Annotated in this window: 63 protein-coding genes and 1 tRNA gene (1 of these 64 running past the window's edge); 27 read left to right on the top strand and 37 right to left on the bottom strand. The window is 40.7% G+C overall.

Annotated elements, in window-relative coordinates; all coding sequences use genetic code 11:
• The 3 genes from F993_RS09095 to F993_RS09105 all read left to right on the top strand — a co-directional run.
• Positions 1–629, top strand: partial view of a DnaA regulatory inactivator Hda gene (locus F993_RS09095; protein ID WP_004654626.1) — the 3' portion only. It extends 70 nt beyond the left edge of the window; only the last 629 of its 699 coding nucleotides appear in the window; its start codon lies off the left edge, out of view; it ends in the stop codon at positions 627–629.
• A gap of 114 nt (positions 630–743) precedes the next feature.
• A complete protein-coding gene (gene rbtA, locus F993_RS09100) occupies positions 744–2,612 on the top strand; it encodes a rhombotarget A (RefSeq protein WP_004654624.1) in 1,869 nt (622 codons plus the stop codon).
• A gap of 14 nt (positions 2,613–2,626) precedes the next feature.
• Positions 2,627–5,131, top strand: a complete 2,505-nt coding sequence (locus tag F993_RS09105) for a CSLREA domain-containing protein (protein WP_004654621.1) — start codon at positions 2,627–2,629, stop codon at positions 5,129–5,131.
• A gap of 63 nt (positions 5,132–5,194) precedes the next feature.
• Here F993_RS09105 and F993_RS09110 read toward each other — a convergent pair whose 3' ends face one another.
• The 5 genes from F993_RS09110 to F993_RS09130 all read right to left on the bottom strand — a co-directional run bounded on the left by F993_RS09110 (position 5,195) and on the right by F993_RS09130 (position 8,465).
• Positions 5,195–5,584, bottom strand: a complete 390-nt coding sequence (locus F993_RS09110; RefSeq protein ID WP_004654619.1) for a DUF3106 domain-containing protein — start codon at positions 5,582–5,584, stop codon at positions 5,195–5,197.
• A complete protein-coding gene (locus F993_RS09115; protein WP_004654617.1) occupies positions 5,574–5,897 on the bottom strand; it encodes a hypothetical protein in 324 nt (107 codons plus the stop codon). Before F993_RS09115 ends, F993_RS09110 begins: the two co-directional genes overlap by 11 nt.
• Positions 5,884–6,501 (bottom strand): RNA polymerase sigma factor, encoded by a 618-nt coding sequence (locus F993_RS09120; protein ID WP_004654614.1) that lies wholly within the window; start codon positions 6,499–6,501, stop codon positions 5,884–5,886. The genes F993_RS09115 and F993_RS09120 overlap by 14 nt, the downstream gene beginning before the upstream one ends.
• Before the next feature lie 159 nt (positions 6,502–6,660).
• On the bottom strand, positions 6,661–7,437 hold the full coding sequence (locus tag F993_RS09125) for a TrmH family RNA methyltransferase (RefSeq protein WP_004654612.1): 777 nt from the start codon (positions 7,435–7,437) through the stop codon (positions 6,661–6,663).
• A 56-nt stretch (positions 7,438–7,493) separates the two neighbouring features.
• Positions 7,494–8,465: a class 1 fructose-bisphosphatase gene (locus tag F993_RS09130; protein ID WP_004654610.1), complete on the bottom strand. Its 972-nt coding sequence runs from the start codon at positions 8,463–8,465 to the stop codon at positions 7,494–7,496.
• Positions 8,466–8,642: 177 nt separating this feature from the next.
• On the opposite strand from F993_RS09130, the gene F993_RS09135 reads away from it, so the two are divergent.
• Positions 8,643–8,828, top strand: coding sequence for an NF038105 family protein (locus tag F993_RS09135; RefSeq protein WP_004654609.1), 186 nt, complete (start codon positions 8,643–8,645; stop codon positions 8,826–8,828).
• 58 nt (positions 8,829–8,886) lie between these two features.
• On the opposite strand, the gene pal is transcribed toward F993_RS09135, so the two are convergent.
• The 12 genes from pal to F993_RS09185 all read right to left on the bottom strand — a co-directional run bounded on the left by pal (position 8,887) and on the right by F993_RS09185 (position 18,598).
• Positions 8,887–9,453 carry a peptidoglycan-associated lipoprotein Pal gene (gene pal / locus F993_RS09140; RefSeq protein ID WP_004654607.1) on the bottom strand — a complete coding sequence of 189 codons (567 nt, stop codon included), beginning with the start codon at positions 9,451–9,453 and terminating at the stop codon, positions 8,887–8,889.
• A gap of 22 nt (positions 9,454–9,475) precedes the next feature.
• The gene (gene tolB / locus F993_RS09145) at positions 9,476–10,759 is read right to left on the bottom strand and encodes a Tol-Pal system beta propeller repeat protein TolB (RefSeq protein ID WP_032812486.1); all 1,284 of its coding nucleotides are present in this window, start codon (positions 10,757–10,759) and stop codon (positions 9,476–9,478) included.
• Positions 10,760–10,858: 99 nt separating this feature from the next.
• On the bottom strand, positions 10,859–12,250 hold the full coding sequence (gene tolA, locus F993_RS09150) for a cell envelope integrity protein TolA (protein WP_004654603.1): 1,392 nt from the start codon (positions 12,248–12,250) through the stop codon (positions 10,859–10,861).
• 3 nt (positions 12,251–12,253) lie between these two features.
• On the bottom strand, positions 12,254–12,706 hold the full coding sequence (gene tolR / locus F993_RS09155; protein WP_004654601.1) for a protein TolR: 453 nt from the start codon (positions 12,704–12,706) through the stop codon (positions 12,254–12,256).
• Positions 12,706–13,404, bottom strand: coding sequence for a protein TolQ (gene tolQ / locus F993_RS09160; protein ID WP_004654600.1), 699 nt, complete (start codon positions 13,402–13,404; stop codon positions 12,706–12,708). The genes tolR and tolQ overlap by 1 nt, the downstream gene beginning before the upstream one ends.
• 24 nt (positions 13,405–13,428) lie before the next feature.
• Positions 13,429–13,836: a tol-pal system-associated acyl-CoA thioesterase gene (ybgC, locus tag F993_RS09165; RefSeq protein WP_004654599.1), complete on the bottom strand. Its 408-nt coding sequence runs from the start codon at positions 13,834–13,836 to the stop codon at positions 13,429–13,431.
• Between the two features lie 131 nt (positions 13,837–13,967).
• Complete coding sequence (locus tag F993_RS0119715) at positions 13,968–14,627, bottom strand: hypothetical protein (RefSeq protein WP_004654596.1); 660 nt, start codon at positions 14,625–14,627, stop codon at positions 13,968–13,970.
• A gap of 17 nt (positions 14,628–14,644) precedes the next feature.
• Complete coding sequence (locus F993_RS20750; RefSeq protein ID WP_004654594.1) at positions 14,645–14,875, bottom strand: hypothetical protein; 231 nt, start codon at positions 14,873–14,875, stop codon at positions 14,645–14,647.
• A gap of 88 nt (positions 14,876–14,963) precedes the next feature.
• Complete coding sequence (gene ruvB / locus F993_RS09170; protein WP_004654591.1) at positions 14,964–15,962, bottom strand: Holliday junction branch migration DNA helicase RuvB; 999 nt, start codon at positions 15,960–15,962, stop codon at positions 14,964–14,966.
• Positions 15,963–15,969: 7 nt separating this feature from the next.
• Positions 15,970–16,575 carry a Holliday junction branch migration protein RuvA gene (ruvA, locus tag F993_RS09175; RefSeq protein ID WP_004654590.1) on the bottom strand — a complete coding sequence of 202 codons (606 nt, stop codon included), beginning with the start codon at positions 16,573–16,575 and terminating at the stop codon, positions 15,970–15,972.
• 8 nt (positions 16,576–16,583) lie between these two features.
• On the bottom strand, positions 16,584–17,258 hold the full coding sequence (locus F993_RS09180; RefSeq protein ID WP_004654587.1) for a hypothetical protein: 675 nt from the start codon (positions 17,256–17,258) through the stop codon (positions 16,584–16,586).
• Positions 17,258–18,598, bottom strand: a complete 1,341-nt coding sequence (locus F993_RS09185) for a deoxyguanosinetriphosphate triphosphohydrolase (protein WP_004654585.1) — start codon at positions 18,596–18,598, stop codon at positions 17,258–17,260. The genes F993_RS09180 and F993_RS09185 overlap by 1 nt, the downstream gene beginning before the upstream one ends.
• 211 nt (positions 18,599–18,809) lie before the next feature.
• Here F993_RS09185 and F993_RS09190 point away from each other — a divergent pair, with 211 nt between their 5' ends.
• The 3 genes from F993_RS09190 (at position 18,810) to F993_RS09200 (ending at position 24,681) form a co-directional block, all read left to right on the top strand.
• Positions 18,810–19,319: a hotdog fold domain-containing protein gene (locus F993_RS09190; protein ID WP_004654583.1), complete on the top strand. Its 510-nt coding sequence runs from the start codon at positions 18,810–18,812 to the stop codon at positions 19,317–19,319.
• Between the two features lie 250 nt (positions 19,320–19,569).
• Positions 19,570–23,400 (top strand): phosphoribosylformylglycinamidine synthase, encoded by a 3,831-nt coding sequence (gene purL, locus F993_RS09195; RefSeq protein ID WP_004654582.1) that lies wholly within the window; start codon positions 19,570–19,572, stop codon positions 23,398–23,400.
• Between the two features lie 75 nt (positions 23,401–23,475).
• The gene (locus tag F993_RS09200; protein ID WP_004654579.1) at positions 23,476–24,681 is read left to right on the top strand and encodes a multidrug effflux MFS transporter; all 1,206 of its coding nucleotides are present in this window, start codon (positions 23,476–23,478) and stop codon (positions 24,679–24,681) included.
• Between the two features lie 63 nt (positions 24,682–24,744).
• On the opposite strand, the gene F993_RS09205 is transcribed toward F993_RS09200, so the two are convergent.
• Positions 24,745–25,293 carry a hypothetical protein gene (locus tag F993_RS09205; protein ID WP_004654578.1) on the bottom strand — a complete coding sequence of 183 codons (549 nt, stop codon included), beginning with the start codon at positions 25,291–25,293 and terminating at the stop codon, positions 24,745–24,747.
• Positions 25,294–25,547: 254 nt separating this feature from the next.
• On the opposite strand from F993_RS09205, the gene F993_RS09210 reads away from it, so the two are divergent.
• Entirely contained in the window at positions 25,548–25,958 is a 411-nt protein-coding gene (locus F993_RS09210) for an NUDIX hydrolase (protein WP_004654575.1), read from the top strand.
• On the opposite strand, the gene F993_RS09215 is transcribed toward F993_RS09210, so the two are convergent.
• Positions 25,953–26,546, bottom strand: coding sequence for a DUF3885 domain-containing protein (locus F993_RS09215; protein ID WP_004654573.1), 594 nt, complete (start codon positions 26,544–26,546; stop codon positions 25,953–25,955). The genes F993_RS09210 and F993_RS09215 overlap by 6 nt on opposite strands.
• A gap of 168 nt (positions 26,547–26,714) precedes the next feature.
• On the opposite strand from F993_RS09215, the gene F993_RS20835 reads away from it, so the two are divergent.
• Together F993_RS20835 and F993_RS09220 are read left to right on the top strand one after the other, a co-directional pair.
• Complete coding sequence (locus tag F993_RS20835) at positions 26,715–26,846, top strand: KGW motif small protein (RefSeq protein WP_252358081.1); 132 nt, start codon at positions 26,715–26,717, stop codon at positions 26,844–26,846.
• A 64-nt stretch (positions 26,847–26,910) separates the two neighbouring features.
• Positions 26,911–27,225 (top strand): YqfO family protein, encoded by a 315-nt coding sequence (locus F993_RS09220; RefSeq protein WP_004654570.1) that lies wholly within the window; start codon positions 26,911–26,913, stop codon positions 27,223–27,225.
• On the opposite strand, the gene F993_RS09225 is transcribed toward F993_RS09220, so the two are convergent.
• Both F993_RS09225 and F993_RS09230 read right to left on the bottom strand, forming a co-directional pair.
• On the bottom strand, positions 27,219–28,373 hold the full coding sequence (locus F993_RS09225) for a glycerate kinase (RefSeq protein WP_004654569.1): 1,155 nt from the start codon (positions 28,371–28,373) through the stop codon (positions 27,219–27,221). The two genes, F993_RS09220 and F993_RS09225, sit on opposite strands and share 7 nt — an antisense overlap.
• Before the next feature lie 134 nt (positions 28,374–28,507).
• Positions 28,508–29,308, bottom strand: coding sequence for an enoyl-CoA hydratase-related protein (locus F993_RS09230; protein WP_004654567.1), 801 nt, complete (start codon positions 29,306–29,308; stop codon positions 28,508–28,510).
• A 107-nt stretch (positions 29,309–29,415) separates the two neighbouring features.
• On the opposite strand from F993_RS09230, the gene F993_RS09235 reads away from it, so the two are divergent.
• Positions 29,416–29,988 (top strand): nicotinate-nicotinamide nucleotide adenylyltransferase, encoded by a 573-nt coding sequence (locus F993_RS09235; protein ID WP_171066048.1) that lies wholly within the window; start codon positions 29,416–29,418, stop codon positions 29,986–29,988.
• 15 nt (positions 29,989–30,003) lie between these two features.
• On the opposite strand, the gene F993_RS09240 is transcribed toward F993_RS09235, so the two are convergent.
• The 8 genes from F993_RS09240 to dapD all read right to left on the bottom strand — a co-directional run bounded on the left by F993_RS09240 (position 30,004) and on the right by dapD (position 35,178).
• Positions 30,004–30,366: a glyoxalase superfamily protein gene (locus F993_RS09240; RefSeq protein ID WP_004654562.1), complete on the bottom strand. Its 363-nt coding sequence runs from the start codon at positions 30,364–30,366 to the stop codon at positions 30,004–30,006.
• An 11-nt stretch (positions 30,367–30,377) separates the two neighbouring features.
• The gene (locus tag F993_RS09245; RefSeq protein WP_004654560.1) at positions 30,378–30,947 is read right to left on the bottom strand and encodes a CAP domain-containing protein; all 570 of its coding nucleotides are present in this window, start codon (positions 30,945–30,947) and stop codon (positions 30,378–30,380) included.
• Between the two features lie 120 nt (positions 30,948–31,067).
• Entirely contained in the window at positions 31,068–31,529 is a 462-nt protein-coding gene (locus tag F993_RS09250; protein WP_004654559.1) for a peroxiredoxin, read from the bottom strand.
• 19 nt (positions 31,530–31,548) lie between these two features.
• Positions 31,549–32,235, bottom strand: coding sequence for a Dph6-related ATP pyrophosphatase (locus F993_RS09255; protein WP_032812719.1), 687 nt, complete (start codon positions 32,233–32,235; stop codon positions 31,549–31,551).
• Positions 32,236–32,329: 94 nt separating this feature from the next.
• The gene (locus F993_RS09260) at positions 32,330–32,755 is read right to left on the bottom strand and encodes a hypothetical protein (RefSeq protein ID WP_004654556.1); all 426 of its coding nucleotides are present in this window, start codon (positions 32,753–32,755) and stop codon (positions 32,330–32,332) included.
• Between the two features lie 30 nt (positions 32,756–32,785).
• Positions 32,786–33,454, bottom strand: a complete 669-nt coding sequence (gene queC / locus F993_RS09265) for a 7-cyano-7-deazaguanine synthase QueC (RefSeq protein ID WP_212749791.1) — start codon at positions 33,452–33,454, stop codon at positions 32,786–32,788.
• 72 nt (positions 33,455–33,526) lie between these two features.
• Positions 33,527–34,237, bottom strand: coding sequence for a 7-carboxy-7-deazaguanine synthase QueE (gene queE / locus F993_RS09270; protein ID WP_004654552.1), 711 nt, complete (start codon positions 34,235–34,237; stop codon positions 33,527–33,529).
• A 119-nt stretch (positions 34,238–34,356) separates the two neighbouring features.
• A complete protein-coding gene (gene dapD, locus F993_RS09275; RefSeq protein WP_004654550.1) occupies positions 34,357–35,178 on the bottom strand; it encodes a 2,3,4,5-tetrahydropyridine-2,6-dicarboxylate N-succinyltransferase in 822 nt (273 codons plus the stop codon).
• A gap of 563 nt (positions 35,179–35,741) precedes the next feature.
• Here dapD and carO point away from each other — a divergent pair.
• Complete coding sequence (gene carO, locus F993_RS09280) at positions 35,742–36,491, top strand: ornithine uptake porin CarO (RefSeq protein ID WP_004654548.1); 750 nt, start codon at positions 35,742–35,744, stop codon at positions 36,489–36,491.
• A 102-nt stretch (positions 36,492–36,593) separates the two neighbouring features.
• On the opposite strand, the gene F993_RS09285 is transcribed toward carO, so the two are convergent.
• From F993_RS09285 to F993_RS09310, 6 genes are all read right to left on the bottom strand, one after another.
• On the bottom strand, positions 36,594–37,517 hold the full coding sequence (locus F993_RS09285; RefSeq protein ID WP_004654546.1) for a CysB family HTH-type transcriptional regulator: 924 nt from the start codon (positions 37,515–37,517) through the stop codon (positions 36,594–36,596).
• A 53-nt stretch (positions 37,518–37,570) separates the two neighbouring features.
• Entirely contained in the window at positions 37,571–38,641 is a 1,071-nt protein-coding gene (locus tag F993_RS09290; protein WP_004654544.1) for a sulfate/molybdate ABC transporter ATP-binding protein, read from the bottom strand.
• A gap of 11 nt (positions 38,642–38,652) precedes the next feature.
• A complete protein-coding gene (cysW, locus tag F993_RS09295; protein WP_004654542.1) occupies positions 38,653–39,537 on the bottom strand; it encodes a sulfate ABC transporter permease subunit CysW in 885 nt (294 codons plus the stop codon).
• Complete coding sequence (cysT, locus tag F993_RS09300; RefSeq protein WP_004654541.1) at positions 39,534–40,367, bottom strand: sulfate ABC transporter permease subunit CysT; 834 nt, start codon at positions 40,365–40,367, stop codon at positions 39,534–39,536. The genes cysW and cysT overlap by 4 nt, the downstream gene beginning before the upstream one ends.
• Before the next feature lie 77 nt (positions 40,368–40,444).
• Positions 40,445–41,047, bottom strand: coding sequence for an RBBP9/YdeN family alpha/beta hydrolase (locus F993_RS09305; RefSeq protein ID WP_004654540.1), 603 nt, complete (start codon positions 41,045–41,047; stop codon positions 40,445–40,447).
• A 147-nt stretch (positions 41,048–41,194) separates the two neighbouring features.
• The gene (locus tag F993_RS09310) at positions 41,195–42,202 is read right to left on the bottom strand and encodes a sulfate ABC transporter substrate-binding protein (RefSeq protein WP_004654537.1); all 1,008 of its coding nucleotides are present in this window, start codon (positions 42,200–42,202) and stop codon (positions 41,195–41,197) included.
• Positions 42,203–42,452: 250 nt separating this feature from the next.
• Here F993_RS09310 and pabC point away from each other — a divergent pair, with 250 nt between their 5' ends.
• The 3 genes from pabC to tmk are packed head-to-tail and all read left to right on the top strand — an operon-like array spanning position 42,453 to position 44,945.
• The gene (pabC, locus tag F993_RS09315) at positions 42,453–43,265 is read left to right on the top strand and encodes an aminodeoxychorismate lyase (RefSeq protein WP_004654536.1); all 813 of its coding nucleotides are present in this window, start codon (positions 42,453–42,455) and stop codon (positions 43,263–43,265) included.
• A 1-nt stretch (position 43,266) separates the two neighbouring features.
• Entirely contained in the window at positions 43,267–44,346 is a 1,080-nt protein-coding gene (gene mltG, locus F993_RS09320; RefSeq protein WP_004654534.1) for an endolytic transglycosylase MltG, read from the top strand.
• Complete coding sequence (tmk, locus tag F993_RS09325) at positions 44,346–44,945, top strand: dTMP kinase (RefSeq protein WP_004654533.1); 600 nt, start codon at positions 44,346–44,348, stop codon at positions 44,943–44,945. The genes mltG and tmk overlap by 1 nt, the downstream gene beginning before the upstream one ends.
• A gap of 221 nt (positions 44,946–45,166) precedes the next feature.
• Here the strand turns inward: tmk and nadB are convergent, their stop codons facing one another.
• Positions 45,167–46,804 (bottom strand): L-aspartate oxidase, encoded by a 1,638-nt coding sequence (gene nadB, locus F993_RS09330; protein WP_171066046.1) that lies wholly within the window; start codon positions 46,802–46,804, stop codon positions 45,167–45,169.
• Between the two features lie 372 nt (positions 46,805–47,176).
• Between nadB and F993_RS09335 the strand changes: the two genes are divergently transcribed.
• The 12 genes from F993_RS09335 (at position 47,177) to miaE (ending at position 57,097) form a co-directional block, all read left to right on the top strand.
• On the top strand, positions 47,177–48,553 hold the full coding sequence (locus F993_RS09335; RefSeq protein ID WP_004654529.1) for a Do family serine endopeptidase: 1,377 nt from the start codon (positions 47,177–47,179) through the stop codon (positions 48,551–48,553).
• Between the two features lie 125 nt (positions 48,554–48,678).
• Complete coding sequence (locus F993_RS09340; RefSeq protein ID WP_032812485.1) at positions 48,679–49,131, top strand: acyl-CoA thioesterase; 453 nt, start codon at positions 48,679–48,681, stop codon at positions 49,129–49,131.
• Positions 49,132–49,167: 36 nt separating this feature from the next.
• Entirely contained in the window at positions 49,168–49,698 is a 531-nt protein-coding gene (locus F993_RS09345; protein ID WP_004654525.1) for a GNAT family N-acetyltransferase, read from the top strand.
• Positions 49,699–49,861: 163 nt separating this feature from the next.
• On the top strand, positions 49,862–51,679 hold the full coding sequence (gene lepA, locus F993_RS09350) for a translation elongation factor 4 (protein WP_004654523.1): 1,818 nt from the start codon (positions 49,862–49,864) through the stop codon (positions 51,677–51,679).
• A gap of 73 nt (positions 51,680–51,752) precedes the next feature.
• A complete protein-coding gene (gene lepB, locus F993_RS09355; protein ID WP_004654521.1) occupies positions 51,753–52,616 on the top strand; it encodes a signal peptidase I in 864 nt (287 codons plus the stop codon).
• Between the two features lie 24 nt (positions 52,617–52,640).
• Positions 52,641–53,018: a DUF4845 domain-containing protein gene (locus F993_RS09360; RefSeq protein WP_004654518.1), complete on the top strand. Its 378-nt coding sequence runs from the start codon at positions 52,641–52,643 to the stop codon at positions 53,016–53,018.
• A complete protein-coding gene (gene rnc, locus F993_RS09365) occupies positions 52,987–53,682 on the top strand; it encodes a ribonuclease III (RefSeq protein ID WP_004654517.1) in 696 nt (231 codons plus the stop codon). Before F993_RS09360 ends, rnc begins: the two co-directional genes overlap by 32 nt.
• Positions 53,683–53,686: 4 nt before the next feature.
• Positions 53,687–54,712, top strand: coding sequence for a GTPase Era (gene era, locus F993_RS09370; RefSeq protein WP_004654515.1), 1,026 nt, complete (start codon positions 53,687–53,689; stop codon positions 54,710–54,712).
• Positions 54,713–54,738: 26 nt separating this feature from the next.
• Positions 54,739–54,936, top strand: a complete 198-nt coding sequence (locus F993_RS09375) for an NF038104 family lipoprotein (RefSeq protein WP_032812483.1) — start codon at positions 54,739–54,741, stop codon at positions 54,934–54,936.
• Between the two features lie 9 nt (positions 54,937–54,945).
• Positions 54,946–55,653: a DNA repair protein RecO gene (gene recO, locus F993_RS09380; protein WP_004654512.1), complete on the top strand. Its 708-nt coding sequence runs from the start codon at positions 54,946–54,948 to the stop codon at positions 55,651–55,653.
• A 54-nt stretch (positions 55,654–55,707) separates the two neighbouring features.
• Positions 55,708–56,436 (top strand): pyridoxine 5'-phosphate synthase, encoded by a 729-nt coding sequence (pdxJ, locus tag F993_RS09385; protein ID WP_004654510.1) that lies wholly within the window; start codon positions 55,708–55,710, stop codon positions 56,434–56,436.
• A gap of 4 nt (positions 56,437–56,440) precedes the next feature.
• On the top strand, positions 56,441–57,097 hold the full coding sequence (gene miaE, locus F993_RS09390; RefSeq protein ID WP_004654509.1) for a MiaE family protein: 657 nt from the start codon (positions 56,441–56,443) through the stop codon (positions 57,095–57,097).
• 116 nt (positions 57,098–57,213) lie between these two features.
• Here the strand turns inward: miaE and F993_RS09395 are convergent.
• A tRNA-Asn gene (locus F993_RS09395) sits at positions 57,214–57,289 on the bottom strand.
• Between the last annotated feature and the right edge of the window lie 29 nt (positions 57,290–57,318).

Raw genomic sequence — 57,318 nt, 5'->3', positions numbered from 1 at the left:
GGGGACCTGTGGTTGATGCAGTTCGGCAATTACATGCGGGTTTGGTCAGCCGTTTTTATGTTTATGGGGGAGCGGGCACTGGTAAGAGTCATTTACTGTCTGCGATCTGTGATTCGTATCTGGAGTTAGGCCGTCCAGCAATTAAAGTTTCATTATTAGAATTATTAGATGCACCGATTGAGGCGATTACATCATTAGAGTTCTATGATTTAGTCGCTTTAGATGATATTGATGCGATCAGTGGCATCCCACATTGGCAGAAAGCAGTATTTCATTTAATCAATAATCATGAAGGGCAACTGGTCTTTTCATCGCGTGTGGCGCCAATCGAATTAAAATTAGAATTACCCGATTTACAGTCAAGGTTGACTCAGGCTGTCAGTGTTAAAGTACCTAATGGGAGTTCTTATATTGATCGACAAGCACTGCTTCAATCTGTGATGACTCGACGAGGGATTCATTTTGATCAACAAATCGTGGATTATTTATTAATGAATGGACCCCATCAGGCATCCATTTTATTACAGACACTGGCTCAACTTGAAAAAATGCTGAAAGGCGAAAAAACCAAGCTTTCAAATACAACGCTTAAGCAAATTTACGCTTTAATTGATGAATATCGTCAATAGCATAAAATTTCTTGAGTAATTTCGAGAGCTATGACAAAGTACGCACAAAGGAATGTGGTTGCAAACACTCAGTTTGTAATACGAAGAAAAATGAAAAAATAGAAGGAGATTGGTATGCTCAAACGGACGCTTGCCTGCGCTTTATTTGCGATTACTGGACATGCATATTCTGCGGATATTCAAGTCACAACATTAGTTGATGAAGATAAGGATGATGGCGTTTGTTCATTACGAGAAGCCGTCGAGTTTTTAAATAAAAGAAGTCAAAAAGAATTTGAAAATGGTTACCACGGGTGTGGAACGAAGGATGTGAGTTCAAACATTATTCTAAAGCGAGACCAAGTATATCAATTAAATTCGGCATTAAATATTAAGGCTGCAACTACTATCAGTACGGCAAGTAGTGATGCATTTAATGACGATAAAAAGGGCTTGAATAATGCAACCATTAAGATGGTGGGTAATGACCGACTTTTTGTTGTAGATGATGGCAGCGTTGAAAGTGCTTTGATCCCTGTTAGTTTTAATGAGCTAAATCTAGTAGGCTCAGCCTCTAAAATTAATGATGGTGGTTTAATTCTTAATCGTGAAGCATTAACGATTCAATTTTCTCGTTTGAGTAATGGCAATGCTAATCGAGGCGGTGCCATTTATAATGCTGGTATATTATCGAGCTCAAATAAAACAGCAGGTACAGTATTAATTAGTAATAGTATATTGAATAATAATAAGGCTGATCAGGGAGCTGTTCTTTATAGTGAAATGCCACTTTATTTGATGTTTCAAGTTGTTATTCGAGATAATGAGGGGGCTGCAGGTATAAATGGTGCATTGCTCTACGCACAAACAGGTTTTACAGACACCACAATAGGAAATGCACTAGCAAATCGAAGTGCAGGGTTAAGAAATAGCACAATTTTCCATAATATGGGCGGATATGTTGCGAATATTCGTGAAGGTATGATTTTAAATAATGTAACTATGATTAAAAATGCAGCTGGTCTGTATTTACAATCACCAAAATGGAAATATACAACAACTGAGAATGGTGAAACAATAACAACTGAAGCTCCAAGCTCTTATATTTCGAATAGTATTATTGTAGAGAATAAGGATGAAAATTGTAAGAGTACGTCTGATGATGCAACTGTTGTACAAAGTAATTTAACGACATCTGATTGTATTCATAATACTCCAAGTGAACGACCTAATTTCCTTGTTGGTAGCAATAAATTAATTGCAGGTGGTGTGAAGGATGAGGGAATATGTGATGCCCCTCCAGCTGATGGATTATTATGTCCATATTACACGCCAAAAGATCAAATGTTGGGTTTCTTCAAACCGCGATTATTAACATCTTATAAGCAATTATCTGACTCACTAATTGTAAACAAGGGGCGGATTTATAGTGATGGTACTAGTATTGGACTTGCAAGTTGCGAAGGGACTGATCAGCGTGGTAGAAGCCGCAGTGGTTATGATGAGTTATGTGACTTGGGTGCTATTGAGCTAGTTGTTGATCGTGCTGATGTACCAATTGCAGGGCAAGATATTTTATATGGGCAAATTGCAAAGTTTAGTCTTGCGGATAATTTATTGGATGGAGAACTGCTTGATCCTACCTCTTGTGAAAGCTTATTAGGTAAGCGTTCGGATGGCCAACAATGGCAATTTGGATGTTTGGAAGTAGTACAGACTCAAACACCATCTAAGGGAAAGTTGAGCATAGATCAAAATGGTAATATTACCTATACTCCAGATAGTAATTGGCATGGAGCTGATAAGTTTAATTTGCGAGTAATGACAACAACAACTCGTTTTAATGATGTGTCTAATTATTACATTACGATTCCAACAACAATTGTTCAAGACCCACCAAATAATTTTGAAAGTAAAACAGTAAATGTAAGTGGTGGTGGTCTAGGTATCGGAGCAATTTTTGCATTGTTAGGATTAGTAAGATTACGTCGCGTTAGATCATAATCAGGGATGATGAGATGAAAAATTATAAAAAAGCTTTATTGGCAACTATGGTTATAGCGGCAATGCCTTTACTTGCTGCTACATCAAGTAATGTACCTATTAAAGTTACAACATTTGAAGATGAAGATGGCGGAAATTTAAATGCTTGTTCATTACGCGAGGCTTTAAAAACTGCAGAAACAAGAAAATCATATGGTGGTTGTCTTGTGACAGATACTTCTTCATCAACTCAAAAAGTTATTCAATTAGAAGCTGGCACATATTTATTGAAAAGTGAGCTTACCCCTAATGTCAACGTGGCAATTTGGGGGGAAAGCCCTGTAGATTGGCAAGAGAAAAATGTTTTGATTAATGATATTGTTAATCAATATCCTGCTGAAATACCATTAAAAACGACGATTCAAGCAGAAAACTCGCGTATTTTTAATACGACAATAGGTACAAAAATATTAGCTTTGAGTAATGTGATTTTAAAAGGTGGGCGAACGACAGATCGAGGTGGAGCTATTTATGCTGGTGCTGATGTAATTTTACAAAGTACCCAAATTCTAGACTCACAAGCCGATAAAGAGGGTGGAGCAATTTTCTTGGCTGGTCCTTCTGCAAAATTAACACTTTCACAAAGTTTATTACAAGGAAACCGCTCACCGAAAGGGAGTGTTCTTTCGATGAGTTGTTTTAATGATACAGTTTACTCGAAACGAGAAGTTAATATTAATAGCAATAGTTTGGTAAGTAATGGTGATGGAAACTCAAGTAGCTTGCTCGAATTTTGTGGTGAGCCTGCAATAACCTTAAATACTAATACTATTGCTCAAAATGCTGTAAATGCTTCAACGGGTAATTTAATTAAATTTACGGGTGATACCAAAGTTGGTAGAGATTCAAATAATATTTCCAGTATTTTAAGTAATTCAAGCACCCTAACTTTATCGAATAATACAATTGTCGAGAATCAAGGATTTACAACATTACTTTACGATAAATTAGGAACGAAAAAACTGAATTTTAATATCATTGCATATAATGGTGGAAGTAATACTTATGCATGCCGTTATTTGTTAGGAAATGCTACAGATCAGAAAGATGTTAAACTAAGCATCCTATCAAATGCGTTATCTTTAACCGGAAATAATAAATGTGATGTTCCTAGTGATTCTTTAAAAGATAATAAAACAAATTTTGATATTAGTGAAATTGCTGATATCAGACAGCTATTAAGCCCTTTGCAGCAGCCATCAGCATATACTTCTTATTTTCCACTATATTATCCAAAGACTAACAAGATTACTGTTGGACAAGGGGATGATAAAAAAGAAATTAGCTTGGTGAATACTGGTGCTATTAACTGTGAAACGGTAGATCAACGTGGTTTAGCTCGCAGTACGACTCTAGTTTTGTTTTATGATCCAGAAACAACTAACACCTGTGATATTGGTTCTGTAGAGCTAATGAAGTTAACTGCTGGTGATATTAGTAGCTCATCAAATACATCTATTAGTGAGATGATAGCAGGCTATCAGAAGCAATATGATTTCTTTGATAATTTGGTCAAAAATCCAAATAATCCTGATTTTTTAACTTATTATAAATCTCGTCTAGTACAATATAAAAATTTATTAGATGGTTTTAATGATGTTGAAAGAAGGAAGAAGAATCTCAAGTATCGTGCAGTTTATGTGGATTTGAGTAACTATAAGCTTCCATTACCACAAGAAGTTGAGCAAGCAGATGGTAGTCATAAAATTCAATTTTTTAATACGAATGATTATAATATAAATATAGAGACTTTAGGGGTTGGCCAGTTAGAAAATACTGTATTAAATATTCAGCAACCACCTGATCCTAATTTAGTCTGCGAATGGAGTAATGATTTACAACAAATTATAATTTATCGCAAAGATGATGTAATTACACAAGCAGGTGATAATGCATTCTGTAAGTATACAATACAATCTAAAACTGATAGTAATGTCAAATCATCGGGTTTAATTCGAGCCAGTTTCGCCAATATAAAGCCTTTAGTAACGGATACTTCCATTACCTTTAAATATCAACAGAAGCAAAAATTAAGCTTGAATTTGTTGACTTTTGCTAATGATGATGGTGATTCTGGTACTGGTGGAACAGGGCCAGAGTTAAAACCAAATAAAGCTAAATTCTGGAAAAATGAAGAAGGGATTGAATTACCAATTCGATTAACTAATGTACCAACACGAGATTTAAATATTACTGCGGATCGCCAAGGTGCATGTCCTGCACCAGATGAAAAAGAAACTTGTTATGGTGGAAATATTTATGTTCAGGAAGTAAATGCGTTCAACCCATTTAATTTCTCATTTAATTACCAAGTTTATGATGCTGATGGCGTATCATCAAATTCAGCTACAGTGCGCACCATTAGTACAGCAACAACAACTGATGATACTCGTCCTGCGAGCAGCGGTGGTGGTAGCTTCGGTTTCTATTCTGTATTTGGATTATTTGGATTATTAGCTTATCGTCGCTTTAAAAAATAAGCAGATACAATACAAAAATAGCGCCTTTAAGGCGCTATTTTTATTATTCTAATAAACTAAAAATTAGTGTTCAGCGTATTTAGTGAGATATTCTTCTCTGATATTGACACGTTCTTCGGTGCTGGCATTTTGCATACGCTTGCGTAACGTATTGCGTTCTTGTGTACTCATTTTTTGCCACACATCACGCATTTTTTGCTTTTCTTCTTCTGGTAATTGTGTGAACCACTCCATCCGCTGTTGCAGTTGTGAACTCTGATTGGTCGGAATTTCCTTTAAGGTCTGATAACGTTGAATTAAAACGCGTTGTTCTTCAGGTGATAAATCATCCCAAGCTTCTTCAGTCGCTGGCTTGTTTGGTTTAGAGAATACCCAAAAGCGTTCTGAACCTGCAAAACTGGTTTGTAATAAGCCGAGCGTACACACAACAAGTGCTAATTTTTTAGCTGCCATGTGGAACCTTATCCTCACCTAAGACCAATAACATTTCCATATCTTCAACCATTTGCGGTGAAAGTTTTGGATTTACCACAACCTGATTTTGTGGTTGGTCCGCCAATTGCAACGAACTAGGTAGAACCACAATCCCCATGAGAGCAGCAGCAAACGCAAAACCAGTCATTTTCCAAACACTATAATAAGAGGTTGGTTTCTTTTGTACAGTATCAAGAACATGATTCATCACCATCATTTTATTGTGGTGCTGTTCTTTCGCAAGTTGATCGAGTCTGGATGTCACATGTTTAGTGAACTCATCTTTTTTCATCTGATGATCCTCCCGTGTGCGGGTTTAAATGCTCTAAAGCAATTCTGAGTCCCTGAATTGCACGGTGGTAATGTGTTTTCACACTGCCTTCACTGCAATCCATAATCTGTGCTGTGGTCATGGTGTCGAAACCTTCCCACGCTCTTAGCATAAATGCTTGTTGTTGACGGACGGGTAATTGGTTGATTGCAGCCTGAATTTCCTCCATTGTGACTTCTTGATCAAGAAACTCAAATGGATTAGGGGTTGATTCATCGACTACATCAATAATTTCTTCGTCATCATCTAAACTAATTTTTTTAAATAATGAGAATGGACTTGCACGACGAGCTTCTTTGCGTCGCCAGTCTTGGAGTTTGTTATTTAATATGGTGTAGAACAGGGGATACCATTCTTCAGTACTTTTATCTGCATATGATTTGTGCAAAGAAATGAAAGCTTCTTGCACTAAATCCATTGCAATGCCTTGTTGTCCCTGTGTTGCACTTTCCATCATAACCAAGGCACGACCTGTAACGTCTTGCATAAAAAAACGCAGACGTTGTTCAACAGTACTGCGATCAGTACTGTTTTCGGTTCGAGCCTGTTTCGGTGCTAAATCCATAGAGATGGAAAATCCTGTCATGGATACCCACCATTAATTCCAATTCATTAATCATATAACGTTGAAAATGGTGGGCGCGTTGACAACTTAAGCAATTATTTTTAGTAGTGTAATTGATTTTCTCAGTAAAAAAATCGTATTTAAAATAATTTAACGTTTTTACTGACGTTGGCGAACCATTTCAAAGAAGCACACCGAGCCAGCAATTGCGACATTGAGTGACTCTTGACCACCCGGCTGAGGAATTGTAACCGCCTGAGCATGTTCCAAGGCATAATCACTTGCACCTTGGCCTTCATTACCAAGAATCCATACACAAGGTTGAGTTAAATCTTGTGTATATAAACTGCTTGAACGATGCGAGCTTGTTACAAAAACTGGAATTTCAAATTTTGGAAGAATGTCCGTGAGTTGGAAGTTTTCAAAACATTGCAGACTAAAGTGAGCGCCCATACCTGCTCGAAGCACACGTGGAGACCATAGCGCAGCTGAACCTTGTGTACAAATCACTTGTTTGATATTTGCAGCGGCAGCAGAGCGGAGGAGTGTACCTACATTTCCAGGATCCTGAATATTTTCAAGAATTAAAGTATCGGCTTTAAAATCAATCGTGGTAGCAGTTTTGGGTAAATCAACAATCGCTAGACAAGGCAGGGTTGTGCCTAAGGTACTTAAATCCTTATACAGGACTTCACTAATAACAAAGATGTGAGCTTGATGGAGTTCAATCACTTCTTGTAAATCTGGATGTTCTAAGGCTTGTTCGGTGGTAAATAAAGAAAAGATTTTTTTCTGCTGTTGCAACCAAGCCAAGCACAGATGTGTACCTTCTAGAACGGTTTGCTGATGTTTTTTTCGAGCACTATTGAGCTCGATCAGACCACGCAAATGTTTGATTTTTGCATTGTCTTTAGATTCTAGGAAAATAACCGCCATAAGATAAACATCCAAAAGGGCATCATAACGTTATAATGCCCTGATTATAAAAGTAATTAGTGGTAGCTTGTTACGCGTTCCACTTCGTTTTTAGAGCCAATAATCACAGGTACACGTTGGTGTAGTTCTGTTGGTTGGATGTCCATAATACGAACACGACCTGTTGTAGACGCGCCACCTGCTTGTTCAATCAGCATGCTCATTGGGTTTGCTTCATACATCAAACGTAAGCGGCCTGCTTTCTTCGGATCTTTTAAATCGTAAGGGTAAAGGAAAATACCACCACGGCATAAGATACGGTGAATATCACCTACCATACATGCAACCCAACGCATATTGAAATCTTTTTCACGGACTGATGTTTTACCTGCTAAAAGCTCGTCAATATAACGTTTTACAGGGTTTTCCCAGTGACGTTGATTCGATGAGTTAATGGCAAACTCTTGTGTATCTGCAGCAACTTGCACTTGCTCAGTGGTTAACAAAAAGCTTTTTGTAGTTGGGTCAAAAGTAAAGAACACCACACCTGCACCAACAGTAAGCGCTAACATGGTTGACGGACCGTAAAGTACATAACCTGCAGCTACTTGTTCTGTTCCAGCTTGCATAAAGTCCGCAGACTGAGTCACGGCATTCTTTGCTGGAAGAATAGAGAAAATCGTACCCACACACATATTAATGTCGATGTTACTTGAGCCATCGAGTGGATCGAACAAAACCAGATATTTACCATTTTCCTGAGCAGGGGTGAAGTCATCTAATTCTTCTGAAGCTAAACCACCTACTTGAGGATGTGCTTTTAATGCATCAATCAGATAATCATTTGAAATAACATCGAGTTTCTTTTGTGTTTCGCCTTGAACATTTTCATTGCCTGCGCTACCCAAAATACCTGCTAAAGCACCTTTTTGTAATGCTTGATCAATGGTTTGGCATGTAGCAGCAATGGTTTCAATGACTTGTGCCAACTCTGGAGTCAAATTCCCATTTTGTTGTTCTAGGTATTGGGTCAAAGTAAGGTTTGACATATTGAATAGCTCCGATTTAGCCGCGTCAAAAATTGATAAAAAAGAATGTGGGTATTCTAGATGAGATCGTGCAAAAATAAAAATTATCTTACTTTATTTATGTTGCTTTTATGATTACAAGTACACTATTACATGCTATGTTGCATAGATACTAAACAGGATGTTTGGAGGTTAAAGATGACAACCAAGAATTTTGAGGCAACGCCCACGCCGAGTGAACCGATTAGCTTAGATGCGATTTCCAAAGAAAATGTGCAGGATGCATGGAAAGAGTATGAGGCCAAGCCAGAATACAAAGAGTTTAATAAGCATGATTTGATTGAGTCGATGCAAAACAAGTCCGATCCTCAATCTTCATCTTAATGAATGAAATAAAAATGCTCACATGTAGTGAGCATTTTTACTTAAAGCGAAACCACAATTATTTTAATAGTGGCGGAACTGCTTCGTAGTTGATTTCTACGCGGCGGTTTTCTTTCCATGCAGCTTCATCATGACCCGCATTCACTGGTGATTCTTTACCGTAGCTGACTGCTTCAAGTTGTTGTGGGTTTACACCGTTGGTAATCAAAAAGCTTTCAACCGCTTTGGCACGGCGTTCGCCAAGCGCCATATTGTATTCACGTGTACCACGCTCATCGGTGTGACCTGTAAGGGCAACACGAGAGTTAGCATTGGCAACTAAGAATTGAGCATGTGATTGAAGGGTTTGGTAGTCTTCATTTGATAAATCGCTGCTGTCATAGTTGAAGTGAACAACGCGTTTTGCCAAGAATGCTTTGTTTGCAGCAGTAACACCTTTTGAAGATGCACCCGCCAAGTTTTGCGCATTTAATGCTGCATCTTCACTTAAACCATCTGTGCTGACAGTGGTTGAGCCGTTTGGATTCGTGCCCGTGGTAATTTCAGCAGCAGGTTTACGGCTTGCACAACCTGTAAATACAAGTGTTGCAGCAATCAGCGGAAGCGTGAGATATTTAATGTTCATATGATTCTCCAATCAATTAAATTTATTTTGGTGCCCAAGCTGGTTCACGAACTTCACCTTGTTCGCTTGGTAAATTCATGCGGAAACGGCCGTCAGTAGACATAACCGATAATAAACCACGGCTACCTTCACGCGTTGCATAAACCACCATCTGTCCATTTGGTGAGAAGCTTGGTGATTCGTCTAAACTGGTCGGTGTAAGAATGTTGGTGATACCCGTATTGATATCTTGGATTGCAACCTTGTAGTTACTGCCACTTGGACGATGCACTAAAGCAATCTTTTTACCATCAGCACTTAAAGTACCACGTGCGTTGAAAGCACCTTTAAAGGTCAAGCGTTTGACTGAACTGTCATCAAAACTATAGCGATAAATTTGCGGTGAACCACCACGGTCTGAGGTAAAGATAAATGATTTACCGTCTGGTGAATAACGTGCCTCAGTATCAATCGCAGAGTCATTGGTCATTCGTTGTACTTGGCGTGTAGTTAAATCCATTTGATAAACTTCTGGATTACCATGCATTGATGCTGTAAACAACATCGATTTGCCATCTGGTGAGAAACTTGGGGCACCATTTAAACCACGGAAGCTGGCTAAAACTTCACGTTGGCCAGTGGCCAAATCTTGTAAATAAATTGCAGGACGCTTGGTTTCAAAAGACACATACGCAATTTTCTTGGCATCCGGTGTCCAAGCAGGTGACAGAATAGGATCTCTTGAGCTCAGGACAGTTTTAGGTTGTTCACCGTCTGTATCTGCAATCTGTAAGGTATAGCGCTGAGCAGGTGTGGCTTGATTACGCAATACATAGGCGATACGACCGCTAAAGTCACCCGCAATACCTGTCAATGCCTGATAGATGGTATCACTGATCATATGACCCGCTTGGCGAATACGTGAGCTAGGTACAGTCAGGACTTCATTCAGTAAATATTGCTGTTTTTGTACATCATAAAGCTGGTAATGAATTTCAAAAGTATTGGCATCTACCGCTTTCATTTGCCCAACGACAACATAAGGCACACCGGCATTCTGCCAATCACCAGCTTGAACCTGATTGAGGCTTGCAGTGGCTGGTAAGTTTTGAGATGCGCTGGTAAAACGACCTGAACGATTTAAATCACGCTCGACAATCGGATAGATTGCGCTGTCATTAGCAAACGGTACGATTGCGATTTTTGGCGCTTGTTCAGGTGCTTTGGCAATTTCAAGCTGTAACTGCGCAAAAGTTGCTGTTGGAACAACTGCGCTAATTGCTGCGAAAACTGCTAAGGAGAGTAGGTGTTTACGAGTCTTATCCATAGTTACAATTACTTGCATTCGTATTTTTGTGGCTGTTGATTATTTAACATAGTTACAGGCTTTGTGCTATTAAAAGCCTGTAACGTTAACTATTCATTACTATTTTGCAGTAAAACTTGAAGTAAAGCTTCTTGCTTCACGTCGAGCAACTGGATCATCAGGCATTGGGTAGGGTGCAGCAGCTCGAATTGCAGCTTCTACACTGGCTTTAACGTCTGGATCACTTGCTGTTACGACAACTGATAAAACTGAACCACTATCGCTCAATGTCACGCGTGCGTTGGCACGTTGACCTGAAGAACCTGCTGGCATATTCCACGCACGATAGATTTTCTGTTCAAAATCTCGTTTTGCAGTTGATGCAACACGTTTCGCATCGGCCTTTTTCTGAGCTGCTTCTTGTTCAGCTTTTTTGGCAGCTGCAGCTTTGGCATCTGCCTCAGCATCTGCTTTACGTTTCGCGTCTGCCTCAGCTTTAGCCTTGGCATCGGCCTCAGCTTTACGTTTCGCATCGGCATCAGCTTTTGCTTTGGCATCAGCATCAGCTTTACGTTTAGCATCTGCATCAGCTTTTGCTTTGGCATCAGCATTTGCTTTACGTTTCGCGTCTGCCTCAGCCTTGGCCTTGGCATCGGCCTCGGCTTTACGTTTAGCATCTGCATCAGCTTTTGCTTTGGCATCGGCATTTGCTTTACGTTTCGTGTCTGCCTCAGCTTTACGTTTAGCATCTGCCTCAGCTTTTGCCTTGGCATCAGCTTCGGCTTTACGCTTCGCATCTGCGTTGGCTTTTGCTCTCGCGTCTGCCTCAGCTTTACGTTTTGCATCGGCTTCAGCACGCGCTTTAGCATCCGCCTCAGCTTTGCGTTTTGCATCCTGTTGCGCTTGAAGCTTTGCGTTTTCGGCAGCTTTTTGCTGTCTTAATTTCGCATCTTGTTCCGCTTTTTGGCGTGCTTTGGCTTCAGCCTCGGCTTTAGCATTTTGTTCAGCTCTACGCTTCGCATCTGCTTCAGTCCTCGCTTTTGCCTCTGCTTGGCGTTTCGCTTCAGTGTCCGCACGTTGTTTCTGTGCTTGGGCATCTGCAAGTTTACGTTGTTCTTCAACTTGCTGTGCACGAGCAGCTTCATCTGCTTTGCGTTTTTGCTCAGCAAGTTTGGCTTGCTGTGCCTGTTCAGCTTTTTGCTTTTCAGCTGCAAGTTGTTGTGCAGTTGGTGGCGGAGGTGTTACAGGAATATTTTCAGGAAGTGTTGTATCCACGATAGGGCTTTGCACTTCTTCTGCCTGATGTTCAGCAGAGACTTGTTGTTCGGATTGTTGTAATGACTGTGGTAAATCTTCTGGCTTGACCAAAATAGTGGTCAGTTTTTTAGGTTCTTCAGGGGGGTTACTCAAGCCTAAAAACAACAAGCCAACAATTGCGATTGCATGAACACCGAGGGTAAAACCCAGTGCAATCGCATTTTGTTTAAAAGGTGGCTTTTGAAATTTTTTCATAGCTTATTTTAACGGCTCTGTCAGTAAACCAACTTGAGTAAGACCAGCTTCTTGCAGACTCGCCATCAGTGAAACGACTTCACCATAAGGACGAGATTTATCACCATTCACCAATACAGTCAGTTGTTTGTTATCCTGCTCCGCTTGAGTTTGAGCTTCGCTTAACACTGCCTCAAGTTGCTCAAGGGAAAGAGGATCGCTGCCTTTGTGTTCTTGATATTCAAGTGAAAAATTACCATCTTTACTAATTGTGACTAAAGCTGGCATGTCTTTCGATTCAATCGGATGATTATTGGCTTGTGGCAAATCGACTTTAATACCGCTGGTAATCATGGGTGCAGTCACCATGAAAATAACCAAGAGCACCAACATGACGTCGATATAAGGAACCACATTCATATCGCTTTTAAGCGGTTTTTTAATCCGCTCAAAACGTCCAGATCGTTGAATCGCCATTATGCATCTTCCTGTGTCGTTCCAATCGCTTGACGCTGTAAAAGGGCAACCATTTCTTCTGCAAATAAAGCACGATCTGAATAGATTGATTCACCTTTAGCGGTAAAGTGGTTAAATGCAAGTACCGCAGGAATTGCTGCAAATAAACCAATCGCAGTTGCAATCAGGGCTTCTGCAATACCGGGTGCTACAGTTGCCAAAGTCACTTGGTCAACAGCAGCAAGGCCGATAAAGGCATTCATAATCCCCCAAACCGTACCAAATAAGCCGATATATGGAGCAACTGAACCAATACTGGCAAGTGCGCCCAAGCCGATTTCCAAGCCACCTTGGTCACGGCTTAAGCCGACACGCAGGATACGTTCAGTTCCTTCGATAGTTTGATTGGTGTCTGCTTTACGTTTTTGCAGCTTAAAGAACTCTCCTAGGCCTTGGTAGAAAACATCTTCTAGGCCACGACGTTTAGAGTTCAGTTGCGCATTATTATAAAGTGTATTTAATTCGGCACCTGACCAGAACATTTTTTGAAAATGCTCATCCTCTTGTCCTGCTTTTTTAAAGCCCATGTATAGCTTGGCAATCAAATACCAACTATAAATTGAAGAAAACAGTAGGATCAGCATGACCAGTTGTACAACAGGACTTGCTTGTAAAATTAGGTCAGAAATATGCAGGGAAGATTCTAAGTTAGTTGCCATAAGTTGCTGTGCCGAAAGTTTATTTTAGTCCTGTGCTAATTCTTTTTGAATCAGATCACGAATTTCATCAGGAAGCCTACGTGGCATTAACTCTTTGTTTAAACATGCCAACACAACCTCACCTGAAGCCAGCAAGATTTCACCACGATAAATATTTTGTTGCAACACAAAAGATGCGGCTTTACACGAAATAACACGTGCTGTAACGGTAATTAAATCATCCATTAATATTGGGCGTACATATTTAACAGCAATTTGATGTACCACGAAGTTGTAATCTTTTTGATGCCAATAATGGTCAACACCTGCTGCACGTAGCCATTCGGTACGAGCACGCTCCATAAAACGGATATGATTGGCATGGTAAACGATACCGCCTGCATCTGTATCTTCGATATAAACGCGAATGTTGAACTCAAAATGATTTGCCATTTCTATTACCTATTTTTGCAGACTGTCAGCAATCAGGAATGATATTGCCTCAATGGAGCTAAGGAAATAGTAATAAATAACATATTGTTGATCTAGATAAAAAAGAGGCCCTATCTAAGGGCCTCTTTTTTTTAATAGTTGAGTTCTTCCCAAGCGACGACTTTAGGAAAGCCAGTAACGGTAGTCCCATTAGCATAGGCACGCATTAACGCTTTATAGTCAGTGGTTCTGGTGATATTAATTGAATTTTTATTGTTGTTGGTGTCTTCAATAAAAATCTCGGCAAAGCTTGGATAAAAAGCCAAAGCATCGTCAACACTTCCAAATTTGATTTGATTGTCAAAATTTACAGAGAATTCTTTATTATTGTTTATCCCAATTAGGCGTCCTTTAGTAATTGATCCAGTTGACCAAGGTTCAAAGCTATAGTTTGTGAGTTTATAGCGTTCTGTATATTTCTTATCAGCCCATGTGAATTCCATTTGAGCAATGTCATATTTGAAGGGACGAGTATCAGCATAATAAGATAGACTACTTTTGCTTCCATTAAAGGTTGTTATTTCATTATCAACTTCTACTTTAAATTGGTTCAGTGTCGTATCGATTTTAAAGTTATTCTGAGACCAGTATCCTTGTGAGCTAACACTTCCAGATAGAATCATTGGTCCTTCAGAAATAGGTTGAATCACGCCATCTTTTGTATACTGTAGATCACATTTATTCAGCGTAACCATTTGACTACTTCTGCTAAAGCTTCCTTCTTTATTTCGGCAGAAGGCTTTGTAGCCCATTTTTTCTCCACCTTGTATTAAATAAAAACGGATTCGGCAAGTGTAATGGTATCAATGAGCTGATTTTCATGAATACTTGATAAATTGATAATCGGAGCATAAATCAATTCAAGATTTTCTGGTTTGCTATAATCTAGTCTTTCTTTGCCTTGAAATGAATTTCCGTTATTTGCATTATCACCTCCACCCCCGCAGGCTGTTAAAAATAAGCTACTCAAAAATACGGAAGTTAAAGTTTTATTTTTCATTGTTACCCTAAACATAATGAGATGATTAAAATCAGGCATATCCTATTCTAATCATCTCATTATAAGAAGCGTTAAGTTGAAAATATTTTTATGATTCAGGTGGCGTCATACCAAATTGCAAATACGCCATATTGGTTGCAATACGGCCGCGTGCGGTACGCATCACATAACCTTGCTGGATTAAATACGGCTCAATCACGTCCTCAAGCGTTCCACTGTCTTCAGCCATGGCTGCGGCTAGAGCTTCAACACCTGTCGGTCTTCCTTCAAAACGTTCCAGTAACATACTGAGATAGCGACGATCGAGCGTATCTAAACCTGCTTTATCGACATTGAGCATGTCCAAAGCACGTTGTGCCATTTCCTGAGTCACTTCACCTGTGCCTTTGACTTGGGCATAGTCACGCACACGACGTAATAAACGGTTGGCAATACGTGGGGTGCCGCGTGCACGGCGCGCAATTTCAGTTGAACCTTCTTTGGTAATCGGCACATCCATTAGGTTAGCTGAACGGGTCACAATGTGGGTCAGGTCTTCAACCGAATAGAACTCTAAACGCTGTACAATCCCAAAACGGTCACGTAATGGCGAAGTCAATAAACCTGCACGTGTTGTGGCTGCGACTAAAGTAAAGGCGGGTAGATCGAGCTTGATCGAGCGGGCAGCAGGGCCTTCACCAATCATAATATCGAGTTGATAATCTTCCATGGCTGGATAGAGAATCTCTTCGATCACAGGTGAAAGACGATGAATCTCGTCAATAAACAGTACATCACCTTCTTCCAAATTGGTCAGCATGGCCGCAAGATCACCAGCACGTTCCAATACAGGGCCAGAAGTTGATTTCAAATTACCGCCCATTTCTCTTGCGATAATATTGGCCAGAGTGGTTTTACCTAAACCTGGTGGACCAAAGATCAGGGTATGGTCAAGAGCTTCACCACGACCACGTGCTGCGCCAATGAAGATTTCCATTTGCTCACGAACTACAGGCTGACCAATATAGTCAGCTAATGAGGTTGGACGAATGGCGCGATCAAAATGATCTTCGGGTTTTTCTGTTCCGCTAATAAGACGATCTTGCATATATCTATTACTTCATCATGGATTTAAGCGCAGCACGGATAATGTCAGCAGATTCAGTATAGTCTGCTTTAACTGCTGCCACTGCTTTTTGTGCTTCTGCTGGTTTATAACCTAAGGATTGTAAAGCAGCTTCAGCTTCGGCAACTGGTGAATTTGCCATAAATTGAATTTGAGCAACTGCTGCATTCGTGGTACTGCTGGTTGAATGCGCCAACGCTTTGAAACGATCGCGTAATTCAATCATTAATCGTTCAGCAGTTTTTTTGCCTACACCCGGAACTTTAATCAGGGTGTTAATATCATCATGTTCAATTGTGTGGATGAGCAGTTCAACACTTAATGTAGATAGAATGCCCAAAGCCATTTTGGGGCCAACGCCATTTACTTTGAGTAGTGTACGGAAAATGGTCTTTTCTTGTGCATCACTAAAACCATAAAGTTGCTGAGCATCTTCACGAACAACTAGATGCGTCCATAAAGTGACTTTCTGTCCTTTTTGTAATTGGCAAAATGTCGAAAGTGGTGTGTCAATTTCATAGCCAACGCCATTTACGTTGAGTAATACGGTTGGGGCTTCTAGGGCAAACACTTCGCCAATTAAACATCCGATCATTGAGTCTTTCACTTATTTGTTAATGGTTGAATAGTAGATGCCATTTGTTCTAAACGCAAAATGGCTTTTAGAATTTCTTTACGATTTCGCGCGGATTTTATCCAAGAAGGTAAGCGGCTTAAGTAAGCTTTATTCTTATTGGTATAGGTTCTCTGTCTTAGCTCTGCAGAGATGTAAGTTTTCAAATCGTTTAACTGTTCTGTGTTATACACGAAAATGAGACCATGCCTTGTTTCTGTGGTGAGATACAGACGATAGCCAAAGAAGGGGTCTTTATTGATTTCAAACCCTGATTTTCTCGGAATTTTATAGGTGAGTAACGGATAAGGGGAAGTATACACTTGCTCTGTTTGGCAGAAAGTACAATTCAGTTTTATAAAAGGCGGAAGAATACTCGGCTGAGCATAAGATTGAGAAAAGAGATATTTTCCACGTTTACAAGAGCAGGTTTGATTAATTTCTACGTTGATCTCGTCAAAATAGCCTAAGTTGTTTTGTTGCTGCTGGTCTTGATCAAAAGTTTTACAACAGGATAAACAGCTAAAAACAATGCTTTTTTTAGGCTGATTAGGTAATTCTTGCTGAAAGACCTGAGCGTTGCTCTGACAAAATGGGCATACGACTAAAACAGGAGCATGTGTAAAACTATCCCAGGTCTTACCTTCATCAATAAATCGCTTCATTAAAAAAAGCCTATTTTATTACCTTGCAACTCTTGGGCCAAGCTATAAGCCTGATGATCCGAGAACTTACTAATAATATCGAGGACTTGCATAATATTATTATAGTGGTTGTTTTGCAGATTTACCCCTGAATGTTGCAAAATTGACATCAAGCGCTGTTCTTTAAAGCTTAAGGTCTTATGCGGCATGGTTAAAGGGATAAAAGCATCTAAGATGGTTTGCAAACTTTGATGGGCAATAATTTCTAAACCTGATTTTTGAGGATGCTCAAAAATACGGTCTCTGGCGAGATTCTTCGCCGTTTGAATGCCTGCTTCAATATCGGGTGAGCAATATTGTAATAAGCTACCTTTAAGTTGGCCGGTTAAAATTTCATAATGATGTTTGGCAAAAGCGGTGGTGACTTCATCGACGAGACGCTTCATCACACGACCGCGTAAAGCTGCAATCTTCTGCTGCCAAGTGGTATGCGGTAAATGTAATTCCTCTGGATAACCATAATCGGCGATCAGATTCAGAAAAATCGGTTCAACTTCGGCATAGTTCAACATATTCAGAATGATGCCATCTTCTAAATCAATTAGCGCATAACAAATATCATCGGCAGCTTCTAATAAATAGGTCAGCGGATGACGGCAATAATGGTATTCACCAAGCTGAATAAGACCGAGCTGTTCTGCCAACTGTCTTAAAATTTCTTTTTCAGATTGATAACAGCCAAATTTTGCCCGTTGATGTGAGGGCATCTCGCCTTGTTCTTCGATGGTTTTAGATAACCACGGATATTTTAAGTAGGCGCCGAGTGTTGCACAGGTTAAGCGCATACCCCCATCATCAGGGTGATAGTCAATCCGACTAAGTAGCCGAAGTCCTTGGGCATTGCCTTCGAACTGACGGACATCGGCTGCTTCTTCTGGCGTGAGTCTAGTCAAGAAATCGCGATGCGATGCATCATCAAACCATTCCCGAATCGCATATTCACCTGCATGACCAAAAGGAGGATTGCCAATATCATGCGCTAGACAGGCGGCTTGGATAATCGCACCAACATCGGCAGGTGAAATCCACATCGGTAATTCATCTTTAATTTTTTCAGCGGCCAACATGCCCAATGAGCGACCAATACAAGAGACTTCCAGTGAATGAGTGAGGCGAGTGTGAATCCCATCATGTTGAGTCAGTGGGTGAACCTGTGTTTTTCTATTTAGTTGGCGAAAACTTTGGGAAAATATAATTCTATCGTAATCTTTATGGAATGGGCTTCGAGCCAATTCTGTACTGCTTTTTTTACTACCTAAACGAATTGCAGAAAGCAATTCCAACCAACGCATTTGTTCCATTTATCATTATTCACTATGAATTCAGTTTCATCATGCCAAAAAAAAGATTAAAGCACTAGAGTAGTGCGACATAAGTTGTCTTAATTCATTTAACCACTTAATTTCAAAAACGCTGATTTGTCTTTTTTGACCATTACAAAAGCTTAAAGGGCGATATAGCTATTAATACACAGATGTTATTTTGTACGCTATTTCATCATGCGATACTAAAATGAAAAATTCAATCAATTACTTAAATGACAAGATAAAAAACTATGCTCAGACTCAATCCAACACGGTATTGATTGCCTATCAAGCATTACAAAAAATACCAGGGGGATTAACTGTACTTTCAAGAGTAATTAGTCGAGTCGCACCTTATTTTCGGACAGTTGATCCTGTCATTACAAAGCTAGAGGTTGGTTTATGCCAAGCATCTATGTCTAAGCGTAGAGCAGTTGAAAATCACATCGGAACAGTACATGTGATTGCAATCTGTAACGGTTTGGAGTTTGTGATGGGCGTTGCTGTAGAGGCATCAATTCCATCGCATCTTCGATGGTTGCCAAAAGGAATGCATGTTGATTATGTCTCTAAAGCAAATTCTGATATTCAATTGATTGCAAAGATTAATGACGATTGGAATGTTGGGGATATGCAGGTGGAAGTCATCGCTAAACGAGATGATGGGCAGCCAGTTGTAAAAGGTTATATCACACTTTGGGTAACTGAAAAGAAATAATCAAGTCTCAAAAACAGAGGGAAAAGGAAGCTAAATTGAACATATAGCTTATTTAGATTAATTAAACGAATTGTTACGATTAAAGTAAAATCAATAAAGCTAACGTAAATTAAGTGATTTGAATTAGAAAACTCTGATTTTTAAGATGGATATGGCTAGCTGAAAAGCGCCTTTCACAGTAGAATATGCGCTCTCTCATAAGTCACATGGCGGTAGGATCGTTAGACCTGCCCGTGGAGCCAAAGTCAACATGTTTATCGTGGCCGGTGCATCAGCACATTCTTCTTTCAAGAAAGCTCAACTCTTAAACCGTTTAGCGTCAATGAGTTCTGTTCAATCTTTTGACAGCCAGTGGGTTTATTTGTTTGATCAAGCGCTCAGCGAGCAGCAACATCAATCGGCATTACAACTTTTAAACGATGGTCAATCTTTCGAACTTCGCCAAGCTGCAAGTGATGAAATCCAGATTTTAGTGACACCGCGTGTGGGGACAATCTCGCCGTGGTCATCTAAAGCAACTGATATTTTCCAAAACTGTAATACACCTATTCACCGTTTAGAGCGTGGTCTGTTATTTACACTGAAAGGTGTGAAAGAGATTTCGAACGAAGTGAAATTGGCCTTACATGACCGTATGACAGAGAGTGTTTTTGCTCAAATTGATGATGCAAAAGCTTTATTCTCAGAAACAGCACCGAAACCATTGAACTCAATTGATATCTTGGGTCAAGGAAAAGAAGCATTAGTCAAAGCCAACAATGAGTTTGGCTTTGCTTTATCTGAGCAAGAAATTGATTACTTAACCGAAGCATTTACCAAGCTGGGTCGTAATCCAAACGACATCGAATTGATGATGTTTGCACAAGCAAACTCAGAACATTGTCGTCATAAAATCTTTGGTTCAGAATGGACAATTGATGGTGAGAAACAGCCATTATCTTTGTTCCAAATGATTAAAAATACCTATAAAGAATCACCAACCGATGTGTTATCGGCATATAAAGATAACGCGTCTGTGATCGTGGGTTATGACACCATGCGTTTTTATCCGAAAGCGGATGAAAATGGTCACTTCGTTTATAAATATAAGAGCCAAGCTGCTCACATTTTAATGAAGGTTGAAACACATAACCATCCAACTGCAATTGCTCCATTTGCAGGTGCTGCAACAGGTTCGGGCGGTGAAATCCGTGACGAAGGTGCAACAGGTCGTGGTGGTAAACCAAAAGCAGGTTTAACCGGCTTTACCGTTTCGAACTTAAATATCCCTGGTTTTGAACAACCTTGGGAAGATAACTACGGTAAACCTTCACGTATGGCATCGCCATTACAAATCATGATCGAAGGTCCATTGGGTGGTGCTGCGTTTAACAACGAATTCGGTCGCCCAGCATTAAATGGTTATTTCCGTACCTTTGAACAGAATGTCAATGGTGAGGTGAAAGGTTTTCATAAGCCAATCATGATCGCTGGTGGTTACGGTAACATTCGTCCTGACCATGTTGAAAAAGATGCGATTCAACCAGGTGATTTGCTCATTGTATTGGGCGGCCCTGCAATGTTGATCGGTCTTGGCGGTGGTGCAGCGTCTTCTGTAGACAGCGGTACCATGGGCGAGAGCTTGGACTTTGCTTCTGTTCAACGTGAAAACCCAGAAATGGAACGCCGTTGCCAAGAAGTCATCGATACCTGCTGGCGCTTAGAAGACTTTAACCCAATCGTGTCTGTACATGACGTCGGTGCCGGTGGTGTATCTAATGCTATGCCAGAACTTGTGAATGATCACGAGTTGGGTGCCGTGCTTAACCTACGTAAGATCCCATCATTAGAGCCAGGCATGAGCCCGATGGAAATCTGGTCAAATGAAGCGCAAGAACGTTATGTCCTTGCCATTCGCCCAGAGTCTTTAGAACAGTTTGAAGAAATTTGTGCACGTGAGCGTTGTCCGTTCGCGGTACTTGGTGAAGCGACTGAAGCGCGTCATCTCACTGTTGAAGATCCTTTGTTTGAGAACAAGCCTGTTGATATCCCAATGCAGGTGATCTTAGGCGGTACACCGCGTATGCAACGTTCATATGAAACGATTGAGCGTACAGGCAATGACTTTGATACTGCAAAAGTTGATTTAAAAGATGCGATTTTCCGTGTATTGAAAAATCCAACAGTTGCATCTAAATCATTCTTGATCACCATTGGTGACCGTTCGATTACGGGTATGGTTGCACGTGATCAGATGGTAGGTCGCTGGCAGGTGCCTGTTGCAGATGCAGCAGTAACCACCACCAGCTTGCAAGGCTTCACAGGTGAAGCAATGGCAATGGGCGAACGTCCACCAGTAGCATTATTGAATCCTGCCGCATCTGCACGTTTAGCTGTTGCTGAAGCAATCACCAATATTGCTTGCGCCAACATCGAACAAATCAGTGATATCAAACTTTCTGCAAACTGGATGGCAGCGGCAGGTCAAAAAGGTGAAGACCAAGCCTTGTTTGAAGGTGTAAAAGCGATTGGTATGGAAATGTGTCCTGCATTAGGTATCGCAATTCCAGTTGGTAAAGATTCACTTTCGATGCGTACCACTTGGAACGATGGTGAAGATAAAGCAGTGACTTCGCCAATGACAGGTGTGATCACAGCATTCGCACCAGTTCTAGATGTTCGTAAAACATTAACGCCTGAATTGAAGGACTTAGCAGACTCAGTACTTGTACGTATTGATTTGTCTAAAGGGCAGTTCCGCTTAGGTGGTTCGATCCTTGCGCAGGTGTATAAAGCCATTGGTTCAGTGACACCTGATGTCGATAGTTTTGATGACTTCAAAGCATTCTTTGCCTTGATTCAAGACTGGAACAATCGTGGTGTGATCAAGGCTTATCATGACATCGGTGATGGTGGTCTATTAGCAACTGTAGCCGAGATGATGTTTGCATCACGCTTAGGTGTGGCATTAGAAAATCAAACAACTGAAAGTTTATTTGCTGAAGAAATTGGTGCTGTACTGCAAATTACCGCTGCTGATTGGGCATTATTAGAAGTTGAAGTTGCAGCATCAAGTCTGAAAGATGCCATTGCAGTAGTTGGTCGTGTGAATACTACGGATCAATTGGCTGTCAATGGTTTGACTTTAGAGCGTGCTGAGTTACAACAAGCATGGGCTGAGGTATCGCATCAGATCCAACGTTTACGTGATAACGTTGAAACAGCTGATCAAGAGTTTGCTTTAATTGCAGATCAAAACCATAAAGGTTTAATTGCACAAGCAACTTATGATTTAAATGAACCTGTTGAGGCGCCTTTTATTAATACACGTCGTCCAAACATGGCAATCTTGCGTGAGCAGGGTGTGAATGGTCATGTTGAAATGGCCGCTGCCTTTGATAAAGTGGGCTTTAATACCATCGACGTACACATGAGTGATTTGCTCGCAGGCCGTGTTAGCTTGAGCGACTTCGAAGGTTTGGTAGCGTGTGGCGGTTTCTCATACGGTGACGTGATGGGTGCTGGTGGTGGCTGGGCGAAATCAGTCTTGTTCAATGCGAAATTACGTGACCAGTTTGAGCAGTTCTTCCATCGTCAAAATACCTTCAGCTTAGGCGTATGTAATGGCTGTCAAATGATGTCTCAACTTGCACCACTGATTCCAGGTGCAGAGCATTGGGGCCGTTTCCACCGTAACATCTCAGAAGTATTTGAAGCACGTGCAGTGAATGTTCGTGTAGAAAAATCTGTTTCTGTATTGCTTGAAGATATGCAAGGTTCGATTTTACCAATCGCAGTTGCGCATGGTGAAGGCCGTTTGGTTGCGACTGAACAGCAACTTGCTGCTTTAAATGCTGAAAATCAAGTGATCTTGCGTTATGTGGATAGCTTGGGTCATCCAACTCAGCACTATCCGTTGAACCCGAATGGTTCACCTGAAGCGATTACAGGTTTAACCTCTAAAGATGGTCGTGCAACCGTGATGATGCCACATCCTGAGCGTAACTTCCGTGCCTTACAGCACTCGTGGAAGCCTGAAGATTGGGCTGAAGATGGTGCTTGGTTACGTATGTTCCGTAACGCACGTAAATTTATTGGTTAATTAAACCCATGTAATAAGCCACCGTCAGGTGGCTTATTTAATTCCATATAAAATAATCACCAATGGACAAGAAAAATGAAATCAAAAATCCATTTCCATGAATTTGCGCTGCTGATGGCATTATTGATGTCCATCGTTTCATTTTCAATTGATGCTGTTTTACCTGCACTCGGTGAAATTGGTCATATTTTTGCTTTGCAAAATAGTAATCAGGCGCAATGGGTCATCATCAGTATTTTCTCGGGAATGACCATCGGTCAATTGATTGCAGGACCATTGTCCGATGCGATTGGACGGAAACGGATTTTATTCACTGGGATCGTGATCTACTTTTTAGGCAGTTTATTGTGCTATTCCACCCAAAGCTTTGAATGGTTCTTGGTCGGACGTTTTATTCAGGGTGTTGGCGTTTCTGGACCTTATGTCGCTTCGATTTCGATTGTGCGGGATAAATATAGCGGCGCACAAATGGCACGCATCATGTCTCTGATCATGATGGTATTTATGGTCGCACCTGCGATTGCGCCGAGTTTGGGGCAACTGATTATTCATTTCTTCGGTTGGCGCGATATTTTTGTGTTGTATATGGTCTATGCCACGGTTGTGGGGGCATGGGTCGCTTTGCGCTTGGAAGAGACCTTAGTACCTGAAAATCGTCTGCCAATGCGGGTACAAGCATTTAAGGACGGTTTTAAGGAAGTGGTGAGCAATAAAACCACCATGAGCTATTTGTTATGTGCAGGCTTCTGTTTTGGTGGATTTATTGGCTATCTCGGAACCTCACAACAAATATTTATGCAGCAATTTGGCAAAACAGGGCAGGAGTTTAGTGCTTATTTTGCTTTATTGGCAGGTGTGATGGGGATTGCATCCTTTACCAATTCTAGAATTGTGATGAAGTTTGGCATGCGTCCCATCTGTATTTATGGCTTTTTCGGTTTAAGCCTCATCTCATTGCTGTTTCTTATTATTCAGCTGTCTGGCGTATCCATCTCTTTCTGGATGTTTATGCTGTATGCCTGCATTCTGTTCTTATTGTTTGGTACCTTATTTGGTAATTTAAATGCGATTGCCATGGAACCAATGGGGCATGTTGCTGGTATGGCTTCTGCAATTATTGGTGCATCATCTTCGGTATTATCGCTGATTCTCGCCTCTATTATTGGTCAGTTATATAACGGAACCTTAATTCCAATGACTTGTGGTTTTGTGATTTTATGTGGTTTGGCATTTGCGCTGACCTTATATGAAAAACGACAACTAATTAAATTAGAAAGTTAAATCTTTTGGTCTTATATGTGGATTGAAATATATAAAAAGCCATCATCAGATGGCTTTTTATATTTAGCTTTTGATGCAACTCATTAATGCATCACGCGCTCTAAATCCACCACTGATAGAGGATGCGTAGATTGTTTTTCCTTTCAGTAGAATTTCCATTGCACCAACATCATCCATATTGGAAGCCGTCTGTACCATACTCACAGGAACGAGCAGCATACCTTTCTTTTGGCTAGGAAGTAGGATCGCCTCAGTAGGCATGACCGAATGATCTGTTCGTATCACAATGGCGAGTTGTTGATTGCTGGTGGTTATTGGTATATGAGGGCCAGTAAAAACCAATGCCCCCGTATTTTTTTCTGAAGGGCCAAAGAGGGTGAGTTGACTCAAACCAGAATTATAGGAGACAGCACATCCTCCTTTTCTGCCTCTATGTTTAGAGAGAAACCAGATTCCATGTTCACCTTGATAAATTTGTTTCATATTTTTAGAGATTGTTGACGGATAGTGTGAATTTGAGTCTGTTTGAATGAACTGATTTGCATAGAGAAATGTTGATTCTGTTAAAGCACTAAAAGTGAAAATTAAGGTTAATAGAGGTTTATGGGGCATATAAATACTCTTTACTTTGGATTCTAGTTTTAAACTTCTATTTACTCGCTTTAAAATCTAATTGAGCGAATCATGGGATATTTGACTGAGCGTTATATATCCTGATTGATCTTTTATATATTTTTTTAACATTGGTTAAAAGATCATAAGATGATCAATAGCTAAAATTGTCCTATGATGTCTGTTATTAAAGGTTAATATGTTGAAGGTGATGTTTTCTGATTCATGCCATCTTTATTTAAATTGATAAAATTATGAAAAAAATTGTCCCTGTAGTTTTAAAACATAAAAATAACGGTATAGATATATTGGCTTTTCATCATCCACTGGCTGGGACTCAATTGGTTAAGGGTACAATTGAACAAGATGAGCAATATGAACAGGCTGCAATTCGTGAGTTGTTCGAAGAATCGGGATTGATTGCTCAGCCTAATCCCAAGTTTATGGGTAATCTCATACTTAGCGTTAATCAGCAAAACTGGTATTTTTATTTATGCGAGGTAAAGTGTGGATTGGCTGAAACGTGGCACCATCATTGTCAGGATGGCGGTGGTTTAGACTTTAGATTCTTTTGGTATTCTTTAGATCAACAACCAGATGATCATTGGCATGGAACTTTTAAAGAAGCTCTAAGCTTTTTAAGAAATAGCTTAACGTCGTCATAATCCATCTGCTCTTGGTGAAAGCCAGTCTCGATATTTATTTCTTAAATCATTCCTTTTCGCTTCATCAAAGATAATAAAATCAATGCCACCATCATAAGGTGCAACAATTATATTTTGCTCGAAGGAAATCATAAAAGCTCTCAACTCATCATCAGCGATTTTTCTCAATAACTCATTGTGTTGATTCGTTTGCCAAGTTACCTCTACTGTACAAGGCCTAAAGAAATGATCTTCATCCTCTCCGTCATAATATTCAGGATTGGCTTGTGTTAAGTTAATTTCCTGCTCTAAATGGAATTGGTATTTAAGCCTAAAAGCAGGGTCATAAGCTTTATTGTTCCTGCTCGCCGTGAAGTAATGGCCTGAAACAATAAAAATAGAAGTACCAGTACCGAAGCAATCTGTAATAATTTTATTATGCCGATTTAGTAGTAATTCATATTCTTCAGGAGTGTTTGCATATCTTTTTGATTCGGGCAGGCTATGGATTCTGAACCCAAATTGTGGAAAATCTTGGATTAAATAAGGAGAAATTGGAAGTTTGTTGGGATAAAAAAGATCCCATCGAACTTGAAAAGAATGAGCCATATTAATTTATAAAAATTCTATAGAAATCTATTTTATTTTAATTAGATAGAAAGATAAATTTAGAGATTAGGATCATTTGTTTGAATCATTTATATAAAAATTGCTTTTCAGAGTTGGATCAATTCTTGCTTTCTATATTTTGATAATGAACAAAATTTGGGAAATTGAATCATGAAAAATGCAAATTATTTAAGAACAGTGCATACCAAAGACCGAGGTTGGTTTTGGTTTGGTCTAGCGGTGGCGATTCAAATGCTATTTATTGTCGTCAGTTACTTAGTGATCAATATTTCACTTTGATTGTTCAGCATTTATCGCGTTATGATTCATGAATTGATTAGCCATGATTTGAGTCATTTCGATAATGCTAAAATTGATTTATTACGTGCCTGAATCTCATTTAGAAGCTACTAAACAAGCAATTTTTGAAGCAGGTGCGGGTGGTATTGGTAATTACGAACATTGTGCTTGGCAAGTTAAAGGCGTTGGACAATTTAAGCCCGTAAAAGGTGCAAATCCATTCTTAGGGCAATTGGATGAATTAGAGCAGCTCGAAGAATGGCGAGTTGAAACCATTGTCACAGAAGAAAAGGCCAGTGCAGTGGCAAAAGCTTTAAAAGCAAGTCATCCCTATGAAGAACCTGCCTTCGAGTTTATCCAGATTTTAGATATTCAATGAGCTTCGTGGTTTTTAAGTACACTGCTTTGAATCAACCGAGCGATATCCGTTGTTCGCGCACTCACCAGTTCTGCTGCATTACGACAGGCTTCTTCTAAGCTAGTTGGGCCTGAGGTTAAAGAAAAGGCAGCCGTAATGCCATGTTCATATAAAGCTTGATAGTTTTGCCCAAGCGTCCCTGCTATCACAATGACAGGGATATTGGTGGCTTGTGCAATTTTGGCGACGCCGAATGGGGTTTTGCCATTTAAAGTCTGCTCATCAAACTTTCCCTCACCTGTAATCACCCAATCTGCCCCTTGGATTTTGGTGGCAAGCTGATTTAGCTCAGCAATGACTTCAACTCCAGATCGAAATTTCGCCTTTAAGAATGTTTTAGCAGCAAAACCAAGTCCGCCTGCGGCTCCTGCACCAGTCTCATTGCGTTGGTCAAAACCAAAGTATTGAGCAGTAACATCTGCAAAATGGGAGAGGGCTTGATCTAACTCTAACACTTGTTGAGGTGAAGCCCCTTTTTGTGGTCCAAAAATATGAGAAGCGCCATTTGGTCCACATAAAGGATTGGTTACATCAGCGGCCAACAGAAATTGGGTTTGTTGAATTCGTGGATCAAACTGATCTAAATTGATTTCAGTTAAGTTTTGCAGGGCAATGCCGCCTGCAGGCAAGGGATTATGGTCTGAATCGAGAAACTCAGCACCTAATGCCTTCAATAAACCTGTCCCAGCATCATTGGTTGCGCTACCGCCAATCGTTAGAATAATGTTCTGAGCACCTGCATCTAAGGCTGCGAGAATCAGTTGTCCAGTGCCATAGGTACTGCTAAGACATGCATCACGTTGCGATGGTTGAAGCAATTGAATACCACTGGCTTGTGCCATTTCAATGATGGCGATCTTTTTAGCATCTAGCCAACCCCATTTTGCCCGTATAGATTCACTAAGAGGGCCTTGGACTATTTGCTCACGCCATTGCCCAGAACAAACTTCTAATACAGCCTCGATAGAGCCTTCACCACCATCTGCCATGGGGCATTGAATAATTTCTGCATCTGGAAAGACCTTTTGCCAGCCTGAAGCAATTGCTTTGGCAATATCGTGTGCAGATAGGCTGTCCTTAAAAGAATCTGGGGCAATCACAACTTTCATAAATTCTGTGCAATCTAATTTTAATCTAGCTTGAGCTTAGTCTGTCCGATGTTGAATATCTAGAAGAATGATGAAAATAAAAAAGCCACTAAGTTGAGCAACGAAGTGGCTGAGTTTAATGAACGCCTATCGCATTAATTAAACTGAGAAAAATCAGGCTTACGTTTTTGCATAAAGGCTTGTACGGCTTCCATCATTTCTGGTGAGCGCACGCGTTGCATAAAGATTTCAGCTTCATCATCCACACAGGCTATGATTTCAGCCAAGTCTTGTTTCATCAACGCTTTACTTTGTTTGATCGAAGCCAATGGTAATGCTGCCAAATGTTGTGCTGTCTGCTGTGCAGTTGCATAGACATCTTCAACCACGTCGTTCACCAGATTGGCTTTCACCGCAGTCGCTGCATCAAATTTTTTCGCTGTGAATAATAACTCAGCTGCTTTTTGATAACCCGCTTGTTTCACCAATAAACGACTTGCAGCACCTTCTGGAGACAAACCCAGGCTGACAAATGGAATTTGGAATAGGGCAGTATTGTCTGCAAAAACGAGGTCGGCGTGTAATAAAATTGTGACACCAATACCAATCGCCACCCCTTTGACTGCAATAATAAGTGGTTTAGAAAAACGCGCAGCAGCTTTTAATAAGACAAATGGAGGTTGATCGCCAGCTTTACCTTCATGTGGCTTTTGGATAAAGCCCATAAAGTCTTTCATGTCATTACCCGCAGTAAAGTCTTGTTCTGCACCACGGAAGATCACCACACGAACGTCTTTATCCGCATCGGCTTCATCCAAAGCTTTTGCGATCCAAAGATAAAGTTCACCATAGAGTGCATTTTTTGCTTCTGAACGGTTAATGGCTAAGGTGAGTACGCCATCTTCTAAATTTGCTTGCAAATGTTGATGAGGTTGTTGAATACAGCTAAGTGTCATCGTACTATCCTTGCTTTAATCCAGATTGATTTTTAAGTGCCCTCATTATGTCGCATATTTATCTGAATGACACAACTGATGAGTTCACAAAAAGTGAAATTACGCCTATGTACACATTTGACTATCTTGTTTTTATTGGACGCTTTCAGCCTTTTCATTTGGCGCATATGCAAACCATTGAAATTGCATTACAACAAAGTCAGAACGTGATCTTGGCTTTAGGCTCGGCTCAATCGGAGCGGAATATCAAGAATCCTTTTTTGGCCACTGAACGTGAACAGATGATTTTGTCGAACTTTTCTGAACAAGAGCAAAAGCGGATTCATTTTGTGCATGTTGTCGATGTCTATAACGATGAAAAATGGGTTAAACAAGTTAAAGATTTAGTCAATGCTGTCATTCAGCCCAATGCAAAAGTGGGATTGATTGGTCACTTTAAGGATGAGTCTTCGTATTATTTACGTTTATTCCCTGAGTGGCAGATGGTTGAATTAGACAGTTTGAAAGATTCAATTTCAGCAACGCCAATGCGAGAAGCTTATTATCGTGGAGAGATTCAAACTGAATTTTTCCCACAAGGGACGATCCAGTTTCTGAGTGAGTTTCAAAAATCAGCGATATATCAACAACTACAACAAAAGTTTAAGCACAATGATCCTTCCAATATTGATGAAGCTTGATTGCTTGGAGAGAGGCTAGGCATCTTCCCAAAAGATAATTCGATTGGAAAAAGGATCGGTGATGCTAAGCTCTAAGGTTTCCCAATCTGTCTTCTCAATTTGAGGTTTGGCAAATTTATAGTCTTTTACATCTAATTCAGTATGAAGCAAAGAAATATTTTCCCAATAAATACGAATGGCGCTGTGTGGACTGGCATCACCAAAATGTTCCGATAAGTGGATAATGCAATCGCCTTTGGAAATCTGTAGATAAACAGGGAAGTTATCCCCAAAAGTATGTTGCCAGTCCAATTGGAAGCCCAAATACTCAAGATAAAATGCTTGCGCAAGTTCAATATCAAAAATACGAAAAATCGGGGTAATTGAGCCAGATTGCATGGTTCTTCCTCTTAGCGAACAGCAAATTGTTGAGTCCAATAACTCTTTTGCTTAGTTGAGGTATCGACTGTACAGGCCAGCGCATAGTCTGTAAATTTGGGGTGCATTAAATTACGACAATGCACAGGACTGGCAAGCCATGTTGCCATCACATCATTTAAATTTTTTTGTCCACGTGCTACGTTTTCACCGCCGCCTCGACCTTTAAATTGTGTTTGTTTTAGACGGGTTCTAAAATCTTGACCTGTGCTACTCACATGTCCAAGCACACTGTACTGCGCCATATCTTCGGCATGAGCAAAAGCACTTTGATATAAGTGATTATTCCATCTGAGTGGGGCAACTGCGGGAAAATGCTGTCCACCACATTGACGTGGATGTTGCCGAATTTCATTAATTGCATCAAGCAACACTTGTTGATAAGCCGGGTTTTGTAGGTCTTGGCAGCGTATTTCAGTGGCTGATTTTTGAATTTGAGCGACTAAGGGAGCAGAATCTTGAGAAGTCGTAGGTGCATTGGAGTTACATGCCACTAGAAAAAATAACAAGGATAGGGACAAAAACGCATTAAGATGAGTCATTTTCAATGTCTTTAATTTGTTCTTTTAATCTATTTATCATACGTCAATGGTAAAGCTGAGGGCAATTTGCTTAAATCAAAAAAGCGAGTCTTTAACTCGCTTTTTTGTTACTTAACATGATTATGCTGATTGCAATGCTTTTAAGTCTTCAAGCACTTGTTCTGCATGTCCAGCAGCCTTGACCTTACGATAGCTTTTGACCAATTTCTGGTTATGGAAAATAAAAGTTGAGCGTTCGATGCCCATCACTTGTTTGCCATACATATTTTTTTCTTTGATCACATCGAAGTGTTTACATAGCACTTCTTCTTTATCACTGATTAGATCAATGCTGAGCGATTGCTTTTCGGTAAAGTTCTGATGTGCTTTAACTGAATCACGAGATACCCCGATAATCTGGCAGTTTAACGCATCAAATTGGTCTTTTAAGCAAGAAAAGCCCACTGCTTGAGTGGTACAGCCCGGGGTTGAGTCTTTAGGATAGAAATAGAGAACCAACCATTCACTGCCCGTCTCGGCCAGATTGATTTCACCTTGTGTGGTTGGAAAGCTGTGATTCGGTAATTGAATATTCTCAGACATTGTTCATCCTTCGATAAAATTAATGTTGTTCAAGCTCAAGCGGTAAAAAAGCATATTCCTCATGATAAACAATATCACCTTGGCGTACAGGAATAGCTTTGTTAAAAATTGGTCCATCAATCACGGTGGTGTGGAATTCTCCACCTTCACCACATGGATCAATGCCACGATTTTCTAATTCTTGGATGTATTCCAGCGTGAGCATTTTGCCTAAATCTTCGACTTTCATGCCGAGTTTAAGATTAACCGTTACGAGAACACTGCGAAAACCAAGATTGATAAACTCTTCTACGACTTCTTTATGCGGGCGTAACCACAGCGGCATCCCTAATTTCAATCCCACTTGTTGGGTAACACGATCATGCCAGCAGCCATGTTGAGGCATATCCAGATCCCCCGTTACCAGTACTTTGGCACCGTGTTGTTTGGCTTGATCGAGTAGGGCAATAAATTTACTTTCATAATCAGCCCAACTGGATGATGCCATATACACTGGCAAACCAATGGACTCTGCTTGTGCGCGAATAATTTCCAGTGGCATTGCATGTGAACGAGAGCGTTGGCCTTGTTCTTCTAACATCATAATTAACCCGATCACTGTACCTGTTTGCATGGCGTGATATAGGGCGAGAGAACTGTCTTTGCCACCACTAAAAGAGACGATTGATTTTCGTCGTTCGGCATTGATTTTCCATTGATCCTGCATGATCTTATTCAATTGATTCAAAATAAATGAGATTTTAACAAACTCGATAAAAAAAGCCTGCATAAATGCAGGCTTTGTTCTGGACAAGACAAGCTTATTTTTTCGGCGCTTGCTGCTGCTGTTGCTGAGCAGCTTTCATTGCTTCTTCAGTGAGCTTTTCTAACTTGCTCACAAGCGGTGCACCTAGGCAAGCTTGTAAGTCTTTATTTTGCTGTTGTACAAAACCTAGAGTACTTGGGCTTTTCTTCGCATTGATTGCGCTTTGGATTTCCCATTTTTGTGCTTCAGTTACTTTACCTTGTGCGTCAATTTGACAACCACAGAATTTGCTCACTTCCGCTGCTGTTAATTTACCGCCTTTTGCAGTTTGGTCTTTACATACATTGACCAATGCTGATTTTACATTGGTACTTTTATACGCAGTTTGTAATGGATTATCAGCTGCGTGAGTTGCCGTTGCAAATAATGCAGCAGCTGACATCATTGTAGAAAGAATAAGATTTGATTTAGAAAACTTCATATAATGTACCTAATTTTTACCCTATATCGGTTATTCAGCGTAGCGCGTAGGATCCGCAATACCTGCTTCGATAAAACCTTGTTGACGTAAACGACAACTGTCGCATTTGCCACATGCACGTCCTTGAGCATCTGCCTGATAGCAGGATACCGTTTGACTATAGTCTACGCCATGTTCGATACCTAAGCGTATAATATTCGCTTTGGATAAATGTAACAAAGGTGTTTCAATTTTAAGGGGTTTTCCTTCAACGCCTGCTTTCGTCGCGAGACGAGCCAAGTTGGCAAAAGCATCAATAAATTCAGGGCGGCAGTCCGGATATCCTGAATAATCAACAGCATTGATTCCAATGACGATGGCAGCAGCGTCAAAAACCTCGGCTGCAGCAAGTGCATAAGATAAGAAAATAGTGTTACGTGCTGGAACATAAGTTACAGGAATGCCTTCTTGTAATTGTTCTGGGACTTCAATGTTATGATCTGTAAGCGCAGAACCACCTAAATTACCCAAATCAATATTAATGATACGGTGTTCTACGCCTGCACGTTGTGCAAGTGCTTTTGCTGCATCAAGCTCTGTGGTCGAACGTTGACCGTACATAAAACTTAAAGCAATACATTCATAGTTTGCTTGTGCCCAGGCAAGACACGTTGTTGAGTCTAAGCCACCAGACAATAATACGATGGCACGAGAACGCATATTATTTTCCATGATTCAACCTAAAATAAATTTGAAAAGCTGTTCGATGTTACAGAACGGTCTTTGTGAGTTTTAACGACCAGATTCATCATTCCATAACAGTTTATGCAACTGTAATTGGAAGCGAACAGGGAGGTGGTCATCCAAAATCCACTGTGCTAAATCGCGCGCCAATGCAGGCAAGCCAACAGCACCTTTTTCAACTGCAAAAGCAGGCGAGAACCATACCGTACTCACTTTATCTTGCAATTGAAATTGTTCGAGTTGTTGTCTAGACCACTCATAATCTTCACGATTACAGATCACAAATTTAATCTGATCATGAGATGTTAAATAGTCAAGATTACTGTATAGATTTCGGTGATCTTCTTTAGAAGTCGGTGTTTTTAAATCAAGTACTTTAGAAACACGTGGATCGACTTTAGAAACATCCAAGGCTCCACTGGTTTCCAAGGAAACTTCAAATCCGAGGTCACAGAGGCGCTGTAGTAAAATCAGGCAATTTGGCTGAGCAAGCGGCTCGCCGCCAGTGACACAAATGTAGGGCGTTTTATGTTGGCTTGCAGTTTCAATGATGTGTTCAAGCGATAAACGCTCACCACCTTCAAAAGAGTAGGTCGTATCACAATAACTACAGCGTAAAGGGCAACCTGTTAAACGAATAAATACAGTGGGCAAACCAAAGGTATTCGCTTCGCCTTGCAAAGAGTAAAAGATCTCCGTGATGCGTAAACCAGCCGCAGGATCGGAGACAGGAATTGCAGAAGAACGTAAGGAAGCCATAAACAGTTACCACAAACAGGTGCTACACAAGCAGCATGCTACATAAAAAACAAAATCTCTACGACCATGACTGATCGTAGAGACAGGGAACGATCAAGTTCCACAATAAATATTACAAATTAGTCTGCGCGTAATAAATCGTTCAAGCTGGTTTTAGCGCGAGTTTTCGCATCTACTTTTTTCACGATAATTGCAGCGTAAAGGCTGTAAGTACCGCATTTAGATGGAAGGCTACCGGCAACAACCACAGAACCTGCTGGTACGCGGCCATAGTGAACTTCACCAGTTTCACGATCGAAGATCTTGGTTGATTGACCGATGAAAACGCCCATTGAGATGACAGAACCTTCTTCAACAATTACGCCTTCAACGATTTCAGAACGTGCACCGATGAAACAGTTGTCTTCAATAATGGTTGGGTTTGCTTGTAATGGCTCTAAAACACCACCGATACCCACGCCACCTGACAAGTGAACATTTTTACCGATTTGTGCACATGAACCAACAGTAGCCCATGTATCAACCATCGTACCTTCGTCTACATAGGCACCGATGTTGACATATGAAGGCATCAAAATCACATTTTTCGCTTGGAAACTACCACGACGAGCTACAGCAGGCGGTACAACACGTACACCCGCAGCTTTGAACTGTTCTTCAGTCCAACCTGCATATTTAGTATCTACTTTGTCATAGAAACGAAGATCACACGCTTCAATTGGTTTGTTATCATTTAACTTAAATGAAAGTAAAACCGCTTTTTTTAACCACTGGTGAACAACCCATTCACCATCGATTTTTTCAGCAACACGCAGTGTGCCGTTGTCTAAACCAGTCAATGCTTCTTCTACAGCTTGACGGATTTCTGTTGGGCAGTCCGTTGCGCTATAGTTGGCACGGTCTTCAAATGCTTGCTCAATGATTGTAGAAAGCTGAGACATGATCTTCCTTCTTCCAAAAAAATTTTGAAGATTTTACACTAATTTTGTAGGGTCTGTTGCCATTTTATAAATAGGTTGCGTTATAAGCTAAAATTTTATCAGACGAGGCATGAAACGTAGGTAATGGCTATTCCCTTGCCAAGTTTCATAACGAAGTATGAGGAAATTTTAGCTATAACCCTTTGGGACAAGGAGTTTTTTTGTCGCTACATCGTTATGTCTTGTTCATTTAGAAAGCCTAAACTTCACAAGCCATGCCTTGTATCGTCTAAAAAATCTCCATTGTCGCAACCGTAGATAAAGTGGCAGCAGACCCTCAGAATCTTTGAAAAAAGAAGTTACAATATATTGTTTTAAAATTAAGCAATAAAAATGTCATAAAAATGGAGACTGTTGTTTTTTATCTATAATTTGGAAATACATAATTCCTTCGAATTTGTATCAAAAAATAACAAAAAGTAATCAGTTTCTGTATAAAAAGTTAGCGATCATTCTTTTATGCTTAGTCCACAAGCAACAATTATATATTTATTTAAATAAAAGCGTTTTGTGAGGAGACTTCAATGAAAGCTTTGCGTGTTATGTTAGCAGCAGGTGCATTAACAGCGATTGCAGGTACTGCATTTGCAGCAGATGAGCAAGTGGTGAAGGAATCAGTTTATGCATTCCCTTCATACTTAGATCCAGTTTCAGTTCGTGCTGAGGTCGGTACGACAGGCTACGGTGGTGCAATTTCATATAAAGTCAATCCATACGTAAGCTTAAGCCTTGGTTATAATGGTGGCGATATTTCATGGTCAGACAGTTTAAAAATTGATGGCACGAAATATGATATGGACATGGATAATAAAAATGCATATTTAAATGCTGAAATTTATCCATGGGGTACTAACCAAAATGCATTTGCTCGTGCGTTGTACGTAGCAGCAGGTGTTGGTTATATCGACAACAGCTATGATTTGAAAAAATCAGTATCTAATACTAACGATACAATCAAAATTGATGGTTCAAATTACTACGCTCCTGGTGGCAGTGGTTCTGTGAAAGGTCATTTAAATTATGATAATCAAATCGCTCCATACCTAGGATTCGGTTTAAACAGCCCAGTTTATAAGAACTTTGGTGTATTTGGTGAAGTTGGTGCGTACTACACTGGTAATCCAGAAGTTGACTTGAAATCTGAAGGCTTAGTTAAAGTGGGTGGTATTGAGTCAGGTCAAGCAGCAGCGGATCGTGATGCAGATAAAATTGCCAATAAGAGCAGATATGAATGGATGCCTGTTGCAAAAGTGGGTGTGAGCTTTAAGTTCTAATCCATGCATTCAGTATAAAAAAACGAGCGCCATGCTCGTTTTTTTATGCTTATATCATCGACAAAATAAAAGGCTCTTTTAGAGCCTTTTATTTTTTGGTATTTATTCTTCTGGGTAAGCTACTCTTTTCAGTGCTTTAATATCCGTTTCCGGTGAGCAGAGTGAGATAAATTCATAACCATAACCACGCAGTAGGTGACCTTTGCGTACAGCAATCCAAGTGGTATTTACACCAAAGATATCTGTTTTTATCTGTTGCAAGCGGTAGTCACGTTCAGCATCATAAGCAACATCATTGACAATCCCGACACCCATATTCAGTTCAACATAGGTTTTAATCACGTCGGCATCAAGCGCAGACATGACGATATCAGCATGCAATTGTGCATCTTCAAAGGCTTTGTCAATCTTAGAGCGCCCTGTGAAACCACCATGATAAGTAATCAATGGATATTCAGCTAAGACATCCAAACTGATTTTATCGAGCTTTGTCAATGGATGATCTTTTGGCGTAATGATACTGTGATGCCACTCATAATAAGGCACGCTGGCCAAATTTTCTTCTGTGGTTAAGGATTCAGTTGCAATACCAATATCGGCTTCACCTTGAAGCAACATTTCTGCAATTTCTACAGGGCTGGCTTGTTGTAATACCAAATGTACTTTTGGAAATAACTTTTTGAATTGATTTACGATTGGAGGAAGTACATAGCGCGCTTGTGTATGTGTCGTTGCAATGGTCAGTGTACCTTCATCAACTTTATTAAAATCGTCTGCGAGACGTTTAATATTATCGGCATCGACCAACATGCGTTCCACGATGCTCAATAAAGACTGACCGGGTTCAGTCAAGCCCAATAAGCGTTTGCCTTTACGTACAAAGAGTTGCACACCGAGTTCATCTTCTAAATCTTTAATATGTTTGCTGACGCCAGATTGGGAGGTATAAAGGGCCGCAGATGCTTCAGTTAAATTAAAGTTTTGGCGAACAGTTTCTCGAATAATTCTGAGTTGTTGGAAGTTCATAAAAGTTTTTCCTCATAAGAGGATGGGGCGTGTTTTACCCCATCAATATTATTTTAAGCAACTTGCGTTGTTTGATCTGCAAATAAATGAAGTTGAGCAGCACTGATCCAAACCGTTTGATTGGGTTTGAATTGATGCAAGTTCGCCTCTTCTACACTTAATAAAATTTCGATAGTACGTCCACTACGATCTTGTAATTCCGCCACAACTCGACCTGCAATCCACACTTCACGTAAGAACGTTGCCTCAATCGTGTTGGCTTGAGGTTGGGTATGAATATGTAATTCATTTGGTCGTGCAAAAGCAATCACTTTCCCTTGTGGTGCATCTAATAACGATGGTAGTTGAATACGATCATCGCCAATACGGATAATACCGCCTGTATGCTCACCTTCAAAACGATTTGCTTGACCAAGGAAATCAAAAACAAATGGGGTCGCAGGTTTTTCATACACTTCGCGTGGTGAACCGATTTGTTCGACATCACCTTTATTCATTACGATGATCTGGTCAGCGACTTCTAAAGCTTCTTCTTGATCATGGGTGACAAAGATAGAGGTGATATGCAGTTCATCATGTAAGGTGCGTAACCAGCGACGTAATTCTTTACGTACTTTGGCATCAAGTGCACCAAATGGTTCATCGAGTAACAAAACACGTGGCTCAACGGCTAAGGCACGCGCCAATGCGATACGTTGACGCTGGCCACCTGAGAGTTGGGCTGGATAACGATCAGCCAAAAAGCCAAGTTGTACCAAATCTAGTAAACGAGTCACACGTTTTTTGATTTCAGCTTCTGATGGGCGTGTTGCACGTGGACGAACACGTAAACCAAAGGCTATATTGTCAAAAACAGTCATGTGACGGAACAGGGCATAATGCTGGAATACGAAACCAACTTGACGCTCGCGTACATGGATATTGGTGGCATCTTCACCTTCAAGTAGAACTTGCCCACCATCCGCAGATTCTAAGCCTGCAATGATACGTAATAAGGTTGTTTTTCCGCAGCCTGAAGGACCAAGTAGGGCAACCAATTCACCTTCAGGAAAGTCTAAAGAGATATTTTTAAGCGCATGGAATGCACCAAAGTGTTTTTCAATATTTTTAACTTGAATACTCATGTGTTCATTCCTTAGGAATTCGGTTGATGTTCATTTGCTTGGTCTTGACGGATTTCTAGCCAAGTTTTCAAAATCAAAGTAATGATCGCTAAAAATGCCAGTAATGAAGACACAGCAAATGCAGCACTAAAGGTATATTCGTTATAGAGAATCTCTACATGTAACGGTAAGGTATTGGTTTGGCCACGGATATGTCCTGATACAACCGAAACGGCACCAAATTCACCCATTGCCCGAGCATTACACAGAATTACGCCGTAAATCAGACCCCATTTAATATTGGGTAAGGTTACTTTCCAGAAGGTTTGCCATCCTGATGCACCCAATACAATCGCAGCTTCTTCTTCCTCTGTACCTTGTGCTTCCATTAATGGAATGAGTTCACGGGCTACAAATGGTACGGTAATAAAAATAGTAGCAAGAACAATTGCAGGCACGGCATATAGGATTTTGATGTCATGATCCATTAACCATCCACCTATCCAGCCTTGTGCACCAAAAATGAGTACTAGCATTAGGCCTGCAATTACAGGAGAAACCGAAAACGGTATATCAATAATTGTGGTTAAGATGGCTTTACCACGAAATTGAAATTTTGCAACAGCCCATGCTGCAGCTACACCAAATACGACATTAATAGGTACCGCAATAGCAGCAGTCAGTAAGGTCAGTTTGACGGCTGATAAGGTATCTGAATCAGTCAAGGCATTAATATAAACATTCAATCCTTGCTTAAATGCCTCAACAAAAACCAAGATCAGGGGGAGGAGTAGGCAACTTAAAAAAAAGATTAAGGCAATACTGATTAGACTATAACGGACCCAAGTCGGCTCACGGGTTGCATCTCTGGCTTGTAGTTTGAGTGCTAATGCATTGCTATTGGTATTTAAGCTCATTGTGCAACTCTCCCTGTACGGCGGCTAGCCCATGCTTGTACCAAGTTAATTAAAAATAAGATACCGAACGAGAGAACAAGCATGACCACAGCGATGGTGGTTGCACCAGCATAATCATATTCTTCTAGACGAGAAATAATCATGAGTGGTGCGATTTCAGTTTTATAGGGTTGATTACCTGCAATAAAAATTACTGAACCATATTCACCGACACCGCGGGCAAAAGCCAAAGCAAAGCCAGTCAGTAATGCTGGGAATAAAATCGGTAGAATGATTTTGGTAATAGTCTGCCAACGATTTGCACCTAAGGCAGAAGCAGCTTCTTCCAGTTCAGTTTCAATATCGCTGAGCACTGGTTGTACAGTACGAACTACGAAGGGTAAGCCAATAAAGATTAAAGCAAGTGTGATACCAATTGGTGTATAGGCCACTTCAATTCCAAGCGGGGAAAGGTATTGTCCGATCCAACCCGTTGGAGCATATAAAGAGGTTAAGGCAATACCTGCAACTGCCGTTGGTAGAGCAAATGGTAAGTCTACTAGTGCATCAACAAGACGTTTGCCTGGAAAGTTATAACGGACGAGGCACCAAGCCAGTAGCAAACCAAAAATAACGTTAACTAAAGCAGCAATCAGTGCGGCACTAAAGCTAAGTTGTAAAGACTTTAAAATTCGTTCTGAGGTTAAGATTTCCCATAAACCATCCCATCCAATCCCAAAAGATTTAATAAAGACAGCAGATAAAGGAATAAGCACAATCAAAGACACGTAAGCGAGGGTAAAGCCTAATGAGAGACCAAACCCAGGCAGCACTCGGGAACGCTGCGACATGATATTTCCTCAAAGAGAAATGTTTGCTAAAACAAGCAAGCAAATAATGCGAATACTAAAAATATGGGAAGCTGGGATCAGGCAAATTTTAAATTAAAATTTGCCTGACTCATTCGGACGATAGGTTGAATCTTTTTTTCAGGCAGCATGTAGTTCAGGATCTCAGGGAAGGGACCAAATCCTGATGCGACATTGATATGACCAACTGCACCTAAATTAATCGGTGTCAGTTTCCATGCTTGAGCCAATTGCAAGGCATCGACATAACCTAACCAAGGGTCATTTTCACTAATCAATAACGTGGTTGGTACGTCAATTTTCAGTTGCTGAAAATACTGTTTATAGTCAGTTAAGCTATGACGCGCAAAGCCTGCCTCACCAAAACGTGCTGGGTTTGCTGGTGCAACCAAAATCAGATTTTTAACTTTTGCTCTGAGTTCTGGGTGTTCAGCGAGTGCAGCAACACTGGTTAAGCAGCCAAAGCTATGTGCAACGATTTGAACAGGCGCTGGAGCTGCAACAACAGTTTTAACAAATTGAGCAACCCATTCGCTTAAAACGGGACGATCCCAATGTTGCTGTTGAACGCGAGAGCTAGACACGAGTTGCTGTTGTAACCAAGATTGCCAATGCTGCGCTTCGCTACCACCTACACCTGGAACAATTACGGTATGAATCATGTCTATTCTCCTTATCCCCTTAGAATCCCTCCCAACCTCCCTTTAAGAAAGGGAGGAGCAACACGAATTTAGTAACTAAACTAAAATCTGTGTAATTCCCCTCTTTTAAAGAGGTGAGCTGCGTTTATAGCAGCGCAAGGGAGATTTTTATTTGCCTGTGCTGTTGATCTTGACGATTTGGTCAAAGATACCGCCATTATCAAAGTGAGTTTTTTGCACTTTGGTCCAGCCACCAAATTCTTGATCAATTGTCACTAGTTTTAGTGGTTTAAACACATTGCTGTATTTCTTCAATACGGCCGCGTTACGTGGACGGTAGAAGTTACGTGCAGCAATCTCTTGACCTGCTGGTGAATACAGGTAGTTTAAGTAACCACGAGCGATTTGCAGGTTGCCTTTTTTCTCAGCATTCTTTTCTACAACAGCCACTGGTGGTTCAGCGAGAATCGATAGAGAAGGGGTAACGATTTCGAATTTGCCCGGTTGTTCACGGACTGCAAGGTAGGCTTCATTTTCCCAAGCCAGCAATACGTCACCGATACCGCGTTCAGCAAAGGTTGTGGTTGCCCCACGTGCGCCTGAATCTAGTACTTTGGTTTGTTTATAAATTTGACGAACAAATTCTTGAGCTTTAGCGTCGTTACCACCTTTTTGATGTTTCGCCCAAGCCCAGGCACCTAAGTAGTTCCAACGTGCACCACCCGATGTTTTTGGATTTGGTGTAATAATTTCTACACCTGGCTTAACCAGATCACCCCAATCTTTGATTTGTTTTGGGTTGCCTTTACGAACTAGGAATACAATTGTTGAGGTATATGGCGTAGAGTTGTTCGGTAATTTCTTTTGCCAGTCTGCTGGAAGTAGTTTTGCATTTTCTGCAATTTCGTCGATGTCTGCTGCAAGTGCAAGTGTGACTACATCTGCATTTAAGCCATCAATCACGGCACGGGCTTGTTTGCCTGAACCGCCGTGTGATTGTTTAAAGTCGATGTCCTGACCTGTACGCTGTTTCCAGAACGTACCGAATTGTTTATTGAAATCTGTATACAGTTCACGAGTCGGGTCATAAGAAACGTTTAAGAATTCTTGTGCCGCGAATGAAGAGACTGAGAGTAATGCGGCAATGACACCGACTTTAACTTGAGAAAAACGCATGGAAAACCCCTTAAAACTAAATCACTGTTTGGAATATGTACGCAGCATAACGCCAGTTTTTTTGCAAAAAAAATAATTAAAATCGAATTTGTTATGAAAAAAATAGAAATAGATAAAAGAGATAAGCTTTGCTGAATTATTGATATATAAGCAATTTTTAATTTTAGGCTTTAATTGTTATACTTATTTAAAATCAATGGCTTATTGGTTTTGGTGGTGCTGGCTTATAAAGTGCAAAGGTATCTGGATTATGCAGTGTTATAAAAATGGGCAATTCGTTGATTCCATCCCTTTATTAGATCGAGCTTTTCATTATGGTGACGGCTGCTTTACCACAGCACGTATTTTTCACGGAATTCTTGAATTAAAAGAACTGCACTTTGCACGTTTAAAACTGGCTTGCCAGTCCTTGCAACTGGATGCAGATCTATCCTTTATTGAAAAGTCGCTTGTGCATTTACAACAGCAATATTCTAGCCTTAATGGCACTTTAAAAGTGGTCATTAGCAGAGGTGTAGGCGATCGTGGTTATAGTCTGCCTTTGCATGCGGCTGATGTATACGTGTGGTATTACCCAAGAGTGACACAGGCTTTTCAGCCTGAATGGATTGAAAGTGGCATGTTAAATCATGCGTTGGGTTTGAATATGCCTCATTTAGTGGGGTTAAAAACGCTGAACAGATTAGAACAGGTCTTACTGAAACAAGAGGCTGATCAGCGCGGTTGGTTGGAAGCACTCGTCAGTGATGTACAAGGCTATATTGTTGAAGGCGTGAGCAGTAATTGTTTTATTCGTATAAATGATCGGTGGATTACGCCCGAACTTCGTTATAATGGCGTCCACGGTGTGATGAGAGCCAAAATCTTGTCGAGAATGCAGCAATATCAGATTGAATGTGAGCAGCGGTGTATCGATATCAATGAGATTGGGCGCATCCAGAGTTTATTTTTTTGCAATGCGTTACATCCAATGAAAGCGGTTGTTCGATTTAATGATCGGGCCTTAGCGCAGCAACCCTATCTTGATTTATTTGAAACTTTAAAACTTAGCCAGATTGATTAATATGCCAAAGCCGCCTAATTCCAGCAAAAGTAAGAAAAAGCCCAAAGCGAAACCGAAATCCAGATTTTCTTTTTTTAAAGCCTTTTTGATCGCCATTGTTATTTTTGTTTTGGTGATCTTTGGCATTGTATGGTCGAGTTTATTTAAAAATTACCCTGTAGACAGTAAAAAACAGCTTTTAGTGATTTCTTCTGGTGATACCTATTCACGCTTTATTGATCGTTTAGCCAAAGAAAATAAAGTGAATTTTCCAATAGTTTTAAAGCTGTATCAGAAGTTTATGATTCATGACACCATGAAAGCGGGTGTCTATGAAATTACTCAAGGTATGAGTATTCGTCAGGTGATGGATATGTTATCTGATGCAGATAATGCACAGATGAATCGTATTTTAGTGATTGAAGGGACGACTTTTTCACAATTGATTCAGAGTTTAAGAAAAGATCCGAATGTCACCAATACCTTACTTGATCTTCCGCACAGTGAATTATTAAAGCAATTAAATATTTCATATACGCATCCAGAAGGTCTATTTGCGCCTGATACTTATTTCTTTGCCAAAGGTGAGACGGATAAGAAAATCTTAACCGATTTATATCGCCGTCAAATGAAATCGTTGGATGAGGCTTGGGCCAAGAAAGCACCGAACCTACCTTATAAAGATAAATATGAAGCATTGATCATGGCTTCGATTATCGAAAAAGAAACCAGTTTGGACAGTGAACTAGAACAGGTTTCAGGTGTATTTGTCCGTCGTTTGAAAATGGGGATGCGCTTACAGACTGATCCAACCGTGATTTACGGCATGGGCGAGAATTATAAGGGCAATATCACCCGTAATGATTTGCGCACGCCAACGGCATATAACACCTATACCATCAATGGTTTACCGCCAACACCAATTGCTTTACCAAGTAAAAAAGCGATTGAGGCAGCGATGCATCCTGATGATGCCAAAAATATTTACTTCGTTGCTACGGGCAATGGTGGGCATAAATTTACCGCGTCTTTAGAAGACCATAATCGTGCAGTGCAAGAATATTTAACTGTACTACGTTCAAAGAAAAAGCAGGGCGAATAATGTTTATTAGTTTTGAAGGGACGGAAGGTGTGGGCAAAACCACGCTGATTCGTAAAATTCATCAGTACTTTGAACAGCAAGGTAAAGAAGTGGTGTTGACCCGTGAACCGGGCGGAACACCACTGGCCGAGCAGATTCGCTCCTTATTATTGGCAGTAAATCATGAAGAGCAAATGAGTCATGATACCGAGCTGTTATTGATTTATGCAGCACGTGCACAGCATTTACAGCAAGTGATTTTACCCGCATTAGAGGCAGGTAAAATTGTGCTGAGTGATCGTTTTACTGATGCCAGCTTTGCTTATCAATGTTCTGGACGTGGTTTGAGTCAGGAAAAGTTACAACTGTTAAATCAAACCTTTGTGGCGAAAATGCCGAATATTACTTTTTGGTTGGATGCATCGATTGAGTTGGGCATGACCCGTGCGCGAGAGCGTGGTGCATTGGACCGTTTTGAGCAAGAGAAATTAAGTTTCTTTGCTAAGGTGCGTGCAGGTTATGAGACCTTGTGGCAAGCAGAGCCTGAACGAATCAAGCGTTTAGATGCAACACAGAATGCGGATGTTGTGTTTGAAGAGGCGCTGCAGTATTTGAAATAAAAACAGCTGTATTCTCAATATTTATTGTTGAAAAAATTTGTGTGATGCTTTGGTTTTATTTCTTATGCCTTACTTTTCAGGGATGAAAAGTAACAAAAATCCTTTGTTGAGCTGACGGTGCATCCTTGATACCGCAGCTCAACGGGCGACATCCATGTCGCCTACCGCGATAGCTAATAATAACTTTAAGTCGTCTTGAAAAGCTCAAAAACTTAAAAGAGTCACTCATTCACCAATGGCTGTTCCACTTTAAAATTTGGTGGAGTTAAAACTGTCTTGCGAATCTCATTTGAGAGTTCTGGATAATCCAGTGTGTAATGCAAACCACGTGATTCTTTACGTTCCATTGCACAGCGTACAATCATTTCTGAAACTAGAACTAGGTTACGCAATTCAATCAGATTCTTACTAACACGATAATCCTGATAATACTCAGTGATTTCACGTTTCAACATTTCAATACGATGTAGAGCACGTTGCAAACGCTTAGTGGTACGTACAATACCGACATAGTTCCACATGGTAGAACGAAGTTCATCCCAGTTTTGCAGAATCACCACGTCTTCATCTGCATCTGTCACTTGTGTTTCATCCCAAGAAGGAACTTCGGGCAGTTTAAAATCTGCATCAAATTTCTGTTCGATATCTTCTGCTGCACTCATGCCATAAACGAAACATTCAAGTAATGAGTTACTCGCCATACGGTTAGCGCCGTGTAGACCTGTATAAGAGGTCTCACCAATCGCATATAAGCCATCTAAATCCGTTTGACTATGTTCATCCACCACTACACCACCACAGGTGTAATGTGCTGCAGGAACAACAGGAATCATATCTTTGGTGATATCAATGCCGAGTTCAAGTAAACGTGCATACAGTGTCGGGAAGTGTTCGGTAATAAATTCGGGTGATTTATGGGTGATGTCTAACCAGACATGACGAATACCTAAGCGTTTGATTTCATGGTCAATGGTACGCGCCACAATATCACGTGGTGCCAGTTCAGCACGTTCATCAAAACGCAGCATGAAACGCTCGCCATCTGGTAGGCGCAAATAAGCACCTTCACCGCGCATGGCTTCGGTGATCAAGAACGAGCGTGCTTTCGGGTGATATAAACAGGTCGGATGGAATTGGTTAAATTCCATATTAGCGACACGGCAACCTGCACGATAGGCCATGGCAATGCCATCACCTGTGGCAATGTCAGGGTTTGATGTGTAGAGATAAGCTTTCATCGCACCGCCACAAGCCAGTGCAGTGAAAGGAGCTAAAAAGGTATGTACCTGCTCGGTAGCTTCATCTAAAGCGTATAGACCGATTGCGCGATTGGCTTGGTTTTGATGTCCAAGCTTGTGTAAGGTAATTAGATCAATCGCAATATAATTTTCAAAAATCGTAATATTTTTTCGTTCTTTGGCACGTTCAACCAAGGTGGTTGAAATGGCTTTACCTGTTGCATCGGCAGAGTGAATGATACGACGTTGTGAGTGTCCGCCTTCACGAGTGAGATGGAGTTGCTCGTCATCATCTAGCGTAAATTGCACGCCTTGCTTGAGCAGGAAGTCAACCGAAGGTTTGCCACCTTCGACGGTATGTTTGACCGCATCTAACTCACAAAGATGACCGCCTGCAATCATAGTGTCATTAATGTGTTGTTGAATAGAGTCAGTTTCGTCTAAGACTGCAGCAACACCGCCTTGTGCATAAAAGGTACTGGCCTCCGTCAATGCTGCTTTGGCTAAAATTGCAATGTTGTAATGACTTGGTAAAGAGAGTGCAAGGCTTAAACCTGCACCGCCACTGCCCACAATAATCACATCAAAATGGTGAATTGTTTTTAAATCAGGCATGTCAATCTGCTTCAGTTTTAAACGTTCGCTAATGACACCGCTTTTTTATCAAAAAGGCAAGGGCTAATCTGCCTAGAATTGAGTGAATTTTTAGCGAATGCGATTTATTCTCCAATTATTTTTTGCCCAAAATGTATGAATGAGAAAACGATTACGATTCAGTACATTGTTTTAATCTACACTTAAGCTCCCCAAGATAAAACCATTCTTATACGGTGAATCGTGGAGTATTTCTCCATAATTTATTCATATTTCATCATTCTAGATCGTTGTATGCATTGAAAATATAAACATATTTTTACGAAAAGAATGGTCGGGTTATGCTAAAAACATAGACCTAAATCTTATTTTAATCATCAGTATGTAGGTTCTTGCTTCATGAAAAGTCGCTATTTACAACAAGGAATGTATGCTGCGGTATTTACGATAGCAGCATCTCAAATCAATGCTGCATCGCCAGTAGATTTTTCAAATCTCGTTGAGCAGGTCAGTCCTGCTGTTGTGAGTGTCAATGTTGTAAAGAAAATGACTCAGGAAGAGTTATTACAACAACAAGTCCCTGAAATTTTACGCCGTTTTTTTGGTAATCAAGTGATTATACCGCAACAACAGGGTCCTCAAGAAAAAACGGCTTATGGGAGTGCTTTCTTTATCGGGAAAGATGGCTACTTACTCACGAACCGTCATGTAATTGCAGATGCTTCACGCATCAGTATTACCTTAAATGATCGTCGTGAACTTGATGCGACACTTGTAGGAAGTGATGAGCGTACAGATATTGCATTACTTAAAGTGAATGGTAATAATTTTCCAGAATTAAGAATTGGTAATGTAGACCAACTCCGAGTAGGTGAGCCTGTACTCGCGATTGGTTCACCATTTGGTTTTGATTATTCCGCTTCGGCTGGGATTGTCAGTGCAAAATCAAGAAATATGAGTGGGGAAACCTCGGTTCCATTTATTCAAACTGATGCGGCTTTAAACCCAGGTAACTCGGGTGGTCCATTGTTTAACCAGCGTGGTGAAGTGGTGGGTGTGAACTCGCGTATCTTCAGTGGTACCGGTGGTTATATGGGTTTGTCATTCTCGATTCCAATTGATGTGGCGATGGATGTCGTACAACAATTGAAAACGACAGGTAAAGTAACACGTTCTTATCTTGGTATTATGATGCAGGATATTGATCGTAACTTGGCAGAAGCTTATAAGTTGCCGAAACCAGAAGGTTCGTTGATTACTCAAGTTGCGCCGAAATCACCAGCTGAGAAAGCAGGTCTAAAATCGGGTGATGTGATTTTGAAAGCCAATGGAGCGCCAATTTCACGGACCAGTGATTTACTTTATTCATTGAATCGCATTGCACCGAACCAAACAGTTCAGTTAGAAATTCTACGTGATGATAAAACACGCACGATTTCTGCGACATTGGGCACTGCACCAGATGACACGGCTGCCGATGCTGAAAAAAATAACCCAACCAGCGGTTTAGGGATGAGTATTCGAGATCTAACCGCCGCTGAACAAGCGCGTTTAGATGTGCGTGGTGGTATCTTGATTCAAGATGTGAAGCGTGGCGGTACGGCGTCTTTATCTAATCTGGTTGCGGGTGATGTGATTGTACAGGTGAATGGTACCGCGATTACCAATAGCCAACAGTTTGCAAAAACGGTTTCAGCCTTACCAAAAAATAGCGTTGCGCGTGTGACGATTATTCGTCAAGGACAACGTGCAATTCTTGGCTTACGCTTACCTTAAGTTTTGATTTACATTGTATAAGCTTAATAAAACCACTCTAAAATAGGGTGGTTTTTGTTTTGTAATGCTGTTGTGTTTAGACTAGTGTAACTAGCGGAACTTTGATGAATGAAATACCAGAGATTATGAGTACGATTTTTGATTTAAAAATACAGGTTCAGCCTAAACATATTGATGTACTTGGGCATGTAAATAACGTCATGTACATTCAATGGATGCAGGATGTTGCTTCAGCGCATATCGAGACATTGGGTTTAGGCCTAGCCCAATATTTAGAACTGAAACATGCCATGGTCGCGGTTGAACATCATGTGCAATATCGTAAGGCAGCACTGGAAGGTGATGAAGTCATTTTACGGACATGGTTAGATGATATTAATGCACTTTACTCGTTCCGTCAGTATGCCTTTTATCGCCCTAAAGATCAGAGCATTTTATTTGTTGGTAATACTAAATGGGCGTGTATTGAAATTGAGACAGGTCGTCCAAAACGGATGTCACCAAGCTTTACTCAAGCTTATCAGCCAATTGCTGCTGATTTAGATCCGATGGATTTTAATGTGACCTATTTTGAATAGATAACATGTAAGTTTCGGCCAGATGAGCGTGTAGTGATGCAACCATTAAAGACATTAGAAACAGAGCGTTTGATTTTAAATAGCCTGCATTTAGATGATACTGCGTTCGTTCTCGATATGTTTTCAAATGCTCAGGTGCTCGAATTTTATGATTTAGAAGCTTTTTCTGAAATTGAACAGGCGGAAGCGCTCATTCATCGAATGCATCATCGCTATCATTCAGCATCGGGTTTTCGTTATGCGATACGTTTAAAGACAGGTGAAATGATAGGTGGTTGCGGTGTTAATCGTATTCTTGAGGAGGAGGGTGATCATCGTGCGATTATTGGTTATGACCTACATCCGAATTATTGGGGAAATGGTTATATGCTTGAGGCGATTACAGCGATGTTAAATCTGATTCGAACAGAGTTGTTGTTTGGTCAGAAAATTCGCTATGTAGATGCACAAGTCATGCAGCAAAACCTCAAATCACAACGGCTGTTACAGAAATTAGGATTTCATCAAATTCCATCTGTGGTGGAAATGGGGCGAACCTTTTTGCAGTTCAGATTGTCGTTGTTTTGATATTGAGCTATTTGGGCCTAATGCTATGCAGTATAAAACGTCTAGCTATAAATTTCCTTCGTCTTCATACCGACCTTCTGTTATAATCGCGGGCAATTTTATTAAACCATTTGGCTCACTACTTTTTGAAAGTATAGGGCGTTCTATTTTGTTAAGGTAACCCATGGCGCAAGCTAAAAAATCCGTAGATATCAAAAATATACGCAATTTCTCGATTATTGCTCATATTGACCATGGTAAGTCGACTTTGGCGGACCGTTTCATTCAAATGTGTGGCGGTTTACAAGATCGTGAGATGCAAGCTCAAGTATTAGACTCTATGGAGCTTGAGCGTGAGCGTGGGATTACCATTAAAGCTGCATCGGTAACCTTGTACTATACCCATCCAAATGGTCAAGAATATCAATTGAACTTCATTGATACCCCGGGACACGTTGACTTCTCTTATGAAGTATCACGTTCTCTGGCTGCCTGTGAAGGTGCATTGTTGGTGGTTGATGCTGCGCAAGGTGTTGAAGCACAGTCTGTTGCAAACTGCTATACCGCCATTGAGCAGGGCTTGGAAGTTTTACCAATCTTGAATAAAATTGATTTGCCTCAAGCTGAGCCTGAGCGTGTCATTCACGAGATTGAAGAAATTATCGGGATTGAAGCGACAGATGCACCTACTTGTTCAGCAAAAACTGGTTTAGGTGTTGAAGGTGTTCTAGAGCGTTTGGTGGATGTCATTCCTGCACCTGAAGGTGACCGTGATGCACCTTTACAAGCATTGATTATCGACTCATGGTTCGATAACTATCTTGGTGTTGTATCGCTTGTTCGTATTAAACAAGGTCGTATCCGCAAGGGCGACAAGATGCTGGTGAAATCAACCGGCCAAACCCATCCAGTCACTTCAGTAGGTGTATTTAATCCGAAGCATACCGAAACTGACATGCTTGAAGCGGGTGAAGTAGGCTTTGTGATTGCAGGGATTAAGGATATTTTTGGTGCGCCAGTCGGTGATACCATCACACTTGCAGCAACACCAGAGGTTGCGACTTTACCAGGTTTTAAAAAGGTCAAGCCACAGGTCTATGCGGGTCTGTTCCCGATTGATTCGAGTGACTTTGAACCGTTCCGTGAAGCACTACAAAAATTACAGATCAATGACTCGGCTTTATTCTTTGAACCTGAAAGTTCTGATGCATTGGGCTTTGGCTTCCGTTGTGGCTTCTTGGGCATGCTCCACATGGAAATCGTTCAAGAGCGTTTAGAACGTGAATACGATCTTGATCTGATCAGCTCTGCACCGACGGTAATTTATGAAGCGCTCACCAAAAAAGGTGACATTATTTATATCGACAGCCCGTCAAAAATGCCAGATGGCTCTACAGTTGAAGATCTACGTGAACCGATTGCGGAATGTCATATTCTTGTGCCACAAGAATACTTGGGTAATGTCATGACCCTATGTATCGAGCGTCGTGGTATTCAAAAAGATATGAAATTCTTGGGTAACCAAGTGTCAATTACTTTTGAAATTCCAATGGCAGAAGTGGTCATGGATTTCTTCGATAAATTAAAATCATGCTCGCGTGGCTTTGCTTCGCTGGATTATAACTTCGTTCGTTTCGAGAGTTCAGCTCTGGTTAAGGTTGATGTTTTAATTAATAGCGAAAAGGTTGATGCCTTGGCAATGATCTGTCACCGTCAAGATGCGCGCCATCGAGGTATTGCATTGGTAGAGAAGATGAAAGATCTGATTCCTCGCCAAATGTATGATGTTGCGATTCAGGCCGCAATCGGTGCACAAATCATTGCGCGCTCTACTGTAAAAGCAATGCGTAAGAACGTATTGGCAAAATGTTATGGTGGTGACGTTTCACGTAAGAAGAAACTTCTTGCGAAGCAGAAAGAAGGTAAGAAGCGCATGAAGCAAGTGGGAAGTGTCGAAATCCCACAAGAAGCATTCTTGGCTGTATTGAAAGTTGATCGATAAAAAAGATGAGGCTGGGGAAGTATAATACTTTACCCAGTCGAATGACGGGCAGTGAAACTGCAAGAGAGGGTTTGTGGATTTTGATTTTAACTTGATTCTGGTGCCAGCAACACTGATTTTCTTTTTGGTGTGGTTACTAGATAAGTTGGTATTGAAGCAGCGTGCAACACGTGGGCGTAATCAGGAAAATTTTGTCATTACATGGGCATATGACTTCTGGCCTGTGTTAGCCGTTGTACTGGTGCTCCGTTCTTTCTTGTATGAGCCATTTAATATTCCATCAGATTCTATGGTTCCGACCTTAGAAACAGGTGATTTTATTCTGGTCAATAAGTTTGATTATGGTGTGCGTTTACCGATCGTAAACTCTAAAATCATTGATGTAGGTGAGCCAAAGCGCGGTGAAGTGATCGTATTCCGTTATCCGCCACAACCAACCATTAGCTATATTAAACGTGTGGTGGGTGTCCCTGGTGATCATATCCAATTTAAAGATGGTCAATTGATTATCAATGGGAAGCAGATTGCGAAGGTAGCAACACAATACTCACGTGAGAAAGACCAGCAAGATACCCCGACAGCACTCTACTTCAAAGAAACCTTGGGTGAGCATCAGCATCTGATTCGTTATTTGGAAGGGCGTAACCCTTTGGTTGAGCAATTCCAATTTGCGCAATTGAGAGGTGCTGAAGCATTGATCCCATTTGTTGCCAAAGAAAATGATGTGTTTATCCAAAGCAACGGTCAAAATTGGGAAGTCACTGTACCAGAAGGCCAATACTTTGCGATGGGTGATAACCGTGATCAAAGTGCAGACAGTCGTTTTTGGGGCTTTGTACCTGAGGCAAATTTAACTGGTCGAGCTTTTTATGTATGGATGCATAAAGAACCTGGTTTAAATCTTCCAAGTTTTAACCGAAATGGTAAGATTGACTAATAAAAATAGATAGGAAATAGACAGATGCGTAAATCTCAACAAGGGACTTCGTATATTGCAATTTTATTTGGGGTGGTCTTGTTTGCAGTTGCTGTGAAAGCGGCAATTGCGATCTGGCCAGCATACTGGGATGACAAACTGATTAATACTCAGATTGAAGGCTTGTTGAAAGATAGTCCTGCAAATATCACACCGAGTAAGTTTGCATCTCAGATGGATCAACGTTTTGATATGAACGGGATTCGCGATTTACATTTTAAAGATATCGCGCAAGTGACTTATAAAGATGATCTTGTGGTGATGAAGAAGTATGAAATCCGTAAGCCTTTCATGCTGAATATTAGTTTAGTTATGACCTTTGAGAAGACTTTTGACCAAAAATCTGCAAAACAAGCTCAATGATACACGGCTGCAAGGGCGCATAGGTCACCAGTTTAAACAGTTTGACTTGTTAAAACTGGCTTTGACCCATCGCTCGGTGAGCCATAAACATAATTATGAACGCCTAGAATTTCTAGGCGATTCATTATTAGGGATGATCGTCGCAAACTATTTGTACAATGCCTATCCACTGGAAAATGAAGGTCGTTTAACACGTATGCGTGCGACTTTGGTTCGACAGGAAGCGTTGGGAAAAATTGCAAATGATTTGCAACTGAGTCGGTCATTAATTTTAAGCACAGGCGAGTTAAAATCTGGCGGGCATCACCGAGAGTCTATTCTGGCGGATACAGTTGAAGCCATTATTGGTGCTATTTATTTAGACAGCAATGATCTCAACTTGCTCGAACGCATTGTGCTAAAATGGTATGAACCATATCTTGATCATATCGAACCGACAGATCAACTGAAAGACCCGAAATCACGTTTGCAAGAGTATTTACAAGCACGTAAAAAACCTCTCCCAGTTTACGAGGTTGTAGATATTCAAGGGGATGCCCCGAACCAACATTTCAAAGTGGAATGTGAGGTCGAGGGATTGCCAAAAATTCAAGGCGAGGGCTCAAGTCGTCGTTTTGCCGAACAAACGGCAGCGGCAGAGATTTTAAAATTATTGGAGCAATAACCTGATGTCTCATTCAGAAGAAAATAAGCCAGAAGCAACTGAACAGCAAAATGGCAATAATGTCGTTGATCAATTTTTTAGTTCTCAAGGAACCACAATTCCTTCAGATTTCAAAAGCGGTTTTGTTGCAATCGTTGGTCGTCCAAATGTGGGCAAATCAACTTTGATGAACCACATCTTGGGTCAAAAATTATCGATTACCTCACGTAAGCCACAAACCACGCGTCACAAGATCGTGGGGATTGATTCGCGTGAGAAATCGCAAGCGGTATTCGTTGATACGCCGGGGATGCATAAAAAAGAAGTGCGTGCCATCAATAAGATGATGAACCGTGCGGCACACTCTGCTTTGCGTGATGTGAACTTGGTTTTATTTGTGGTTGATGCACAAAAGTGGACGCAAAACGATGAATTGGTTTTGGAAAAACTTAAAAATGCAGATATGCCTGTGATCCTAGTGATTAATAAGCTAGATACCTTTGAAAATAAAAATGAAGCTCTACCTCTGATTCGAGAGCGCGCGAAGCTGATGAATTTTGCTGAAATTGTTCCAGTATCAGCATTACGTGGTGCAAATCTCGATCATTTGCGAGATACCATCGAGAAGTATCTGCCATATCAACCACCATTGTATTCATTAGATCAGATTACCGATCGTTCTGAACGCTTCCTAGCGAGTGAAATTATTCGCGAGAAAATCATGCGTCAGTTGGGTGAAGAGCTTCCATATGATTTGACTGTACAAATCGAATCATTTAAAACTGAGGAAGCGACCGTAAATGAAAAAACAGGTCGATTAAAGCCACCTTGTACGTATATTGATGCAACGATTTTCGTAGAGCGTCAAGGTCAAAAAGCTATTGTGATTGGTGATAAAGGTGCGAAGCTAAAAAGCATTGGTATGGATGCACGTGCAGACATGGAAAAAATGTTTGAACAGAAAATCATGCTGACACTTTGGGTGAAAGTCAAAGGTGGTTGGTCTGATGATGAGCGTGCATTAAAAAGCTTGGGTTATAGCGATATTTAACAGGTTTTAAGACAATGGAAACAGGTATGAAAATAACAATCCGTGTACTCGCAATCGTAACATGCATCTTCATGTTGCAAGGCTGTGTTCATAAGCTTGTGACCGTACCTGTTAAAGTTGCTTATAAGACCACCAAAGGTGTTGTTAAGGGGACTGCTGCTGTGGTTGGTGCAGTTATTCCTGATGGCGATGATGAAGAAAAGGATGAGAAAAAGAAGGACTAGTATCGCTTTATGATGCGTAATGAAGTCCTGCATGGCTATTTGATTCATCATCGTAAATATCGTGAAAAAAGCCATATTGTGCATTTATATACACAAGAATACGGTCGGGTGGATGGAATTTTAAGACAAACGCCACCGCCTCAATATCAGCCGATTCGCTTGCAAGCCACAGGCAAATCGGAACTTAAAAATTTCACTAAACTGGAAATCCTTAATCAACCTGTGTTTTTTCACGGGGATGCTTTTTTTGCTGGTTTTTATTTAAATGAAATCTTGTTGCGTTTATGTCCATTAGAAGAGGCCATGCCGCAAACCTTTGAACAATATCAATTGATATTATTACAATTGCAACAACTCGCTTCACATGAGCAAGCCGCATTATTTCTAAGACAAATTCTGCGTCAATTTGAACATGTTTTACTGCAAGAGCTTGGCTACGCAATTGACTTTTCAGTTGATGCAAATCAGCAAGAGGTTCAAGCTTCACAGCATTATCATTTTCAGCTGAATGATGGTTTTTTACCTGTTGCAAAAGCATCGCGTGCCACCTTGGCGGGTAATTTGATTGGCTCTATGCAAAGTTATGAAGATGGACAGGATTTTTCTCCCGAACAACTGCAATTATTGGGTAAACTATACCGTCAAATGATTAGTTCTTTGCTGGGTGATCGACCGCTGAAAAGTCGTCAACTTTGGATTCAAAATACACAAACTTGAGCTTCTTGATGTATTAATGATGCAAAAAGAAGGATAAACAATAGGATATTTTTTATGGCTGCAATCTTAGGTGTAAACATTGATCATGTTGCGACATTAAGACAAGCGCGTGGTACAACTTACCCTGATCCAGTTCAGGCTGCTCTGGTTTGTGAAGAGGCGGGTGCTGAGGGGATTACTTTGCATTTGCGTGAAGATCGCCGCCATATCCAAGATGATGATGTGCGTCGTATGCGCCCATTATTGAAAACACGTATGAATCTTGAGTTGGCTGTAACGGATGAAATGGTTGAATTTGCCAAAGAGATTCAACCTCAACACGTGTGTTTTGTCCCTGAACGTCGTCAGGAAGTCACCACAGAAGGTGGTTTGGATGTGGTGGGTCACTTTGAAAAAGTCAAAGCTGCAACTGAAGCATTGAAAGCCATAGGCAGTGATGTGTCTTTATTTATTGATGCTGATTTGGCACAGATTGATGCAGCTGTGGCATGTGGTGCACCAACCATTGAAATCCATACGGGTGCTTATGCTGATGCCGAGACAGATGAGCAGCAACAAGCTGAATTGGCTCGTATTATCAAAGGTGCTGAATATGCAGCGGCAAAAGGTTTGGTTGTGAATGCTGGGCATGGGTTGAATTTGGATAACGTTGCAGCGATTGCTGCGATTCCACAAATTCATGAACTCAATATTGGTCATTCAATTATTGCCGATAGCGTATTCGTTGGTTTGGCTCAAGCAGTAACAGATATGAAAGCAGCGATTCAGGCTGCTGCGAGATAATTGAATGAGTAGTATAAAGTATGATGAGTTGATGCAGCCTGTCATTGATTTTTTGGGTTGTAGTACTCCTCAAGCATGGTTGGATGAAGCGGTTAATAACCTAGACACTTTAATGCAAGACCATGCCAATTGTGAAAAGAAGGCTGCTGGAACGGCCATGAATCTCATGTTTCGTTATAGCTTTTTTACCGACTTGCAAGTGAAACTGGCACAATTGGTACGTGAAGAAATGCTGCATTATGAGCAGGTTTTAGAATTCATGACCAAACGTGGACAAGAATGGAAGGGCTTAAGTGCGGGACGTTATGCAGGTGAATTGCGTAAAGAAATCCGCACTTATGAGCCTGAGGCGCTGATTGATGTCATGATTATTGGTGCATTTGTAGAAGCACGCTCTTGTGAGCGTTTCTATGCGTTGGCACCAATCGTTGATGATGAGCTGGGGCGGTACTACCGTTATTTGCTTAAGTCGGAATCTCGCCATTTTGAGGACTATTTGGCGTTGGCATTGGATGTCGCAAAAACAGCGAAACTCAAAGATCCTGAAGAAGATATTCAACAGCGAATTGAGCGTATTCGTGAAGTGGAAAAGAATCTGATTTTAAGCCCAGATGATACCTTCCGTTTCCATAGCGGTGTGCCTGCAAAAGTTGCTGCCTAATTTACGCTATCTTTCATAAAAAAAGACCTCTACATTTTAGAGGTCTTTTTTATTGAGCACGGTTTTTAGTGACCATAAAAAAAGCCCCGATCAATGATCAGGGCTTTTTAGAATCTTGGCTCTCCCACCTGGGCTCGAACCAGGGACCTGCGGATTAACAGTCCGTCGCTCTACCGACTGAGCTATGGGAGAATAGTAGATTGGCTCTCCAACCTGGGCTC

This window comes from Acinetobacter proteolyticus (assembly GCF_000367945.1).
GTDB lineage: Bacteria > Pseudomonadota > Gammaproteobacteria > Pseudomonadales > Moraxellaceae > Acinetobacter > Acinetobacter proteolyticus.
Note: the sequence above shows the minus strand (reverse complement) of the source record. Positions and strands in the feature narration are given on the sequence as shown.

Coding starts and splice junctions, on each gene's coding strand:
- rbtA (WP_004654624.1), top strand. CDS start 744: ATGCTCAAACGGACGCTTGCCTGCGCTTTATTTGCGATTACTGGACAT.
- F993_RS09105 (WP_004654621.1), top strand. CDS start 2,627: ATGAAAAATTATAAAAAAGCTTTATTGGCAACTATGGTTATAGCGGCA.
- F993_RS09110 (WP_004654619.1), bottom strand. CDS start 5,584: ATGGCAGCTAAAAAATTAGCACTTGTTGTGTGTACGCTCGGCTTATTA.
- F993_RS09115 (WP_004654617.1), bottom strand. CDS start 5,897: ATGAAAAAAGATGAGTTCACTAAACATGTGACATCCAGACTCGATCAA.
- F993_RS09120 (WP_004654614.1), bottom strand. CDS start 6,501: ATGGATTTAGCACCGAAACAGGCTCGAACCGAAAACAGTACTGATCGC.
- F993_RS09125 (WP_004654612.1), bottom strand. CDS start 7,437: ATGGCGGTTATTTTCCTAGAATCTAAAGACAATGCAAAAATCAAACAT.
- F993_RS09130 (WP_004654610.1), bottom strand. CDS start 8,465: ATGTCAAACCTTACTTTGACCCAATACCTAGAACAACAAAATGGGAAT.
- F993_RS09135 (WP_004654609.1), top strand. CDS start 8,643: ATGACAACCAAGAATTTTGAGGCAACGCCCACGCCGAGTGAACCGATT.
- pal (WP_004654607.1), bottom strand. CDS start 9,453: ATGAACATTAAATATCTCACGCTTCCGCTGATTGCTGCAACACTTGTA.
- tolB (WP_032812486.1), bottom strand. CDS start 10,759: ATGGATAAGACTCGTAAACACCTACTCTCCTTAGCAGTTTTCGCAGCA.
- tolA (WP_004654603.1), bottom strand. CDS start 12,250: ATGAAAAAATTTCAAAAGCCACCTTTTAAACAAAATGCGATTGCACTG.
- tolR (WP_004654601.1), bottom strand. CDS start 12,706: ATGGCGATTCAACGATCTGGACGTTTTGAGCGGATTAAAAAACCGCTT.
- tolQ (WP_004654600.1), bottom strand. CDS start 13,404: ATGGCAACTAACTTAGAATCTTCCCTGCATATTTCTGACCTAATTTTA.
- ybgC (WP_004654599.1), bottom strand. CDS start 13,836: ATGGCAAATCATTTTGAGTTCAACATTCGCGTTTATATCGAAGATACA.
- F993_RS0119715 (WP_004654596.1), bottom strand. CDS start 14,627: ATGGGCTACAAAGCCTTCTGCCGAAATAAAGAAGGAAGCTTTAGCAGA.
- F993_RS20750 (WP_004654594.1), bottom strand. CDS start 14,875: ATGAAAAATAAAACTTTAACTTCCGTATTTTTGAGTAGCTTATTTTTA.
- ruvB (WP_004654591.1), bottom strand. CDS start 15,962: ATGCAAGATCGTCTTATTAGCGGAACAGAAAAACCCGAAGATCATTTT.
- ruvA (WP_004654590.1), bottom strand. CDS start 16,575: ATGATCGGATGTTTAATTGGCGAAGTGTTTGCCCTAGAAGCCCCAACC.
- F993_RS09180 (WP_004654587.1), bottom strand. CDS start 17,258: ATGAAGCGATTTATTGATGAAGGTAAGACCTGGGATAGTTTTACACAT.
- F993_RS09185 (WP_004654585.1), bottom strand. CDS start 18,598: ATGGAACAAATGCGTTGGTTGGAATTGCTTTCTGCAATTCGTTTAGGT.
- F993_RS09190 (WP_004654583.1), top strand. CDS start 18,810: ATGAAAAATTCAATCAATTACTTAAATGACAAGATAAAAAACTATGCT.
- purL (WP_004654582.1), top strand. CDS start 19,570: ATGTTTATCGTGGCCGGTGCATCAGCACATTCTTCTTTCAAGAAAGCT.
- F993_RS09200 (WP_004654579.1), top strand. CDS start 23,476: ATGAAATCAAAAATCCATTTCCATGAATTTGCGCTGCTGATGGCATTA.
- F993_RS09205 (WP_004654578.1), bottom strand. CDS start 25,293: ATGCCCCATAAACCTCTATTAACCTTAATTTTCACTTTTAGTGCTTTA.
- F993_RS09210 (WP_004654575.1), top strand. CDS start 25,548: ATGAAAAAAATTGTCCCTGTAGTTTTAAAACATAAAAATAACGGTATA.
- F993_RS09215 (WP_004654573.1), bottom strand. CDS start 26,546: ATGGCTCATTCTTTTCAAGTTCGATGGGATCTTTTTTATCCCAACAAA.
- F993_RS09220 (WP_004654570.1), top strand. CDS start 26,911: ATGCTAAAATTGATTTATTACGTGCCTGAATCTCATTTAGAAGCTACT.
- F993_RS09225 (WP_004654569.1), bottom strand. CDS start 28,373: ATGAAAGTTGTGATTGCCCCAGATTCTTTTAAGGACAGCCTATCTGCA.
- F993_RS09230 (WP_004654567.1), bottom strand. CDS start 29,308: ATGACACTTAGCTGTATTCAACAACCTCATCAACATTTGCAAGCAAAT.
- F993_RS09235 (WP_171066048.1), top strand. CDS start 29,416: ATGTACACATTTGACTATCTTGTTTTTATTGGACGCTTTCAGCCTTTT.
- F993_RS09240 (WP_004654562.1), bottom strand. CDS start 30,366: ATGCAATCTGGCTCAATTACCCCGATTTTTCGTATTTTTGATATTGAA.
- F993_RS09245 (WP_004654560.1), bottom strand. CDS start 30,947: ATGACTCATCTTAATGCGTTTTTGTCCCTATCCTTGTTATTTTTTCTA.
- F993_RS09250 (WP_004654559.1), bottom strand. CDS start 31,529: ATGTCTGAGAATATTCAATTACCGAATCACAGCTTTCCAACCACACAA.
- F993_RS09255 (WP_032812719.1), bottom strand. CDS start 32,235: ATGCAGGATCAATGGAAAATCAATGCCGAACGACGAAAATCAATCGTC.
- F993_RS09260 (WP_004654556.1), bottom strand. CDS start 32,755: ATGAAGTTTTCTAAATCAAATCTTATTCTTTCTACAATGATGTCAGCT.
- queC (WP_212749791.1), bottom strand. CDS start 33,454: ATGCGTTCTCGTGCCATCGTATTATTGTCTGGTGGCTTAGACTCAACA.
- queE (WP_004654552.1), bottom strand. CDS start 34,237: ATGGCTTCCTTACGTTCTTCTGCAATTCCTGTCTCCGATCCTGCGGCT.
- dapD (WP_004654550.1), bottom strand. CDS start 35,178: ATGTCTCAGCTTTCTACAATCATTGAGCAAGCATTTGAAGACCGTGCC.
- carO (WP_004654548.1), top strand. CDS start 35,742: ATGAAAGCTTTGCGTGTTATGTTAGCAGCAGGTGCATTAACAGCGATT.
- F993_RS09285 (WP_004654546.1), bottom strand. CDS start 37,517: ATGAACTTCCAACAACTCAGAATTATTCGAGAAACTGTTCGCCAAAAC.
- F993_RS09290 (WP_004654544.1), bottom strand. CDS start 38,641: ATGAGTATTCAAGTTAAAAATATTGAAAAACACTTTGGTGCATTCCAT.
- cysW (WP_004654542.1), bottom strand. CDS start 39,537: ATGAGCTTAAATACCAATAGCAATGCATTAGCACTCAAACTACAAGCC.
- cysT (WP_004654541.1), bottom strand. CDS start 40,367: ATGTCGCAGCGTTCCCGAGTGCTGCCTGGGTTTGGTCTCTCATTAGGC.
- F993_RS09305 (WP_004654540.1), bottom strand. CDS start 41,047: ATGATTCATACCGTAATTGTTCCAGGTGTAGGTGGTAGCGAAGCGCAG.
- F993_RS09310 (WP_004654537.1), bottom strand. CDS start 42,202: ATGCGTTTTTCTCAAGTTAAAGTCGGTGTCATTGCCGCATTACTCTCA.
- pabC (WP_004654536.1), top strand. CDS start 42,453: ATGCAGTGTTATAAAAATGGGCAATTCGTTGATTCCATCCCTTTATTA.
- mltG (WP_004654534.1), top strand. CDS start 43,267: ATGCCAAAGCCGCCTAATTCCAGCAAAAGTAAGAAAAAGCCCAAAGCG.
- tmk (WP_004654533.1), top strand. CDS start 44,346: ATGTTTATTAGTTTTGAAGGGACGGAAGGTGTGGGCAAAACCACGCTG.
- F993_RS09335 (WP_004654529.1), top strand. CDS start 47,177: ATGAAAAGTCGCTATTTACAACAAGGAATGTATGCTGCGGTATTTACG.
- F993_RS09340 (WP_032812485.1), top strand. CDS start 48,679: ATGAGTACGATTTTTGATTTAAAAATACAGGTTCAGCCTAAACATATT.
- F993_RS09345 (WP_004654525.1), top strand. CDS start 49,168: ATGCAACCATTAAAGACATTAGAAACAGAGCGTTTGATTTTAAATAGC.
- lepA (WP_004654523.1), top strand. CDS start 49,862: ATGGCGCAAGCTAAAAAATCCGTAGATATCAAAAATATACGCAATTTC.
- F993_RS09360 (WP_004654518.1), top strand. CDS start 52,641: ATGCGTAAATCTCAACAAGGGACTTCGTATATTGCAATTTTATTTGGG.
- era (WP_004654515.1), top strand. CDS start 53,687: ATGTCTCATTCAGAAGAAAATAAGCCAGAAGCAACTGAACAGCAAAAT.
- F993_RS09375 (WP_032812483.1), top strand. CDS start 54,739: ATGAAAATAACAATCCGTGTACTCGCAATCGTAACATGCATCTTCATG.
- recO (WP_004654512.1), top strand. CDS start 54,946: ATGATGCGTAATGAAGTCCTGCATGGCTATTTGATTCATCATCGTAAA.
- pdxJ (WP_004654510.1), top strand. CDS start 55,708: ATGGCTGCAATCTTAGGTGTAAACATTGATCATGTTGCGACATTAAGA.
- miaE (WP_004654509.1), top strand. CDS start 56,441: ATGAGTAGTATAAAGTATGATGAGTTGATGCAGCCTGTCATTGATTTT.